Here is a 54,630-nt window from a genome sequence, read left to right as displayed (position 1 = left end):
TGGACATGTACGTCCCCGGCGCGATGCCGCTCGCGCCGGAGGAGTTCGTCCGCCGTACCGAGCGCACGCTGACCGACATGGCCCGCGACCAGGGTGGCGTGTTCCTGGGCCGGGCCGGCGCGGTGGTCCTGGCCGACCATCCGGGGGCGCTGCACGTGCGGCTCGACGCCCCGGTCGGGCGCCGCGTCCGGCAGACCGCCACGCTGGGTGAGATCGGCGAGCGCGAGGCCCGCCGGATCATCGCCGACAACGACCGGGCGCGCGCGGCCTACGTACGCCACTTCTACCGCACCGATCCGTCCGATCCGTGCCTCTATCACCTGGTTCTCGACAGCACCACGATTCCCGTGCCCGCCTGCGTCGACCTGATCGTCCTTGCCGCCGAGGCACTGGATTGACCAAACGCCCCCTAACATGGGAGGCATTCTTGGTCAGTCCCGAAGGAGCGATTGACGTGGCGACCGTCCCGAGTGTGTCGTACTCCATCACCGTGCGGCTCGAGGTGCCCGCAGGCGGCAAGGCCGTCAGCCAGCTCACCCACGCCGTAGAGTCGGCCGGGGGCGTCGTGACCGCCCTCGACGTCACGAATGCGGGGCACGAGAAGCTCCGCATCGACGTCACGTGCGCGGCCAGGGACACCGACCACGCCCAGGCCATCGTCGACCAGCTCGAGGCGGTCGAGGGCGTGGTCATCCACAAGGTGTCCGACCGCACGTTCCTCATGCATCTCGGCGGCAAGATCGAGATGAAGTCCAAGGTGCCGCTGCGCAACCGCGACGAGCTGTCCATGGCCTACACGCCGGGCGTGGCCCGTGTGTCCATGGCGATCGCGCGCAACAAGGAAGACGCGCGCCGGCTGACCATCAAGCGCAACACCGTGGCCGTCGTCACCGACGGCTCGGCCGTGCTGGGGCTGGGCAACATCGGGCCCGAGGCCGCGCTGCCGGTCATGGAGGGCAAGGCGGCGCTGTTCAAACGGTTCGCGGGCATCGACGCCTGGCCGATCTGCCTCGACACGCAGGACGTCGACGAGATCGTCCGTACCGTGCAGGTGATCGCGCCCGGGTTCGGCGGCATCAACCTCGAGGACATCGGCGCGCCGCGCTGCTTCGAGGTGGAGCGGCGGCTGCGCGAGCTGCTCGACATCCCGGTCTTCCACGACGACCAGCACGGCACCGCGATCTGCGTGCTGGCGGCGCTGACCAACGCGCTGCGCGTGGTGAACAAGAACATCGAGACCGTCAAGATCACCATGGCGGGCGCGGGCGCGGCCGGCAACGCGGTGCTGCGGCTGCTGCTGGAGGCCGGGGCGCGCAACGTGATCGTCTGCGACTACCTGGGGGCCGTGCACAAGGGGCGCGACGACCTCGACGAGTCGCTGCGCTGGATCGCCGAGCACACCAACGCCGAGGGCTACTCCGGCGACCTACGGGGGGCGATCAAGGACGCCGACGTCTTCGTGGGGGTGTCCGCGCCGGGCATCCTGACCGGTGACGACATCGCCACGATGGCCACGGACGCGGTCGTCTTCGCGCTGGCCAACCCCGAGCCCGAGGTGTCGCCCGACGACGCCCGCGAGCACGCGGCCGTGGTGGCCACGGGCCGCTCCGACTACCCCAACCAGATCAACAACGTGCTGGCCTTCCCCGGGGTCTTCCGCGGGCTGCTCGACGCCCAGGCCGGTGGGGTGACGCAGGAGATGCTGCTGGCCGCCGCGGGGGCGCTGGCCGCCGTCGTCACTCCAGAAGAGCTGGGGCCCAACTACATCATCCCGAGCGTGTTCCACCCCGACGTGGCGACGGCGGTCGCGGCGGCCGTGCGCGAGTCCGCCGGTGGGCGCGCCCGCGGTTTCACCGAGGCCTAGGCTCGCGCCTTCACCGATTCTCCGGGGCCTAGGCTCGCGGCTTCACCGAGGCAACGCGCGAGCGCCCCGAGGCGCGGGCAGCGGGTGCGGGTGAGCCCGTCAGGGCGCCGGGTGCCGGGCCGGGGCGGTGGCGGCGGGCATCAGGCGGTAGCTCTCCTGGAAGACCAGGTTGTGGGCGTCACCGGCGGCGATCACCCGCAGCGTGTCGAGCTGGCCCGCCGCGTCCGCCTCGTCGAAGACGTTCAGCGGCCAGTCGCCGACCGTGTTCCCGCGCAGGTGCGGGTGGTGGAAGTCGCGTCCGTAGTGGGCGACCACCGCGATCGGCTGCACGCCGCTCTCGCGCTGCTCGGGCCAGGTCAGCGACCACATCGCGTTGAGCCCGCCCTCCCGTGACCGGGTGACCCCGCTGGCCACCACCTCGCCGGTGCCGAGCAGCAGGTCGGCGTTGGCCTCGTCGAGGGCCCGGTGCGCCATGGGGTCGAGGAGTTCGACGGCCCTGACGAACAGGCGTTCCTTGTCCTCCCGCGTGACGGCCCGGCCGTGCGTGCCGTCGCGCAGGTCCGTGAAGTGCCTGAGCAGGGCTTCGTTGATGGGAGTACACATGCCCATCCCCTTCCCCGAGGGCGCGCCTGGCCACCTCGACGCCTGAAACGAGGGCGCCGACGGGCCCGCGGCTCAGCCGAGCAGCGCCGCGATGCGGGCGCGGACCTCCTCGGTGTCGAGACCGCGCACGGTGAGGGTGGTCCGGCGGCGTACGACGTCGTCCACCGTGGCCGCCCACTCGTGGTCGCGGGCGTAGACCGCCTGGGCCCAGATGTCGGGGCCGTCGGGGTGGACGCGCTCCCCGAGCGCGGGATCGTCGCGGATGAGCCGGGCCAGGTCGAACGCGATCGAGCCGTAGTGCGTGGCCAGGTGCCTGGCGACCAGCGGGTCCATGCGCGTGCCCGGCTCGCGCTCGGACCACAGCCGCATGGCCACCGCGTCGGGGCTGGCCAGGCCGGGCAGCGGCACGGCCGGCAGGATGTCGGCCAGGTCGTCGCCCAAGGGCTGCCCCGGCAGGTGGGCCAGGATGTCGAGCACGTACCTGCCGATGTGCCGGTAGGTCGTCCACTTCCCGCCGGCCACCGACAGCATGCCGCCCGAGCCCCTGGTCAGCACGGTCTCCCGCTTGGCGGCCGTCACCTGCCCCGGCCCGCCAGGCAGCACCCGCAGCCCGGCGAAGGCATAGGTGATGTCGTCGCGCCTGAGCTGGGAGTCGCGTACGGCGTGCCCCGCCTCGTCGAGGATCTGCGCGATGTCGGCCTCGGTGGGGCTCACCGCCGCCGGGTCGCCCTCGTACGCCTCGTCCGTGGTGCCCAGCAGCAGGTGGTCCTCCCACGGGATCGCGAACGACACGCGGTACTTGTCGATCGGCGTGGTCAGCGCCGCCTTCCACGGCTCGTGCCGGCGCAGTACCAGGTGGGCGCCCTTGGACAGGCGGATGCTGGGCGCGGCCTCGGGATCCTCCATGCGGCGCAGGTGGTCGACCCACGGCCCGGTGGCGTTCAGCACGAGGCGGGCCGACACGCCGAACTCCGTGCCGTCGAGCCGGTCGCGCAGCTCGGCGCCGGTGACGCTGCCGGAGGTCATGCGCAGCCCGACCACCTCGGCGTGGTTGAGCACGGTCGCGCCCGCGTCCACGGCGGCCCGGACGGTCATGACCGCGACGCGGCTGTCGTTCATCTGGTGGTCGCCGTAGATGGCGGCGGCCCGCAGCCCCTCGGTACGCAGCGCGGGCACCTTGGCCAGCGCCTGCTGGGGCGTGATGACCCGGCCCATGCCGTCGCCGAACACCGACAGCGCCGAGTACAGGAACACTCCGGCGCCCAGCTTGGCCGCCCCGTGCGGGCCGCCCTTGTAGATCGGCACCACGAACGTCAGCGGCTTGACCAGGTGGGGCGCGATGTCGGCGGCCAGGGCGCGCCGCTCGCGGTGGTTCTCGGCCACCAGCCTGACGTTGCCGGTCTGCAGGTAGCGCAGGCCGCCGTGGACGAGCTTGGAGGAGGCGCTGGAGGTGGCGCCGGCGAAGTCGCCCGCGTCGACCATCGCCACCCGCAGGCCCGCCTGGGCGGCCATCCAGGTCACGGACGTGCCGAGGATCCCGCCACCGATGACCAGCAGGTCGTGGGTGGTGGTGGACAGCTCTTCGCGGGCCTGCGCCCGGTCGGTGCCGATCGTGGTCGTCATGCACAACCCCCTATTGCTCGACCCAGTCCAGGGTCCGGGCCACGGCCTTCTTCCAGTTGCGGTATTCGCGCTCGCGTACGGACTCGTCGATCGCCGGACGCCACTCGGCGGCCTTGTGCCAGTTGACGCGCAGGCTGTCGAGGTCGGGCCAGTAGCCGGTGGCCAGCCCGGCGGCGTAGGCGGCGCCCAGCGCGGTGGTCTCGGACACCATCGGCCGAATCACCGGCACGGCCAGCACGTCGGCGAGCGTCTGCATGAGCAGGTTGTCGGCGGTCATGCCGCCGTCGGCGCGCAGCGTGGTCAGGTCGAGCCCGGAGTCGGCGTTCATGGCGTCGACGACCTCGCGGGTCTGCCACGCCGTGGCCTCCAGGACGGCCCGCGCGATGTGCCCCTTGTTCACGAACCCGGTCAGCCCCGCGATCACCCCGCGCGCGTCCGAGCGCCAGTGCGGCGCGAACAACCCCGAGAAGGCCGGTACGAAGTAGCAGCCGCCGTTGTCGTCGACGGTCTTGGCCAGCGTCTCGATCTCGGCCGCGCTGGAGATCAGGCCCAGGTTGTCGCGCAGCCACTGGACGAGGGAGCCGGTGACCGCGATGGCGCCCTCCAGCGCGTACGTGGCCGGGCCGTCGCCGATCCGGTAGCCGACGGTGGTGAGCAGACCGTGCTTGGAGGCGACGGGCGCGTGCCCGGTGTTCATCAGCAGGAAGCTGCCCGAGCCGTAGGTGCTCTTGGTCTCGCCGGGGTCGAAGCAGGTCTGGCCGAACAGCGCCGCCTGCTGGTCGCCGAGCGCCGAGGCCACTGGCACGCCCGCCGGGGTGTGCCCGTAGACCTCGGCGGAGGAGCGGATCTCGGGGAGCATGGCCCGTGGCACGCCCAGGATCGCGAGCAGGTCGTCGTCCCAGGCCAGGGTGTGGATGTTCATCAGCATCGTGCGGCTGGCGTTGGTCACGTCGGTGATGTGCCGCCCGGTGAGGTTCCACAGCAGCCAACTGTCCATCGTGCCGAACAGGACCTCGCCGCGTTCGGCCCGCTCGCGCAGCCCGGGGTGCTCGTCCAGCAGCCAGCGGATCTTGGGCCCCGAGAAGTACGTCGCCAGCGGCAGCCCCGCCCGCTCCTTGAACAGCGGCTCGTGCTCGGCCAGCGCGCGGGTGAGCGCGTCGGTGCGGGTGTCCTGCCAGACGATGGCCGGGCAGACCGGGCGGCCGGTGTCGCGGTCCCAGAGCACGGTGGTCTCGCGCTGGTTGGTGATGCCCAGCGCGGCGATCTGGCCGTCTTCCAGGCCGCCGCCGCTCACCGCCTCGGCCAGCACGCCCTGGACGGCCTGCCAGATCTCGTCCGCGTCGTGCTCGACCCAGCCCGGCCTGGGGAAGATCTGGCGGTGCTCGCGCTGTGCGACGGAGATGAGGTGGCCGGCCTGGTCGAAGACGATGCACCGGCTGGACGTGGTGCCCTGGTCGATGGCTGCGACGTAGTGCGGTCGGGGCACTGGGTTCCTCGCATGGGCTCAGGGTTCGACAATGCCGAACGAATGCTATGTGGTCGCAGGGAGCTGTACAAGTGTCATCTGGCGAGGTCGCGGGTGATGGCGCGGGCCGCGTCGCGTACGTAGGAGACGAACTCCATCGGCAGGTCGCCGCCCGGCGCCAGCCTCTCGACGGCGCCCCGGATGCCGATGGCGCCCACCGCGACGCCGCGCGGGTCTCTGATCGGGGCGGCGATGGCCACCTCGCCCTCGGTCAGCTCCTCCATCTCGGCCGCCCACCCGCGCGCCCTGACCCGGTCGAGCTCGGCCTCCAGCCCGGCCGGGTCGGTGATCGTGTGCTTGGTGTGCGGGCGCAGGGGCGGCGGGGGAGGCTCGCCGTAGGGGTCGAAGGCGAGCAGCACCTTGCCCAGCGCGCTCGCGTGGGTCGGCAGGTACGTGCCCACCTGCAGCGTCTGCAAGCTGTCGTCGGGCCGGAACACGTGGTGGATCACCAGCACGTGGCCCTCGTGCAGGGTGCCGATCCAGGCGCTCTCCCGGCTGCGCCCGGCCAGCGCGTCGGCCCAGTTGATGGAGCGGGTGCGCAGCTCGTTGACGTCGAGGTAGCTGCTGCCCAGGTGGAGCAGGGTGGCGCCGAGGCGGTATTTGCCGGTGGCGTCGTCCTGCTCGACGAACCCGACGTGGACCAGAGTACGCAGGATGCCGTGTAGCGTCCCCTTCGGCAGGCCGAGCGCTCTGGCCAGCTCGGCCACCCCGAGCTGGCGGGGACCGGAGGCGAGCAGCCGCAGAATCGCGGCGGCCCGCTCGACCGACTGAATCGTCTCTCCCACGAGGGAACCCTAGCGCAGTTCTGTTCGGTAATGTCGAACAGCAGTTAATGAAACACTTGTTTCGATAAGATGGATCCGGTTGCTCCGACGATGAGGAGACTTGATGGACCAACCTTCCCGTTCGGCGGGAACCGTTCGGCCCGGGGGCCGTACCGCCAGAGTGCGCGCGGCCGTCCTGGAGGCGACCCAGGACGAGCTGGTCGAGCGCGGCTTCCATGAGCTGACCATGGACCAGGTCGCGGCCAGGGCGGGCGTCGGCAAGACCACCGTCTACCGGCGCTGGGGGAGCCCCTCCGGCCTGGTCACCGACCTGATGAACGAGCTGGCCGACCAGTCGTCGCCGCATGCCGACACGGGCGGCATCGAGGGCGACCTGCGCGCCAACGCGGTGTCGGTGCTCAACGCGCTCAACGACGAGCGCCTGGGCGTCACGTTCCAGGCGGTGATCGCCGCCGGCACCGGCGACGAGCCGGCCGCCCGCGCGTTGCACGCCTTCTACCTGCGCCGCATCCAGGAGTGGGCCAACGTGGTGGACCTGGCCGTCGCCCGCGGCGAGCTGCCTGCGGGCACCGACGGCGCCGAGGTGATCAGGGCGATCTCCGCCCCGCTCTACTACCGCCTGGTCGTCACGCGGGAGCCGGTGACGCGGGAGGTCGCCGAGCGGTCGGTGGCGCGTACGCTGGCCGCCGCCAGGGCGGGCGCGTTCGTGACGACGGGCTCACGGGGATGAGCGCGGCCAGATCGAGCCGTACCACCACAGGATCCCGCCCATCACTACCAACCCGGCGGCCGTGGCGAGCTTGCCCATGAGGTCGGTGGGCGGGCCCGTGAAGGGGAGCCGGCCGTGGTGGTGACCCCAGGGGCAGTCGTTCTCGACGCGGGAGGATTCGATCAGCGTCTCCGGGACGCGATCGCCGAGTGAGAACGCCTCGATCTCGGACGCGCTGCCCTTCTGTACGGGGACCTGCCTGACGATCGTCTTGTGGGCCGGGATCGAGCCGTTGGCCAGGCTGGTGCCGTCGGCCTTCAGGTCGAAGCGCGCGAGCTGACTGGTCCGGTTGTGCAGGGTGACCCGCGCCCGGCCCGAACGGCAGCCCACGTCGTCCACGGTCATCGTGAACGGCTCTCCGGGGTCGGGCCGCGGCCAGGCGTGGGCCTCGCCGGGGAACAGCAGGGCAGGGAGGAGCAGGGCGGCCCCCAATGGCAGGAAGGCCAAAGAGAGGCGGACTCCGATGCGCATGTGCTCCTCCCGAACATGATCTCAGCTACAGAAAGTGCCCAAGTGGTCACGAAAAGTAACATCGACTCACCGGGGGAGCGCGCACCCCTGGTTAGCCTTCATGATGGAGGTATGGCGGAAGCGATCTACGTCGGCGGCTTGTTGGTGGCGACGCCACTGCTCGACGACCCCAACTTCCGGCGTAGCGTCGTGCTGATCCTCGAACACGACCACGACGGCGGCACCCTGGGCGTCGTGCTCAACCGGCCGAGCGACATCTCGGTGACGCAGGTGCTGCCGGTGTGGGATCCGCTGGTCACGGGGCCGTCGGTGTTGTTCGAGGGCGGGCCCGTACAGACTGACAGCGCGCTCGCGCTGGCGGCGGTGCCGAGCGGGGAGGAGCCGCTCGGCTGGCGGCGGCTGCACGCCGGCACCGACGCGGTCGCCCGGCTGGGCACGGTCGACCTCGACGCGCCGCCCGAGATCCTCCAGGGTGAGATCGCGCAGATGCGCATCTTCGCGGGCTACGCGGGCTGGACGTCGGGGCAGCTCGAGAGCGAGATAGCCGAAGGGGCCTGGTACATCGTCGACTCCGAGGTGGGCGACACCTTCCACGCGAACCCAGGCTCCCTGTGGCGGCAGGTGCTCCGCCGCCAGCGTGGCGAACTGGCCTTCGTGGCCACCTGTCCGGACGACCCGACGCAAAACTGACTCTCCCGCGAGCCCCGGCGAGATCGGCGCCGGGGGTCCGAGCCGGGCGCCGAACGGCGGAGGGTCAGTGCTGGAGGTCCCAGCCGGGCCGCAGGCTGCGCTCGGTCAGCTCGATGGTCTCCGTCATGCGATGCATGACCTCGCTCATGGTCCCCTCGCGGCGCGGGCACTCGAAGCCGACCCGCATGGTGGACATCGCGAACGCCACGATCAGGTGGGTGAGCTGGTCGACGTCGGGATCGACGCCCCGGCGGTCGGCGATCACCTCGGCCAGCCGCCGCTCGGTCTCCGCGCCCCTGGCCACCGACAGCCCCACCAGGTGCGGGTGACCGTCCAGCAGCTTGCGCAACTTCAGGAACCTCTCCGCGTCCGCGGGCGTTGAGCTCTCGACGTCGGCGACGACCGCGCGCATCGCATGCATGAGAGAGGTGAAAGGCGGCTCGTCGCCCGGCCGGTCCGCCAGCGCCTCCAGCATGATCTCCTCGCCGTGCTCGTGGAACCACAGCACCAGGTGATCCTTGCTGGTGAAGTAGCGGAAGAAGGTGCGGGGGGAGATCTCGACGGCCCCCGCTATCTGCTCGACGGTGGTCGACTCGTATCCTTGTTCGAGGAACAGGTCGACCGCGGCGTCGAGGATCGCCAGCCGCGTCTTCTCCTTCTTGCGTTCACGTAGACCCACTGCGGTAACTCCCTCGACATCCTTTTGTCACAGTGTGCCATATGTCATAGAGCGACCAATAAAAGTCGTTTGTCATCTGTCATAGGGTGACATAGATTACCGGAGGCTTACGACTTCTATGCCCCGACGTGGGGCGGTACGTGTACTGAGGGGGACTAACTCATGGCTCACGCGAAGGCGGTCGACGCGCCGTCATCGCCCGGCCCGGCCGAGCGGGGTGGCGGGGGAAACCCGTGGCTGGTGCTGCTCGCGGTCAGCCTGGGCGTCATCATGGTGATGCTCGACGGCACCGTGGTGGGCATCGCCAACCCGGTCATCCAGGTCGAACTGAAGGCTTCACTCTCCGACCTGCAGTGGGTGACCAGCGGCTATCTGCTCGCGCTGGCGGTCTTCCTGATCACCGCGGGCAAGCTCGGCGACCTGTTCGGGCACAAGCGGGTCTTTCTCATCGGTGTGGCGGGCTTCGCCATCTCGTCTGTGGGCATCGGCTTCAGCGCCCAGCTCGCCGACATCATTCCCGGCCTCTCGCCGGTCGGCGCGTTGATCGGCCTGCGGGTGCTGCAGGGTCTGTTCGGGGCGTTGCTGCAGCCGGCCGCCCTGGCGTTGCTGCGGACGGCGTTCCCCGGCGAGAAGCTGAACCAGGCGATGGGGGCCTGGGGCGCGATCATCGGCCTGTCGAGCGCCGCAGGTCCGATCGTGGGCGGCCTGCTGGTCGAGAAGGTGAGCTGGCAGTCGGTCTTCTTCATCAACGCGCCCGTCGGCGTCGTGGCCCTGATCATGGGCTTCCTGCTGATCAAGGACAACCGCTCGCAGACGTTCGCGCGCATCGACTGGCTCGGCGTGGTGCTGCTGTCGGGCGCGATGTTCTCGCTGGTGTGGACGATCATCAAGGCCCCCGAGTGGGGCTGGGGCGACAGCACGACGCTGACCTTCGTCGCCACGTTCGTGGTGCTCATCGGCGCGTTCATCTTCTGGCAGAGCCGGGCCAAGCAGCCGCTGGTGCCGCTGTCGCTGTTCGCGAACCCGTCCATCTCCATCGGCACCTTCCTCATGATGATGGTGGCCTTCGCGATGTTCGGGGCGATGTTCTTCCTGGGCTTCTTCTTCCAGGGCGTGCACGGTCTGACGCCGCTGGAGGCCGGTCTGCGCATGCTGCCGATGAGCGCCGGCATGATCGTCGCCTCGCCGCTGGCGGGCATGGCGCTCAGCAGGTTCGGGCCCAGGCTCACGATGGCGGGCGGTCTGCTGATCACCGCGGTCGCGATGTTCCTCATGTCCCGGCTCGGCATCGACGCGTCGTTCATCGAGAGCGCGATCCCGTTCGTGGTGCTGGCCTTCGGCCTCTCGCCGGTCTTCGTGGGCGCCACCGAGATCATCGTGGGCAACGCCCCCATCCAGCTCAGCGGGGTCGCGGGCGGTCTGCAGCAGTCGGCCATGCAGGTCGGCGGCGCGCTCGGCACCGCGATCCTCGGAGCCGTGATGGCCGGTGAGATCTCCGACACGCTGCCCGGCTACCTCGGCCCGGCGGCCCAGGCGTTCGCGCCCGCCGAGCTGGAGGGCCTGGAGAAGGCCGCCGCCTTCGGCACGGCGCCTCCGGGGCTGCCCGAGCAGATCGGCGACGCCATCCACCTGTCGTTCATGGACGGCATGCACCTGGCCTTCCTGGTGAGCACCTGCATCGCGGTGCTGACCGCGGTGCTCGCGCTGTTCGTCAAGGCGGGGCGGAAGACCGAGAGCGGCCCGGTCCACGTGGGCTGATCGACCTCCTTCCGCGTGCGGCCTCCGTCCCTCAGGGCGGGGGCCGTACGGCTGTCCGGAGTCAGGAGACTTGGGGGGACGCGGTCGTCGGCGGGCATAAACTCTGTGGAGTGAGCAGCACGAAGATCCTCCCAGAGCAGGAGACCACTCCGCGGACCTCGCACGGCGACGGCGATCACGAGCGGTTCGCCCACTACGCGGACAAGCACAAGATCACCGAGAGCATGGTGACCGGCACGCCGATCCGCGCTCTGTGCGGCAAGGTCTGGGTGCCCAGCCGCGATCCCAAGAAATACCCGGTCTGCCCGGAGTGCAAGGAGATCTACGAGGGCCTGCCCCCGGGCGGCGACGGCGGCGACGACAACAAGCAGTGAGTGTTGCTGAGCGGTAATCCCGCGACGGGGCGTTACGGTCTGTAGCCAGACCAGCGCAAATCCGTAGGAGGGGGACCGCATGCTCCGGCGCGTGACCGCCGTCTCGTTGGCATGCCTGCTCGCGGCGGGGCTCGTCCCGCCGTTCGAGGCGGGCGCCGCCCCGGCGGCCGGTTGCGCCCGGCACGCACCGCAGACGGCCGGCTCGCGCATGCCCGCGCTGCACCCGGACCCGCGGTCCCCGAGGCCCCGCTCTCCCGGGCCGCGTCGTCCCGGGCCGCGCTCGCCCAAGCCGGAAGACGTGGCGAAGGTCATGGCCGAGCTCGACGAGCGGCTGGCCGGTGTCACGCCGCCGAGCCAGATCACCGTGCCCACCCGCGTGCACCTCATCAGCCGCGGCCCCGACCGCCTGGTGTCCGACCAGACGGTCCTGGCCCAGATCGACGCGCTCAACCACGCGTACGCCGGCACGTACGGCGGCGTCGACACCGGCGTGCGCTTCCGCCTCGACGGCATCTCGGTCAAGCAGAGCGCCGCCTGGTTCGCCGACCCCATCGGCAACGAGAAGGCCATGAAGACCGCGCTGCACGAGGGCGGCGCCGACACGCTCAACCTCTACATCGCCCAGCTCAGCGAGCTGATGCTGGGCTTCGCCAGCTACCCCTACTGGTACGCGGGCACCCCCCGCCTCGACGGCGTCGTGATCGACTGGCGCAGCCTGCCCGGTGGCGCGATGACCAACTACAACAAGGGCTTCACCGGCGTCCACGAGATCGGCCACTGGCTCGGGCTCTTCCATACGTTCGAGAACGGCTGCGCCGAGCCCGGCGACGGCATCGACGACACCCCGGCCGAGGCCCGGCCGACCCAGGCGTGCCCACAGGACAAGGACACCTGCGCCGCCCGCGAGGGCAAGGACCCGGCGCACAACTTCATGGACTACGCCCACGACCGGTGCATGTGGGAGTTCACGCAGGGGCAGGCGGAGCGTATGCACCAGATGTGGGCCGCGTTCCGGGAGGCACCGCCCGCTGCCTAGATGTCCGACAAATTACGATGTGTAGGTGACAGCACCAAAGGCACTCGACGCTCCCCGCCGATCCCCGGGACTCCTCGGCCCCGAGTACCGCACGGCCACCTTAGGAATCGTGCTCGTGGTCACGCTGATCGCGTTCGAGGGAATGTCGGTCGGCGTCGTCATGCCGGCGATCGCCGGTGAGCTGGACGCCCTCGACCTCTACGGGCTCAGCTTCTCCGCCTTCCTCATCGCCAGCCTGTTCATGAACGTGGTGGCCGGGCTCTGGTCGGACCGGCGCGGCTACCCGGTGCCGTTCCTGACCGGCGTGGTGCTGTTCGCGGCCGGGATGGCGCTGGCCGGGGCGGCGTGGTCGGCCGAGATGTTCCTGGTGGCGCGGGCCGTGCAGGGGCTGGGCGGCGGGGCCGCCATCGTGGCGCTGTACGTGATGATCGCCCGCGTCTATCCGGTGGAGGTGCGGCCCAAGGCGTTCGCGGCCCTCTCGGCGGCCTGGGTGGTGCCCGCCATGGTGGGGCCGTCGGTGGCCGGGTTCGTCGGTGACCATCTGGGGTGGCGCTACGTCTTCTACGGCATCGTGCCGCTGGTCGTGCCCGCGCTGGTGATGCTCGTACCGGCGTTGCGGATGGGCTCGTCAGGTGAGACGCGGCCCGGCACCGGGCCGCGGTCCAGGCCGGTCGCGATGACGGTGGCCGCCACCGCCACGGCCGGCGGCGCAGGGCTGCTGCTGCACGGCGTGGACCGGCTGCAGGCGTACGCCGTGGCCGCGTCGCTGGAGGCCGCCGTGGGGCTGGCCCTGCTGGGCTACGGCCTCTACAAGCTGCTGCCGCCGGGGGCGCTGCGGTTCAGGCGCGGGTTGCCCACGACCATCCTGATGCGCGGCTTCTTCTCCTCCGCCTTCTTCGCCGTGAACACCTTCATCCCGCTGGCGTTGCAGTCGGTGAAGCTCTTCGACGCCACGCAGGCGGGCATCGCGCTGACGACCGGGGCGCTGGGCTGGTCGGCGGGCTCGTTCCTGCAGAGCCGACGGCCAGGGGAGGCGCACAAGCGGATCCGGCTGGGCGCCGGATGCGTGACCGTCTCGATCCTGGTCTGCCTGCTCTGCGTGCTTCCCGGGGTCACCGGGTGGATCGCCGTGCCCGCGTGGATCGTGGCCGGTTTCGGGATGGGCTTCGGCATCACCACGATCAGCGTGACCGCCATGAGGCAGTCACCGGTGAACGAGCAGGGCGCGAACTCCGCGGCGCTGTCGGTCTCCGACCAGCTCGGCTCGGCGCTGTCGATCGGCGTCGGCGGCGCACTGATGAACGTGATCGGGCACGCCCCGGCCCAGATCGCCACCGGGTTCGTGGTCACCTCGGCCCTCATGGCGGCCGTCGCGCTGAGCGCCACCGTGCTCGCCGGCCGCACCCGCTGAATTCCGTCCCTCCCGTCACAGCGATCACGGATCGCCTGATCCCGGTGGCGAGGAGTGATAGGACAGCGGGCAAGGAGGTGACATGGAGGATGATCACCGTGTCTGGCCCCCTCAGTCGAGGGCCAGGCATCGCCGACGCACGAGCCAGCCGTACCCGGACGCCTCCTTGCAACGCGACCGATGGGCGCGCGACGTCCCCGACCCCGTGGACCGCGACCCGGTCGAGCGCCACCCGAGGGAACGTGCCATCCCGGAGTCCCCGGATCCCGACTTCTGGGGGGAGGAGCGCGGGCATCCCCTCGACCTGCCCGCCGATGACGGGCCGTCCTGGAACCCCCGGATCCGTGGCACCGTCCCCGGCGGCCCCGTACGGTCCGGGGAGCCATGGGACGAGCTGCCCCCCTCCGCCCGCCTGCACGGCTCCCCGGCGGACCCCCACATGCGCGTACGCGCCGCCGGCACGTCACGGGTGTGGCGGCGCGCGGTGGTCGTGCTGGTGTCCCTGGCGGCCGGGACGGCGGTCGTGGCGGGGGCGACGGCCCTGGCGGCGCGGCTCACCGCCCCGGCCGAGGAGGCGGGACGGCTGAGCGACGCCCTCGCGGGGGTGGCCGCGACGCTGCCGCAGGGGTGGAGCGTGGAACCGGTGCCGCCGGTCACGGGGTTCACCTCGGTCGCCCGGCACAGGGACGGGGCGCTGGTGATGGCCCGCCCGATGCCAGGACCGGTGGAGGACGCCAAAAAGGCCGCCGCCGAGGCAGGGGAGCAGTACTCCCGACTCCTGCTCAAGGGCGACCGGGTGACCGTGGTCGAGGACCGGGCGATGCCGGGTGGCCACACCCGCGCGCTGCGGGCCGAGTACCAGGACGTGGTCAACCGCCCGGCGTTCCTCAGAGTGATGCTGCTCACTCGCGCGACCAGGCCCGTCCTGCTGGTCGGGCTGCTCCAGCCGGAGGAGAACAGCAGGAGACAGGCCCTCGACGCGCTCATGACGAGTCTCCGATAAGCCGCATAGCACGTACGAAAGACCTTGGCCAGAATCCCCGGCTCACGGCACGTCTTGTCGGTGGGCCCGATTACTCTTGGGTCACTGTGAGACAGCGAAGCACACGAACCTCAGAGGTGATGCGGTGAGCACCTTCGCCGCATCCCATCTTTCGCCTTCCTATCCAGACCGCGCCGCATGGGGCACCGCCCCCAAGCTGCGCGCGTGGCAGCAGGAGGCGTTCGACCTCTACTTCAGGCGCGAGCCGCGTGACTTCCTCACCGTGGCGACGCCGGGCGCGGGCAAGACCACCTACGCCCTGCGCATCGCCAGCGAGCTGCTCGCCAACGGGGTGATCAGGGCCATCACCGTCGTGACGCCCACCGAGCACCTCAAGCGCCAGTGGGCTGACGCCGCCGGGCGGGTGGGCATCGCCATCGACCCGGAGTTCAAGAACAGCCAGGGCGCCACCTCGCGCGACTACGTCGGGGTGGCGGTGACGTACGCGCAGGTCGCGATGCACCCCGCGCTGCACAGGGCGCGCACAGAGGCGCGCAAGACGATGATCATCTTCGACGAGATCCACCACGCGGGCGACGCGAAGTCGTGGGGCGACGGCGTCCGCGAGGCGTTCGAGCCCGCCACGCGGCGGCTCCAGCTCACCGGCACCCCGTTCCGGTCCGACGACAACCCGATCCCGTTCGTCGGCTACGAGGAAGACGCCGAGGGTCTCAAGCGCAGCGTCGCCGACTACTCCTACGGCTACGGCCCCGCGCTCGACGACGGGGTCGTGCGGCCGGTCATCTTCCTGGCCTACTCCGGTGAGATGAAGTGGCGCACGCGCGCCGGCGACGAGATCGCCGCGACGCTGGGCACCCCCCTCACCAAAGACCAGCTCTCGCAGGCGTGGCGGGCCGCACTCGACCCCAAGGGCGACTGGATCCGCCAGGTTATGCAGGCCGCCGACCGCCGGCTCACCGAGGTGCGCAGGGGCGTGCCCGACGGTGGCGGCCTGGTCATCGCCACCGACCACGAGACCGCCCGGGCCTACGCCCGCCACCTGCGCAACATCACCGGCGAGGGCGCGACCGTGGTGCTGTCCGACGACCCGGGCGCGTCCAAGAAGATCAAGCAGTTCGCGGCCTCGCAGGACCGCTGGCTGGTGGCCGTGCGCATGGTGTCGGAGGGCGTCGACATTCCCCGGCTGTGCGTCGGCGTCTACGCCACCTCCACCTCGACCCCGCTCTTCTTCGCCCAGGCCGTGGGGCGTTTCGTGCGTGCGCGCAAGCGCGGCGAGACCGCCTCGGTCTTCCTGCCCTCGGTGCCCACCCTCATGGGGCTGGCCAACGAGATGGAGGTCGAGCGCGACCACGTGCTCAACAAGCGGCCTCCGGAAGACGGCCTCGACGACTCGCTGCTCGAACAGGCCAACCGGCAGAAGGACCAGCCCGACGTGCTGGGCGACGAGCTGCCGTTCGAGACGATGGAGACCTCGGCCACGTTCGACCGGGTGCTCTTCGACGGGGGCGAGTTCGGCACCGGCGCCGAGATCGGCTCGGCCGAGGAGGAAGACTTCATCGGGCTGCCCGGCCTGCTGGAGCCCGACCAGGTGGCGACGCTGCTGCGCAAGCGTCAGTCCGACCAGCAGGCCAAGCGCAGGCAGGGGGCCGCCGAGGAGCCCAGGCAGTCGCCGGCGCCGCATGAGCAGATCGCCGAGCTGCGGCGCGAGCTCAACGGCCTGGTGGGCGCCTGGAACCACCGCACGGGGCAGCCGCACGGGGTGATCCACGCGGAGCTGCGGCGGGCCTGCGGAGGGCCGCCGATCGCGCAGGCGACGGCGGAGCAGATCCAGGAGCGGATCGACCTGATCCGCCGATGGGCCAGTCAGCGCCGCTAGCCAGGGCCTGCGCCTCCGCCTCCTCTTCTCGGCTGGTCCGGGAGGGGGAGGTCACTGCGGGGTCGGGTGGGGGGTGTGGGTGAGGTGGCGGACCATGATGCGGCACACCTCCGGCCGTCGCTCGCGTTCGCCGTTCGCGCCGTAGACCACCTGCGTCGTGTCCACCTTCCCGTACGGCCATTCCGCGTACCCGCGGCGCAGGTACAACCGTTGCGCGGCCGGGTTGTCCAGCCCGACGCCGAGGGCGACCCGTTCGTGTCCCATGGCGGTCAGGCGCTCCTCGGCCGCGTCCAGCAGCCGGGTGCCGATGCCCTCGTTGCGCCGCTTCTCCGCGACCTCCAGGTGGGTGAGCAGCGCGACCCCCGGCAGGCGGGCCCGCAGCTCCGGCTCCTCGGCGGGCGCCAGCCAGACGTAGACGTCTCCGAGCGCCACCTGCCGTTCCCAGGCGACCAGGAGCAGCCCGTGCCCGGCGTCCTGCAGCCTGAGCCGGTCGGCGAAATAGGCCGCCTGTCCGAGCGAACGGATCACGGCAGGGAGGTCGGCATGGACGGCTTGGCGTATCTCAGGTGCCTCCACGGACGTCAAGATTCCCAATTGGGACTGAAGTGAATCAAATGGGAAGATTCAGGCGTGGCTGATGGTTGAGTGCCGCCGCGCCATCCTTGACCAGCCATTTCAGCGCGTCCCGTACGTCCGAGGCGAGCAGTGAGTGCTTGCGCAGGTGCTCGATCCAGCGGTAGCGGTCCTCGCGCCAGCCCTTGATGTAGCGCACGCAGAACTCCGGCTCGATGCTGTTGAGCCGGCCGAGCGCGGCCCGCAGCGACTCCTCCATGGCCCGCGGATCGGGCCTGGACCCGGGCGCCAATTGTCTGACGCGCCGCAGCACGTCGAGGATGAACGCCCTGCGCCTGGCCAGGAAGTCGGCCCAGTGCCGGGTGTCGGTGGCGGCGGCCCAGCCGATCCGGTGGTCGAGCAGCCAGTAGACGCCCTCGGCCAGCACGTCGCCGAACTCCTGGTCGCGCGCCCGTACCGCGCGGTCGAACGGGTCGTACGGCCGCTGCTTCACCATCCCCGTCACGGCCAGGCGGCGCAGCGAGGTCTCGCCCAGCAGGTAGAACCAGTCCTCGTTGTAGACGTTCGGGAAGAACGACGGGTTGCGGAACGTCTCGACCGCCAGCGCGCCGCCGCCCACGAACGAGTCCTGGTCGCCCCCGGCCAGCCGGTGCGCGTGACACACCACCGAGTTGTCGGGGAAGCCGCCGATGTGCATGCCCACGGCGTCGTACCGGTCCAGCAGCGCGGCGGCGCGCATGACGTCCTCGTGCCCGCCCACCTCGATGTCGTCGTCGAGGAAGACGACGCGCTCCCAGCCCATCACGTGGGACAGGAGCAGCCCGATGTTCCGCTTGGCGCTGAGGTCGGTCGCCCGCTCGAACTTGGTGCCCTTCACGATCGCGGTCGTCTCGAAGTCCGGCATGTTGAGCCGGCCCACGTCGTCGATGTCGATCGCGATGTACCGCACGTCGTACGGCATCAGGGCGGCCACCCGGTCGGCCTTGCTCCACGGCCGGCTGTGCAGCGTCACGAGGGGGCAGCCCAGCGCGGTCGCCAGGCGGGTCGCGTGGCCAAGCCACCGCGGGTGCCGGATGGTCGGGACGATGATCGCGTCCACGCCGGCCTCCGGCGGGTCCTCGCCGTCGGTGAGGCGCAGGTCGACGAGATGTCTGTGTGAGCCGTGGTGGTTCTCAGTCGCCATGGGCGGGCTCCGACCATTCGTGGAGCCGCATCGATTCCAGAGTCCAGTCGGGTGTGACGACGGCTTGGCCCTCGATCCGGACCCGGGTGAGCATGCTGTAGGAGGAGGCGTTGCCGAAGCGCCGGCGCAGGTAGGCGGCGTTCCTGTCGCGGAACCGCTCGTCGGTCAGCGCACGGACCGCGCCGTACACGCCTCTGCCGTACATCCCATTGCAAATGGTCAGCGTGCGTTCGACGTTGTTGGGGTTGACCCCGCGGTAGAAGAGCGCGACGTCCTCCAGGAGTCGCACATTAGCGCCTGACCCCGTGCGTACCGAGTAGTGCCTGCGTGTGTCGTGCCCCTCGTCCACCTCGAAGTACGGCCCGAGCGCGCCCTCCCAGTCGGCCACCTGCCGCACCGGCAGCTCCATGCGCCTGAGCATGGACGCGGTGACCTGGTTGTAGTCGACGCCGCCGAGCAGCGCCAGGTGCGTGGTGAAGTCGTCGGAGCGTAAGTCCTCGGGGGCGCGCAGGGTGACCAGGCTGCGCGGGTTCGCGGCGCGGAGATGGCCGTGCAGCTCGAAGAGGGAGTCGAGGTCGGAGTACTTGTAGTGCTCGATGTAGTCGGCGGTCTCCGGCGACGCGTACGGGATCTTGGCCCGCTGGTCCTCGGGGAGCTGCGAGCAGATGATCGTGATCGGCTCGCCGTCGGGGAACCGCCAGGGGTTGTGGCGGAAGACGTCGTCGCCGGGCGCGGGCTCGGCGCTCTCTCCCGAGGCCAGGGCCCGCAGCGTCGTCTGGCGCAGCCGGGTCAGCTCGGCCAGCAGCCCGCGCTGCTCCTCGCGCTCGCCGGCGGTCAGCTCGGCTAGCGGCAGCACGCGGGCCCGCCCGTTGGCCACCGAGCGCCTCGTCGCGAAGAACGCGGCGTACTTCTCCAGCCGGTGCAGGGGCGGGACCTTGATCGCGTGGGTCGACTCCCACGAGGAGATCAGCGGGACGCTGACCCCGAGCGCCTCGCGGAGCTGTGCCTGGGTGACCCGCAGGTCAGGCCAGTGGCCCTCGCGGAGCTCGCGCAGGCGGCGTGCCAGCGCGGTCCGCGCGGAATCGTCGCCGCTCATGCCCAGCCTCATTCGTGTGAACTTCAGTGATTTCTAGTGAACATCGATCGCACCGCGAAGTCGATGGGCGAATCCGCAGCTAGATCCCCGCATAGGGCTCGACGTGGGTAAACCCGAGCACAAAGAGCCACCAGTCTAGCGAGTGGCAGGTCTCGAACGTGGCGCGTGGGCGGTATCCGCAGGGGGTATCAATGAATATGAGAGAAGTTCAGTTAATACAACTGAAGTTGACTGAATAGTTGGTGGAGGTGGTTCGCGACAGTCACGAGATGAGCCACGTCCCCGGCCACCGAGCGGCATCCCAGCGGAAAGACCGCGGACACCCCCAGGAACCGACATCCACTCAGAGGTGTCCGCGCAGCAAGGTTTCTGTCAGAGCGCGTCTCCGCACCAGGGAAAACCCATGCCAACTGTAGCCCTCCACCTCGCGGTGGCAATGCCCGAAACCATCGAGACCCGGCACCTGTCCCTCGTCATCCTCACCGTCCTGATCACCCTCTCCTGGGCCGGGATCCGCGCCTTGCGGCGGCGGACGCACGTGGTCATGGTCGTCAGCGGCACGAGCGTCCTGCTCGTGATCCTCACCGTCCTGGCCCTCGCCTACCTCGCCGCCTTCGGGGCGGCCTGAGGGCACGCAGGCCCGGCGACGCGGAAACCCCTGGTGAAGGGGTACGAAGCGGACGCCGGGCCGGTGGTTGCGGCTTGTGGACGCGCGCATTTTGGTCACAGACCGGTGGCATTCCGTTAGAAGCCCGGCAGAAGCGGCAAGAACCACCTTGGCTCGTCTTCGGAAATGCGGAAGGGCTTTTCCCATGTCGTCTGAGGCCACCGGAAGGCCGACCCTCACCATCACTTCCGGCCTCTCTGGAAATGCCGTCATCGTCAGGCTCGAAGGTGAGCTCGACGTCAACGTGCTGCCGATACTCAGAGAGCACGTCCAGCGCATCTGGGAGTTACCCCCAAACCCTTTCTGATCCTGGATCTGGGCGAGGTCTCGTTCTGCGACTCCATGGGCATGAACGAGCTCGTCGACATCATGCAGCGATGCGAGACCCGAGGCACCAGGCTGCTGCTCGGCGGGGTGCAGGGGGTGATGGCCCGGGTGCTGTCGATCACCGGGCTGCGGCACGCGTTCGAGGTGTTCGCCAAGTTCGACGACGCCCTGCGGCTGACCATGGCGCAGGCGTAGCCGGGCCCGCGCCGCTCTCCAGAGGCGTCACGTGGCCGGGCTCGGGATGCGGCGTCCTGTGCGGCCGTCGGTGGGGATGACGCCGGGCTTTTCGTGCCACGGCACCTTCAGGGTGACCATGCCGTCCTTGGGGCTCACGGGGAGTGTGAAGACGTTGCGGTGACGCATGGCCAGGACGGCCAGGTGCTCGCCGGTGCGCGGGGCCTCGTACAGCCAGACCAGCAGCTTCCTGCCGTGGGTGCGGAGCACGACCTCGGCGCTGTCGCACGGACGCGGCCCGGCCCGCCAGGCCAGCACCAGCTCGTCGCCCGCCTTCGCGTACCGCGGGCTGGGGGCGCGCTCCTCGCAGGCGGGCGGCGGGGCCGGGGCCGCGTGCGCGCCGACCGGCCGCACCTGGGCGGCGGTGGAGTGCTGGAGGGCGCTCATCGCGATCGTCCCGCCCTCCAGCAGGGCTAACGTCGCGAGCGCGGCGGCGCGCTCGCCCCTGCTCCCCGTGATGAGCAGCCACAGGCAGAGGGGGGCGAGCAGGAGCCAGGCCATGCCGAGCGAGAGGGGCAGCATGAAGAACCTCCCACCGATTGGAAGAGTTTTCACTCTCCGCATTGCTCCGACTTCGGAGTGGGTCCGCCCTCTTCGATATCACATGACCTGAGCGTTGCAAAGTGTGTACGCTTCGTGATCGTCGGCGTCACGGAGGCGCCGGGTTACCGTGGAGAGGTGCCTGAGGTGAGTCTGTACCTACCGGAGGACATCAAGCACCGGGTCGCCGAGGCGGCGCGGGCTCATGGGATGTCCGAGGATGCCTATATGCGCGAGGCCATCAGGCGCGCGCTGAGCGAGGAGATCGTCGGCGAACGCCCCCGCCCTCGGCTCCCGCTGTTCGACAGCGGCGATCCGACCATGGCGGAGCGCGTGGACGACATCCTCGCCGAGGGGTTCGGCCGGGATGGGCTCGACTGATGCTCATCCTCGACACGAGCGGAGTGTTCGCCGCCGCGGATCGCTCCGCCCCCGAGCACCTCGCCGCGAGGAAGGTCCTCGACAACGAGACGGGCGGGGTGGTCCTCTCGCCGTTCGTCCTTGCCGAGGTCGACTACATGCTCATGACCAGGATCGGCGTGCGGGCGGAGCTGGACTTCCTGCGTGAGGTCGGGCGCGGGGTCTACGACCTCGTTCCGGTGACGCGCTACGAGGTCGAGCGAGCGGCGGAGATCATTGGCCGTTACGGCGACATGCAGGTGGGCCTCGCGGACGCGTCCGTAGCCCTCCTCGCCGCCCGTCACGAGACGACGCGGGTGTTGACGCTCGATCAGCGGCACTTCAGGGCGATGAAGCCGCTCTGGGGTGAGGCGTTCACCGTGCTGCCCGCGGACGCGAACTGAGTCACCCCCCGGCAGGCGCGCCCTTCAGGGTGGCGCCTGCCCGCGCCATCTCGGCGATCGCCGCCTCCGTGGTCGTCGGTGACACCCCCGCCGTCAGGCCGAGGAGGACGCGTACGGCCAGCCCGTGCGTGACCGCGTCGAGGGCCGTCGCCCGTACGCAGTGGTCGGTGGCGATGCCCACCACGTCCACGTCGTGCACGCCGCGCTCGCGCAGCCACTCCGCCAGCGGCACCCCGTCGCCGGAGAGGCCCTCGAAGCCGCTGTACGCCGCCGCGTACGCCCCCTTGCTGAAGACCTCCTCCACCCCCGAGACGTCGAACGAGGGATGGAAGTCCGCCCCCGGGGTCCCGGCCACGCAGTGGGCGGGCCAGGTGGAGACGTAGTCAGGGGCGTCGGAGAAGTGGGTGCCGGGGGAGATGTGGTAGTCGCGAGTGGCCACGACGTGGTCGTAGCCGTGGTCGGTCACGTGGCGGGAGATCGCCGCGGCCACCTCCGAGCCCCCGGCCACGGCCAGGCTGCCGCCCTCGCAGAAGTCGTTCTGCACATCGACGATGATCAACGCGGTGCCCATGACAGCACGATACGTCAGGCGAACTCGGTGGGGATCGCCGCGTACCCCCGCCCGAGGTGGAGGGCCTCAAGGGGGAGGGCGGCGACGGCGGCGGCGTGGCGTTCGCGGGCGGCGGAAAGGGGCTCGCGGCCCACCACCTGGCCGTCGCGCACCAGTTCGTGCAGCAGGGGAACGCCGCCCTCCGGGACGAGCCCGCCGGTGGTGATCAGCTCGGTCTCGGCGTGCCCGCTCTCGTCCAGAATCCGGTACGCCTCCTTGCGGCCCCCGCGCGACGGTTTGCCCACCGAGCGCTTGGCCACGGCCTCCAGCTTGCCCGCGGCCGTCTCGCGGGCCACCAGCTTGTACACCAGGGCCGCCGTCGGCACGCCGGAGCCGGTCACCAGGGACGTGCCCACGCCGTAGCCGTCGACGGGGGCGGCGGCGAGCGCGGCGATGGCGTACTCGTCGAGGTCGGAGGTGACCAGGATGCGGGTGTCGAAGGCGCCGAGGGCGTCGAGCTGCTCGCGTACCTCCTGGGCGGCGGCCGCCAGGTCGCCCGAGTCGATGCGCACCGCGCCGAGCTTCTGCCCGGCCAGCTCCACGGCCGTGCGCACCGCCTCGGCCACGTCGTACGTGTCCACCAGCAGCGTCGTCTCCGACCCCAGGGTGGCGATCTGGGCCTCGAACGCCGCCCGCTCCGAGTCGTGCAGCAGCGTGAACGCGTGCGCCGCCGTGCCGGCCGTGGGGACCCCGTACATGCGCCCGGCCATCAGGTTGGAGGTCGAGGCGAACCCGGCGATGTACGCGGCCCTGGCGGCGGCCACGGCGGCGCCCTCGTGCGTCCGGCGCGAGCCCATCTCGATGAGCGGCCGGCGACCGGCGGCGTTGGTCATGCGGGAGGCGGCGGAGGCGATGGCGCAGTCGTGGTTGAGAATCGACAGGGAGAGCGTCTCCAGCAGCACGGCCTCCGCGAAGGTGCCCTCCACGACCATGATCGGGGAGGCGGGGAAATAGAGGTCGCCCTCGCGGTAGCCGTGGATGTTCCCGGAAAACCGGTAATCGGCGAGAAACGCCAGAGTCGTGTCGTCGACGATCTGGTGGTCTCGCAGATAGGTGAGTTCTTCGTCACCAAAACGGAAGCTTTCAAGCTCGTCGAGGATACGTCCCGTGCCGGCGACGACGCCGTAGCGCCGCCCACCAGGCAGATGACGGGCGAACACCTCGAAAACCGCCCGTCTGTGCGCCGCGCCGCTGCGCAGGGCGGCCTGCAGCATCGTCAGCTCATAGTGATCTGTGAGCAACGCAGTGCTCATGGTCATTGTCACGACTCGAAGACTACGGCCCAGATAGGGCAGACTTCTGGATGTGGGTAGCACCGCTCCAATCGCCGTTGAGCGTCCGTCATCGGACGTCCGGCCCGATCTGCCATGGGTGACCATCGTCTGGAACGACCCCGTCAACCTCATGTCCTACGTGACCTATGTCTTCCAAACGGTCTTCGGCTACACGCGTGAGAAGGCCGAGAAGCTCATGATGGACGTGCATCACAAGGGCAAGGCGGTCGTGTCCAGTGGCACGCGCGAGGAGATGGAACGGGATGTGCAGATTCTCCACTCCTACGGCCTGTGGGCAACGGTCCAGCCGGACTCGGTCAAGTGAGACGCACGCGCGGCGCGGATCACACGGGTCGCACGGGCCGCACGGGTCACGGGGGCCGCACCAGTCGTACGAGGAAGAGGCGCAGGTGAGTTCGGGGTTCTCGCGAGGCAGCGACGGCGTCGTCGTCGCGGAGTTCGAGGCGGCGGAGATCTCCCTGCTGCGTTCACTGGTCTCCATGATGCTCGGCATCGTCTCGCCGGGGCAGACCAGCGACGACCCGCTGGAGCGGGCCCTCGGCATCGGCGACAGCGCGGTGCCGTCCGATCCGGTGCTGGCCAGGCTGTTCCCTTCGGCGTACGAGGATGAGAAAGAGGCGGCCGAGTTCCGCCGCTACACCGAGGCCACCCTGCGCGACGGCAAGCGGGCCGACGCGCAGACCGTCCACGACACCGCCAGGGCGGGGCGGTCGGAGCTGTCGCCCGAGGAGGCCCAGGCGTGGCTGCGCGCGCTCAACGACCTGCGCCTGACCCTCGGCACCAAGCTCGACGTGACCGAGGAGATCCACGACGAGATCGCGATGATGTCGGAAGACGACCCCCGCTATCCGGCCTACGTCACCTACGACTGGCTGACCTACCTCCAGGACAGCCTGGTCCGGGCCCTCTGGTAGCTTCCGGGCATGCTGTCGATCTCGCAGGAGCTGGTGGACAAGATCGTCGCTCATGCCCGGGCCGATCACCCCGACGAGGCGTGCGGCGTCATCGCGGGCAAGGGCGGCGTGCCCGAGCGGTTCATCCCGATGGAGAACGCCGAGCGTTCCCCCACCTTCTACCGCTTCGACTCGATGGAGCAGTTCCGGGTCTGGCGGGAGATGGACGACCGCGACGAGGAACCCGTCGTGATCTACCACTCCCACACCGCCACCGAGGCGTACCCGTCGCGCACCGACGTGTCGTACGCCTCCGAGCCCGAGGCCCACTACGTCCTGGTCTCCACGCGGGACGAGAACGAGGTGGAGTTCCGCTCCTACCGGATCCTCGACGGAGTGATCAGCGAGGAAGAGGTAAGGTTTCTCCCATGATGGCCAGGCCGGTGCAGAGCTTTCTCTTCGCCCACACCGCTGCCGTCGTCGTCTACGACTGTCCTTAGCTCGGAATCCGCATCCCCCCGTCGGTGTTGCTGCCGATGGGACGACGACCTGACCTGAGGAGACTGACCGCGATGGCCATCGAGGTTCGCATTCCGACCATCCTGCGCACGTACACCGACGGCGCCAAGGCCGTGAGCGCCGAGGGCGCCACGCTCGACGAGCTGATCAGCAATCTCGAGTCGCGCCACCCGGGCATCAAGGACCGCCTGGTCGACGAGGGCAGCCTGCGCCGCTTCGTCAACGTCTACCTGAACGACGAGGACGTACGCTTCCTCGGCGGCCTCGGCACGCCCGTGGCCGACGGTGACACGGTGACCGTGCTCCCCGCCGTCGCCGGCGGATGACATGCGTTTCGACTCACTGATCGACTCGGTGGGGCGCACGCCTCTGGTGGGGCTGCCGAGGTTGTCGCCCTCCGCCGAGGTGCGGATCTGGGCCAAGCTCGAAGACCGCAACCCGACCGGGTCGATCAAGGACCGACCGGCCCTCTGGATGATCCAGCAGGCCGAGAAGGACGGCCTGCTCACGCCGGGCTGCACGATCCTCGAGCCCACCAGCGGCAACACCGGCATCTCGCTCGCCATGTCGGCCAAGCTCAAGGGCTACCGGCTGATCTGCGTGATGCCGGAGAACACCTCGGAGGAGCGCCGCCAGCTCCTGCGCATGTGGGGCGCGGAGATCATCTCCTCGCCCGCCGCCGGCGGCTCCAACGAGGCCGTCCGGGTGGCCAAGGGGCTGGCCGCCGACAACCCTTCGTGGGTGATGCTCTACCAGTACGGCAACCCCGCCAACTGGCGCTCCCACTACGAGACCACCGGGCCCGAGATCCTCGACGACCTGCCCACGATCACTCACTTCGTGGCCGGGCTCGGCACGACCGGCACCCTCATGGGGGTCGGCCGGTTCCTGCGCGAGCGGGTGCCGGACGTGCAGATCGTCGCGGCCGAGCCGCGTTACGGCGAGCTGGTGTACGGCCTGCGCAACGTGGACGAGGGGTTCATCCCCGAGCTCTACGACGAGTCGGTGCTGACCACCCGCTTCTCGGTGGGCTCGGCCGACGCGCTGCGGCGCACCCGTGAGCTGCTGGCGGGCGAGGGCATCTTCGCCGGGGTCTCGACCGGAGCGGCGCTGCACGCGGCGCTGGGCGTGGCCAGGAAGGCGGTCCAGGCGGGCGAGCGGGCCGACATCGTGTTCGTGGTGGCCGACGGCGGGTGGAAATACCTGTCCACGGGCGCCTACGAGGGGACGCTGGAGGAGGCGGAAGAGCGCCTCGACGGCCAGCTCTGGGCCTGACCTCGAAGGCCGGCTCCGGGGCGTACCTCGAAGGCCGCCGTTGGTCCTGACCTCGCAGGTCGGAGGTCGTCGACACGGAAGCGGCCGGTCCGATCGGACCGGCCGCCTTTCTCGTTTCCGGGGCCCTCAGGCGGGCTCGCCGGGGTGGTCCAGGTGAGTTCCGTGAGCTGCAGGGGGTGGCTCAGTTGAACAGGAGCCGCAGCGAGAACGCCGCCTCGGTGTCGGTCTGCGTGCTGCTCAGCCCCACGGCCCGCAGCACCTGGGCGCTGGCCTTCTCGTCGCCCTGCATCGAGTTCAGGTAGAGGCTCTCCAGCTTGTCCAGGTCCACGAAGAGCGCGACGTTCGCCTCGTCCGCGTTCGGGACGGCGGTCTGGAACGTCTCCGAGTCGCCGAGCGTGCCCTCCTCTGCGAGCTTCTTGGCGTACTCGTCCGTCGTCGCGACCGCGAAGACGCCGTCGCCGGTGGCCTTGGCGAGCTGCGGGGCGGGCTGGCCCTGCGACAGACCCTGCAGCACCTTGTCGAGGATGGCCTGCGCCTTGGCCGGGTCGGTGGCGATGCGGACACCGCCCTTGACCTGGTCGCCGCCCAGACCCTCGCCGTCGACGGCGACGGTGAGGTTCTGGCCGACGAAGGTGGCCAGGTCGCCGGGCAGGTTGAGGCCGAGCTGCGTCTTGGCCTGCTGCAGCATCTGCGCCACCTCCGTGCCGCCGGTCGCCGCGGCCTGCTTCTCGATCTCGGCCCACTGCTTGGTGAGGACCTGGTCCAGGCCGGAGATCGACAGGGCGCCGGCCGTGGTGGCGGGCAGGGTGCCGAGGTTCGCCTGGGGCAGGTCGCCCTGGGGGGTCAGGCCCTCGACGCCCCGTACGACGCCGGCGAGTTCGGCGTAGGCGCTGTCGAAGCGCAGCGCGCCGGCGAACCGGGTGTTCTTGACCTTGTCGAGCACGGCCGCCTGCCCGGCGGGGATCTCCTGCTTGGCCAGTTCGAGCAGGCCGCCCGTGTCGGCCCAGAACGACAGCACGCCCTGCTCGCCGACCGCGCCCATGTCGTCGCCGAACTCGGCGTTGTCCGACAGGCTGCCCTCGGCCTGGGCGTACTTGGTGGCCAGGTCCTGGGTGGCGGTCAGCAGCGCGTAGTCCTCGCGGAAGGCGATGCCGTACTCGTCACCGTCCATGATCTTGGCGATGCCGGCCTTGGCCGCCTCCTGGTCCTTGATCTGGACGGCCACCGCGACGTCGGGCTCCTCCTTGCCGGAGGGGACGGCGGCGAGGCCGACCCGGCTGCCCAGCCACGGGTCCACGTCCTTGGCGAAGTCGATCTTGTTCTCGGAGTCCTCGTTGACCAGGTCGAACAGCGCCTTGCGCGGGTCCTCGCCGGAGAAGGCGTCCTTGGTGGCCGCGAACTTCCTGGCGATCTGGAACAGGGCCAGCTTCTGGTTCGCGGCCGGGTCGAGGTCGAGGCGGACGTAGGCGATGGAGTCGGCGGGCAGGACGTCGTTCGGCTGCGTGCCGCCGCCGCTGAAGGCGCCCACGGCCCACACGGCGCCGCCGCCGAACAGCACCACGGCCAGCGCCGCGGCCGCGACGATGATCCAGTTCTTGCGGCCCTTCTTCGCCGGCTCGGCCGGGCCGAAGCCCTCGGGGCCCTGGTGCTGCCAGCCGCCCTGGGGGTGCGGGTTCTGCTGCTGCTGCCAGCCGGGCTGCTGGGGCTGCTGCTGCCACCCGCCCTGGGCCTGCTGCCAGTTCTGCTGCTGGGGTTGCTGCTGCGGGGGCTGCTGACCGTGCTGGGGTTGCTGGTTGCCGTACTGGGGGGCGCCGTAGGAGGCGTGCTGCCCGTACTGAGGGCCGTAGGAGGGCTGCTGGCCGTAGGACGCCTGCTGCCCGTACCCTCCCTGCCCCTGCGCGGACTGCTGCTGGCCCTGGGGCTGCTGCTGGTACGGCTGCTGCGGCGGGTAGGGCTGCCCCGGGTACTGCTGCGCCGTGGGCTGGTTCTCCGGCTGCTGCGCCTGATTCCAGTTGTAGGCCGTGGTCCGTTCAGGATCTTGGCCATAGGGGGGATTGTTCGCAGACATCACTCAACTCACAATGTGGACTTTGGACCACAGAGAAGGTAGCTGATGTTGCTAGATGTGCGCTTGCAATGTACTGAAGTCGGGATTTAGACGCGGTTCAACTCTTTTCTCAGGACGTCGATGTGAACCTCGCCGCCTCCGTAGTCCGCGACGTTCGCCCAGGGCACGAAAGTGCACCCCGCGTAGACCACGCGCGCGAGGGTCTGCGAGAGCCAGGCCGATCGGCCCTGGCGATCGCGGGTGAGGCCGAGCAGCAGCGGGGCGCGCCGGCCGGAGACGACCAGCCCGTAGACGGTATGGCTCTGCTGGAGCTCGCCCTTGTGCTTGACCACCCGGATGTCCACCACGAAACCGACCCATACCCCGTTGGAGTCCCAAACGGATTGACCAAGGAGTTCGGTGACACTTGTCATGATCAAACGTTGTCAGCCGAATCACGTTTTCGCAGGTAGGCGCGCTGATGGGCGAATGCTCTAGAGTGTCCAGAACAAAATTCGGACGTGAGGCGGGGCGGATGACCAAGTTCGACGAGGCCACGCAGGCGATCCGGGCCGAGGGGAACGCCTACGACGTGTGTCTCGACCCCGGCTACGCGATCGGCGGCCCGCTCAACGGCGGCTATCTGATGGCCGTGATCCTGCGGGCGGCGGTGGACGCCTCGCCGTTCGAGCACCCGGTAAGCACGACGGCGCAGTTCCTGAAGGCCCCGGCCCCCGGCCCCGCGCAGGTCAGGGTCGAGCCGCTCAAGGCCGGCCGGACCGCCGCCTTCGCCCGCGCGACGCTGGTGCAGAACGGCGAGGCGCAGATCGAGGGACTGATCACCACGGCCACGCTGCGCGACGCCGAGCCCGCGTACGCCGACGAGCCGACCCATGACATGCCGCCGATCGAGGAGTGCGTCAAACTCCCCGCTCCCAAGCCCGAGTCGGGCATGACCCTGAACGCCCAGATGGACCTGTTCTTCGACCCGCCCACGATCGGCTGGCTGAAGGGCCGGCCCACAGGCAGGCCGGAGTCGCGGGCGTACTTCAGGATGGCCGAGCCCCAGGACCCCGACCCGTACGTGCTGGCGCTGGCCGTGGACGCGCTGCCGCCCGTGGTCTTCTCCACCGGCGCCCGCGGCTGGGCCCCCACCGTGGACCTCACCTGGCACCTGCGCGCCCTGCCCGCGCCCGGCTGGCTGACGCTGCTCGGCGGCGGCCGGCTCGTCCGTGACGGCTGGTTCGACGAGGAGGTCGAGGTGCGCGACTCCACGGGCCGCCTGGTCGCGCAGTCACGTCAGCTCGCCCGGGTCGGAAGGGGCTGACCGGCCACGCTGTGACCAAGGCGACACCGCTTCCCGCCCATGAGCCGCGGAGTGTGAGCATTCTTACGCAGTGTTGATCGCGCAGGTCGCCTAACCTCTAGAACGTGCCGGACGCGAGTATTGGGATCTTCGACAGCGGGGTCGGCGGCCTGACGGTCGCCCGAGCGATCATCGATCAGCTCCCCCACGAGTCCATCACCTACGTGGCCGACACGGCCCGCCAGCCGTACGGGCCCAGGCGCATCGCGGAGCTGCGCGCCTACGCCCTGGAGGTCATGGACCACCTGGTCGAGCAGAACGTCAAGATGCTCGTGATCGCGTGCAACAGCGCCAGCGCCGCCGTGCTGCGCGACGCGCGCGAGCGGTACGACGTCCCCGTCGTCGAAGTGATCATGCCGGCCACCAGGCGGGCGGTGCGGGCCACCCGCAACGGCCGAGTCGGCGTGATCGCCACCAGCGCCACCATCGACTCCATGGCCTATCACGACGCCTTCACCGCGGCTCCCGACGTGCAGCTCACCGGCGTGGCCGCCCCGCGCCTGGTGGAGTACGTCGAGCGGGGAGAGACGATGAGCGACGAGCTGATCGAGGTCGTGCGCGACTACCTGGAGCCCGTCAGGGCCGCCGGGTGCGACACGCTCATCCTCGGCTGCACCCACTACCCGCTGCTCACCGGCGCGATCTCCTACGTCACCGGCGACGGGGTCACGCTGATCTCCAGCGCCGACGAGACGGCCAAGGACGTCTACCGCATCCTGCACGACCGCGATCTGGCGGCGGGAGGCGAGGCCACCCCCCGGCACCGCTTCCGCGCCACCGGCGACTCCCTCCTGTTCGCCCGGCTCGGGCGGCGCTTCCTGGGGCCGGAGATCGATGTGGTCGAAGTCGCACCAGCGGGGGGTACTACCTTTAACGGGAGGCCCACATGAAGGTGACCGTCGTCGGATGCTCGGGGAGCTATCCCGGCCCCGACAGTCCCGCGTCCTGCTACCTCGTCGAGGCCGACGGCTTCAGGATGCTGCTCGACCTCGGCAGCGGGTCGCTGGGCGCGTTGCAGCGCCACATCGGCCTGTACGACGTGGACGCGATCTGCCTGTCGCACCTGCACGCCGATCACTGTCTCGACCTCTGCGGCTACCACGTGGCCCGTACGTACGGCCCCGAGGCGCCCTACCCCCTCGTGCCCGTCTACGCGCCCGCGGCCGCCCCCGTGCGGATGGCGGCCGCGTACGGCATGCCGGACGAGCCGGGTCTGGAGACCGCGTTCGAGTTCGTCGCCCTGTCGCAGGGCTCGTTCGAGATCGGGCCGTTCACCCTCACCGCGGGCCTGGTCAACCACCCGGTCGAGGCGTACGGCTTCCGCGTGGCCCACGGCGGGCGGAGCCTGACCTACTCCGGCGACACAGGGGAGTCGCACGAGCTGGTCAGGCTGGCCGCGGGCACCGACCTGCTGCTGTGCGAGGCGTCGTTCGTCGACGGCCCCGACCTGCCTCCCGACCTGCACCTGACCGGCCGCCAGGCGGCCGAGCACGCCGCCAAGGCGGGCGTGGGCAAGCTCGTGCTCACCCACCTCGTCCCCTGGAACGACCAGTCCACCGTGCTGGACGAGGCGTCGGGCGGCGGCTACGACGGGCCGATCGAGCTGGCCCGCAGCGGCGCCGTCTACGACCTGGCCTGAACCTCGGTGAAGTCGCGCATGCGCGGCAGGGGCGAGAACAGCAGCGGCACGAACGCCACCGCCCGTCCCACCATGAGCAGCCACAGCGCCTGCCGGACCCCGATCTGCTGAGCGACGAGCCCGCCGATCATGGCCCCCAGCGGCATCATGCCCCACGTCAAGAACCGCACCGACGCGTTGACCCGGCCGAGCAGGTGGTCAGGGGTGACGGTCTGCCGGTAGGTGATCTGGCCCACGTTCGAGAGCGTCGCGTTCCACGAGATCGTGATCGAGGTGATCGCGAAGCACGCCATCCGCCAGTCGGCCTGCGTCAACGGCAGCAGCAGGCCGAACGGAGCGCCGATGGTGGCGGCCAGCCAGGTCATCCTGGCCGTGCCGTACCTCCTCGACAGCCAGGCGCCGGTCAGGCCGCCCAGCAGCCCGCCGATCCCGCCGGACATGAGCAGCACCCCGATCACGCCGGGGGCCAGCTTCACGGTCTCTGCCAGGAACAGCACCGACAGCGCCAGCACGCCGCTCACGCACAGGTTGCCGATCGCCGACGAGGTCGCGAAGGAGCGCATCAGGCGGTCGTTCCACACGTAGGCCAGCCCCTCGCGGATTCCGTGCAGCAGCGGCCCGCGCTCGGTGTCGGCGGGCGGCTTGTCCGGCGCCCTGATCGAGGCCAGGAAGAGCACCGAGGCCAGCGCGCCGAGCGCGGTGGCGATCATCGTGCGTGGCGCGCCCAGCAACTGCACGAGCGTGCCGCCCAGGCCGGGCCCCGCCAGGAACGCCCCCGACCGCACCACCTCGAGCTTGGCGTTGCCGTCGCTGAGCTGCGCGGCCCCGACCAGATCGGGCAGGTACGTCTGGTCCGCCACGTCGTTGAAGACCTGCGACACACCGACCAGCACCGCCACCACGAACATCATCTCTATGCTCAGCAGCCCCAGCGCGGCCGCCACCGGGATGCTCCCCAGCAGCACGAACCTGGCCAGATCCGAGGCCATCAGCACCTGACGTCTGCGCATCCGGTCGACCCACACCCCCGCGGGCAGGCCGATGAACAGGAACGCCGCCGTCTGTAACGACGACAGCAGCCCCACCTGAACGGGCCCCGCCTGCAGCGCCAGCACGGCCACCAGGGGAAGCGCGACGCGCGAGACATTAGCTCCAAGTTCGCTCGCCACATGCGAACTGAGGAACCGGAGGAAGTCAGGGTTTCGCAACACCCCCGTTGTCATTGCGTAAGGATCCATGTGTCGGACACATTTGGTCAAGAGTGTTGCGGCGCGGAGATAGGGTGATCTGCATGTCCCGACAGGATGGCCGCAACCCTGACCAGCTCCGACCCATTACCATCACCCGGCAATGGCTGGCCCACGCCGAGGGATCGGTTCTGGTCGAATTCGGCGGCACCCGGGTGCTGTGCGCGGCGTCGGTGCAGGACAGCGTGCCGCGCTGGCGCAGGGGCAGCGGTCAGGGCTGGGTTACGGCCGAATACGCGATGTTGCCGCGGGCGACCAATACCCGCAACGACCGCGAATCGGTCCGCGGCAAAATCGGCGGCAGGACACACGAGATCTCGCGGCTGATCGGCCGGTCGCTGCGGGCCTGCGTCGATTACAAGGCGTTGGGGGAAAACTCCGTCCTGCTCGACTGCGACGTGCTGCAGGCCGACGGCGGCACCAGGACGGCCGCCATCACCGGCGCCTACGTCGCGCTGGCCGACGCGGTCGAGTGGATGCGCAAGCGCCGCATGTGCCCGGGAGACCCGCTCATCGGCTCGGTCGCGGCCGTGTCCGTCGGAGTGGTGGGCACCGTGCCGATGCTCGACCTCTGTTACACAGAAGACGTCGCCGCCGAGACCGACATGAACGTCGTGATGACCGGCGACGGCCGCTTCGTCGAGGTGCAGGGCACCGCCGAGGGCGCCCCCTTCGACCGGGCGGCGCTCGGCCGCCTCCTCGACCTGGCCGTGGGGGGCTGCGAGGAGCTGACCCTGATCCAGCAGGAGGCCCTCGGGTCATGAAGATCGTGCTGGCCACGCGCAACGCGGGCAAGATCGCGGAGCTGCGCCGCATTCTCGCCGGGTTCGAGATCGTGGGGCTGGAGGAGTTCCCCTCGATCGGCGAGGTCGCCGAGACCGGGGTCACGTTCGAGGAGAACGCCCTGCTCAAGGCGCACGCGGTCGCCCAGGGCTCCGGGCTGCCCGCCGTGGCCGACGACTCGGGCCTGTGCGTCGACGTGCTCAACGGCATGCCGGGCGTCTTCTCCGCCCGCTGGGCCGGGCGGCACGGCGACGACCGCGCCAACCTCGACCTGCTGCTGGCCCAGATCTCCGACGTGCAGGAAGACCGGCTGACCGCCCACTTCGCCTGCGCCGCCGCGCTGGCGCTCCCCTCGGGGGAGTCGAGGGTGTCGCACGGCACGCTGCCGGGCCGCCTGGTCCGGGTTCCGCGCGGGTCCAACGGGTTCGGCTACGACCCGATCCTCGTGCCCGACGGCGAGCGGCGCACGGCCGCCGAGCTGGCGCCCGAGGAGAAAGACGCGATCAGCCACCGGGGCCGGGCCTTCCGCGCGCTGGCGCCCGTCGTGCGAGAGATCCTCGGCTCGTAACCACCGCGTAAGAAAGCCATGGCCCGGCCGGGCGTACCGTCGGACTGTGCAGAGGAACGAGACGATCCCCACCAGGGCTCCCGCCTGGGCAGGGGCGCTGGTGGGGCTGGTGTCCGGGGGCGTGGCCCTCGGGGTCGCGCAGCTTCTGGCCGGATTCTTCGGGCCCGCGACGTTTCCGGTGGTGGCCGTCGGTGACGCGGTCGTCGACCTGACGCCCGCCCCGGTCAAAGACTTCGCCATCGCGACGTTCGGCGAGAACGACAAGGCCGTGCTCGTCGGGGGCGTGCTGGTGGTGCTGGCCGGGATCGCCGCGCTGATCGGGGTGGTGGCGCGGCGGCGGCTGGCGTACGGGCTCGCGGGGCTGGACGCCTTCGGGGTGATCGGCGCGCTGGCGGTGTTCACCCGGCCGGGCGCGGTGGCGCTCGACCTGCTGCCGACCGTGGCGGGGGTGGCCGCCGGTTCCGTGGCACTCGCCTGGCTCCTGCGCCGCGCCACCGTGTCCCGCGTTTCCACGTCCCGCGTCTCCACGGCGCTCCCTGCCCCCGGCCCTCCGGCGGAGGTCGGGGAAGGGGAGCCCGCGAGCACCGCTCCGGAGCCGGAGCGGCCCGCGGTGATGCGGGCGGGTGGTGAGGTGGCGGAGTTCGACCGGCGGCGGTTGCTGACCGGGGCCGCCGGCGGCGTGGTGGTGGCGGGGGCCACCGCGCTGCTGGGGCGGCAGCTCAGCGGGCAGCGGGCCGTGGACGCCGCCAGACTGGGCGTGCGGCTGCCCAGGCCCGCCGTCCCGGCCGGGCCCATCCCGGCGGGCGCCGACCTGCGCCTTCCCGGCCTGTCACCGTTCGTCACTCCGAACCGGGACTTCTACCGCGTCGACACCGCCATCTCCGTCCCCCAGGTCGACCCGAACGACTGGACGCTGCGCATCCACGGCCTGGTCGGCCGTCCCGTCGAGCTCACCTACGCCGACCTGCTGAAGCTGCCGCTCACCGAGGCCGACGTGACGCTCACCTGCGTCTCCAACGAGGTCGGCGGCCCCTACGTGGGCAACGCCCGCTGGCTGGGCGTGCGCATGGCCGACGTACTGCGCCGGGCGGGCCTGCGGTCGGACGCCGACATGCTGCTGTCCACCTCCGCCGACGGCTTCACCTGCGGCACCCCGGTGGACGTGGTGATGGACGGCCGCGAGGCCCTGTTCGCGATCGCGATGAACGGCGAGACGCTCCCCGTCGAGCACGGCTTCCCCGTACGGCAGGTCGTGCCCGGCCTGTACGGATACGTCTCGGCGACCAAGTGGGTCGTGGACATCAAGGTGACCAGGTTCGACACCGACCAGGCGTACTGGACCCCGCGTGGCTGGTCCGCCAAGGGCCCGATCAAGACCCAGTCGCGCATAGACGTGCCCAAGGCGGGCGACTCGCTCAAGGCGGGCGCCACCACGATCGCCGGGGTGGCCTGGGCGCAGCACACCGGGGTGGAGGCCGTCGAGGTCCGCGTGGACCGCGGCGAGTGGCGCCGGGCGAGGCTGGCCCAGGTGCCCGGCCCCGACACCTGGCGGCAGTGGTCGATCGACTGGAACGCGACCACCGGCGAGCACACCATCGAGGTACGCGCCACCGACGCCGCCGGCCGCACCCAGACCGAGCGGATCGCCCCGCCCGCACCCGACGGCGCCACCGGCTGGCACACCATCACCGTGCAGGTGGGCTGAGGTTCGCCGCATTTGCCCAGGTAAGAGCCGCCACTCCGGGGGCGGATCTTGCCGACTTCACCTCCTGGCCAGGGCGTGGCCTCTACGATCGTTGGTCGAGCATGACAGGAGGCAGGCCGTGTTCCGCGAGCGCAAGCCGAGTGTCCGGAGGGTTCTTCCAGAAGGGCAGTACAACCCCGTGGTGGCCGACGGGGTGTGCTGGCTTGACTACGAGCGGGCCGTGGAGCCGGGCGCCGACGGCTCTCACGCGGACGATCCGGCCTTCCAGGAGCCGCCGGACGACGACGACTGGTTCGACGGGCCACACCGGCCGCCCCGGCTCGCCGACAGCCGTCCGTACGGTGTGCCGGGCGGGCTCGCCCAGCCCGACCCGCAGGTGGAGCAGGACCTCGTCGAGGCGCTGCGGCCCGGCGTCCGCTTCGCCGACCCGCGCGGCACCTGGGTACGCCTCGTCAACGGCGGCGGCCCCGCCGACGACCCGTTCAGGGCCTCCAACGCCGCCGACTGCGCGCTGGCCGTGCTGTCCACCTGGCACGGCGAGCCGGCCACCGCCGCGCCGAGATTCCCCGAGTACGACCGGATCGGCCGGCCCGTGCTGACCGGCGAGCAGGGGAGCGTGGCCAGGATCGAGCGGTGGGTGGGCCAGCGCCTGCAGTACGCGGGCCAGGGGCGGCACGCCTACCCGTTGATCGCGCGGCGGCTGCTCGACGCCGGGCACGGCGCGGCGGCCGTCATCGTGGTGCGCTGGCCCGGCGGCGGCAGCCACGCCTGGAACGCGGTCAACTACGACGGCGAGGTGATCTGGATCGACGCCCAGCGGGGGCACATGGCGGTCGAGCCTCCGTACCGGACCGTGACCGGGGTGTTCTGCGCGATGCTCGACCGGCAGGGGCGGCCGCGATGAACCTGGAGCAGGCCAGGGCGCTGGCCGAGGAGTACTTCAACGGGGTCAGGCCGCCGGAGGAGGCGGTGCCGGTCGGCGTGTACGGGTTCGAGGGCGGCTACGTGGGCTGGGTACGCGACCTGGAGCCCGACGACCCCGCCCGGCTGCCGGAGACGGCCGGAGGCGGCTGCATCGTGATCGACCGGGTCACGGGCGAGGTGGTGGCCAGGCCGCTGCTGGACCCGGAGACCGTGGCCGAACTCTGGCCAGGCCGCACTCCCCGCTGACCGCCCCCCTGGCGCAGGGGAAGGTCGGGCGTCGCCCCCATAAGACGCCCGACCCGCCTACCCCCTCTATCCGGATTTTTCGGTTTTATTCGTATCCGGGGCTTTCGTCCGGCTCATCCGGTGGCGAGCCCGGCTCATCCCGTGGCGAGCGAGCCGACGATGGAGGCCCGCGCGGCCCGCCGGGCCGGCAGCACGGCCGCCAGCACCCCGGCCACCCCCGACAGCACCACGAACGACACCACCTGCGGCACGGGCACCGCGTACAGCGCCCCGTCGAACAGCGCCCGCATCGCGGCCCACCCGAAGGCCAGGCCGAGCACGACGCCCACCAGCGCCCCGATCAGGCCGAGCACCAGGGCCTCGACGGACAACATGCGCCGGAGCTGCGGCCGGGTCAGCCCCAGGGCCCGCAGCAGGGCCGACTCGCGGGTGCGTTCGTGCACCGACAACGACAGCGTGTTCGCGATGCCGAGCAGCGAGATCAGGATCGCCAGGCCGAGCAGCCCGCTGATGATCATGAGCAGCATGTCGAGGGTCTCGTCGAACTGCCCGCGGACCTCCGTCGAGCTGGTCACCCGCACCGCCGGGTACGCCGCCGCGGCGGCGTCCACCACCGCGCGGGCCCGCTCCTCCGACACGCCCTCCTTGACGGTGACCATCACGCGGGAGTCCCGCACCGCCCCGAAGTACGCGTCGAACGCCTTCTCCGCGACCGTGACCGGCGGCAACGCCGATTGGTCGGCGTCGAGCAGCGCGACCACGGTGAGCGACACGTTGCCCGCGCGCTTGGTGGCGAGCGCCACCGCGTCGCCCACCCGTACGCCGAGTCGCTCGGCCACGGTGTCCTGCAGCGCGACCTGGCCCTCGCCGAAGCCCTTCATGGAACCGGCGACGACGTACGGCTCCACGGCCCCGCTGAACGTCCCCACGGTCCGCCGATCGCCCGCGACCGGAGCCGTGACCTCGCGGACCTGCGCCACCGAGGCCAGCTCCGGCCGGCCGCGCAGCTCCTCCGCCACGGAACGGGGGACGACGGCTTCGTGCTCCTGACCGGCGAGCACGTAGTCGATCGGGAACTGGCCGTCCAGCTTGGCGGTCATCGTCAGCCGGGTGGACGCCGTGACCACCGAGATCAGCGTCATCAAGGTCACCCCGATGGTCAGCGCGACCGTGGTCGTGGCGGCGCGCTTCGGGTTGCGTCCCGAGTTGTCCACCGCCAGCCGGCCCGGTACTCCGAACAGCCTGCGCGGGACCCAGCCCACCAGCGCGCTCAGCGGCCTGACCAGCACCGGGCCCAGGACCAGCACCGCGAGGAAGGTCAGCGCGCCTCCGGCCATGACCACGACGAGCGAGATCTGCTGTCCGGGTCCGAGGACGAACGCGCCCGCGCCGGTCGTGCCGAGGCCCGCCACGAGGAAGAGCGCGGCGAACCAGGCGCGTGCCCTCCCGGCCCGGAACGTCCGCTCCTCGGCCTGGCTGCGCAGCGCCGCGATCGGCGGGACGCGGGTGGCCGACACGGCCGGCAGCAGGGCCGAGCACATCGTGACCGTCAGCCCGACGGCCAGGCCGGTCGCGATCGTGGCCGGGCTGAGGGCGACCGCCGCGTCCGTGGGCAGCGGGGCGTCGAGCGCGCCGAGCACGGTCAGCGTCAGCGTGGCCAGGCCGTACCCGATGAGCAGGCCGAACGCGGAGGCCAGCAGGCCGACGGCGGCCGACTCCAGCACGATCGAGCCGAACACCTGCCCGCGCGTGGCCCCGATGCAGCGCAGCAGCGCCATCTCCCGCGTGCGCTGGGCGACGAGGACGTTGAAGGTGTTGTAGATGACCAGCGCGGCCACCATCATCGCCACGACGCCGAACATCAGCAGGCCCAGCGTCAACTGGCGGGCCTCCACCCCGGCCGCCCTGGCCAGGTCGTCGGCCAGCTCCGCGCCGGTCTTGACCGGGTACGCGCCGCCGACGGCCGCCTCGACGTCCCGCGCCAGCCCGGGGGCCGAGCCCGCGACGTCGATCTCGGCGTACCCCTTCGCGCCCGTCATGCGCCTGGCCACGGCCGGGGTGAAGCCGACCGCGCCGGTGTAGGCGAGCATCTGGTCCACGCCGGTGTCGATCAGGCCGACCAGCCTGAAGCGGTGCTCGGCCCCGTCGGGGTCGAGCACGGCGATCGTGTCGCCGAGCCGGAAGCCCTGCCGCTCGGCGGTGTTCTCGTCCAGCACGGCGGCCTGGTCGTCGGTGCCGGGGCCGGTGCCGGAGACCACGTCGCTGCGGTCGAGCGGGCCGGTGACGATCGACAGGGCGGTGGTGGCGGCGTTGCCGGCGACCTTGCCGTCCCTGCCCAGGACGGGGGCGCTGCCGCGGACCAGGCCCTGCGCCTCGCGCACGCCGGGCAGCCCCCGTACGCGCTCCAGCACCTCCTCCGGCAGCACGCCGTCGGGTTTCCCCGGCAGCACGACCACGTCCACCTTGCCCGCGTCGGCCGTCACCCGCTGGGCGAAACCGGCCTGGACGGTGTCGTTCAGCACGAACGTGCCCGCGATGAAGCCCACGCCCAGCATGATCGCCAGCGACGTGAGCAGCAGCCTCAGCCGGTGCGCGCGCAGCCCGGCCAGCGCGGTCTTCAGCACCTCACGCCTCCAGCCGGACGAGGGTGTCCAGCACGGACTGCGGCGTCGGCGCGGTGACCTCGGTGACCAGCTCGCCGTCACGCAGGAACACCACGCGGTCGGCGTACGCCGCCGCCACGGGATCGTGCGTCACCATGACGATGGTCTGGCCCAGCTCCCGTACGGAGGCGCGCAGGAACGACAGCACCTCGGCGCCGCTGCGGGAGTCGAGGTTCCCGGTGGGCTCGTCGGCGAAGATCACCTGTGGCTTGCTGATGAGCGCCCTGGCCACGGCCACCCGCTGCTGCTGACCACCCGACAGCTCCGACGGCCGGTGCGCGAGCCGTTCGCGCAGCCCGACGGTCTCGACGACCCGGTCGAACAGCGCCTGGTCGGCCTGGCGGGCGGAGATGTCCAGCGGCAGGCGGATGTTCTGCTCGGCGGTCAGCGTGGGCAGCAGGTTGAACGCCTGGAAGACGAAGCCGATCCGCTCCCGGCGCAGCAGCGTGAGCTGCCGGTCGCTCAGCCCGGTCAGCTCCACGTCGCCGATGTGCACGGTGCCCGAGGTGGCGGTGTCGAGCCCGGCCAGGCAGTGCATCAGCGTCGACTTCCCGGATCCCGACGGGCCCATGATGGCGGTGAACGCCCCGGTGGCGAAGGACACGTTCACCCGGCGCAGGGCGTGCACCCGGGCGTCGCCCTGGCCGTACTCCTTGCTCAGATCGGCGGCCACCACGGCGGGCGGGGCCTGACGCCGGGTCTCGGTGAGGGTCACGTCCACTCCTTCGATACGTCACGAATTTTCGACGCGACTCACGCTAGGAGCGGAAATTCCCCCTTCCCTGGGCCTTGAGGAGGGACTTCGGGTGCGCCGGGAGATGACCCGGGTCAGACTTCCGGCCGACGGGAGGGCACGATCAGCCCGGCCTCGTACGCGTACACGACCGCCTGGGCCCGGTCGCGCAGCCCCAGTTTGGCCAGCACCCGGCCCAGGTGCGTCTTCACCGTCGCCTCGGCCACCTCCAGCCGGCCCGCGATCTCCGTGTTGGACAGGCCGCGCCCCACCATGAGCAGCACCTCGCGCTCGCGCGGCGTCAGCTCGTCCGCACCCGCCATGGGCTCGCCGGTGGGGAGCTGGGCGGCGAAGCGGTCCAGCATCCGCCGCAACGTGCTCGGCGAGACCACGGACTCGCCCGCGTGCACGACCCTGATGGCGCTGACCAGGTCGGCCGGGGGCACGTCCTTCAGCAGGAACCCGGCCGCGCCCGCCTTGACCGCCGCGAAGGCGTACTCGTCGAGGTCGAACGTGGTCAGGATGAGCACCTTGGGCCCCTGGACGCGCCTGGTGGCCTCCACGCCGTCCATGGTGGGCATGCGCACGTCCATCAGGACGACGTCCACCTGCGTGGTGCGGAGCAGCTCCAGGGCCGCCGCGCCGTCGCCGGCCTCCGCCACCACCTCGATGTCCGGCTGGGCCCCGAGCACCATCCTGAACCCGGCCCGCAGCAGCTCCTGGTCGTCGACCAGCATCACGCGGATCACGCCGCCTCCTTGGTCATGGGCAGTCTGGCCAGCACCTCGAAGCCGCCGCCCCGCCTGGGGCCCGCCGACACCGCCCCGCCGAACATGCCGACCCGTTCGCGCATCCCGATCAGGCCGTGGCCGTCGGGGCTCTCCGGGGCCGCCGCGCCCCGCCCGTCGTCGGTCACGCGCACCACCAGGTCGGGGCCGGTGTAGTCGATCTCCACGGTGGCCGAGACGCCGGGGCCGCCGTGCTTGAGCGCGTTCGTCAGCGCCTCCTGGACGATGCGGTAGACGGCGAGCTGCTGACCCTCGGGCAGCTCGGCGGGGACGCCGCCGACTCGTAATCTGGCGGGCACCGCCGAGCCGCGTACCAGCTCGTCGAGCTGGTCCAGCCCCGGCTGCGGGGTGTAGTCGGTGCCCTCGGCTTCGTTCTCGCGCAAGACGCCGACCAGCCGGCGCATCTCGGCCAGGGCGGCGCGGCCGGTCTTGGAGATGTTCATGACGGCCAGGCGGGCCTGCTCCAGGTCGCTGTCCAGGGCGTAGCCGGCGCCGTCGGCCTGCACCACGATGACGCTGACGTTGTGGGCCACGACGTCGTGCAGCTCTCTGGCGATCCTGGCCCGCTCGGCGGCGGCGGCCATCCTGGCCTGCTGGTCGCGTTCGCGCTCGGCCCGCTCGGCGCGCTCCTCCAGGCCCTCCAGGTAGCGGCGGCGGGTGTTGGCGTACAGGCCGGTCACCCAGATCGTCACCACGAGTATCGAGCCGCTGGTGAACATGCCGAGCGTGGCGTCGAGCCAGTTGACCACCGCCAGGAACACGCCCAGCTCGGTCACCAGGCACGCCGCCAGCGCCCAACGGAACGAGCACCGGTGGGCCACCCCCCAGAGCGCGACCAGCACCGAGAAGTTCGCGGGCAGCGGGTCGATCCCCGCCAGCCACTGCGCGAAGCTGACCAGCGACACGGCCGCGAACGTGGCCAGCGGCCGGTCCCGCCACGCCAGCGGGACGATCAGCGCCGCGGACAGGCCCAGGAAGCCCGGCACGCCGAGGGAGAGGGCCGCGGGGCCGACCGGCTCGGTGGCCGCGTACGGCACCGCGAAGGCGGTGCACAGCACCGCCAGGGGAGCCACCCTGAGTGCGCTCGCCGCCTTCTCGTGGCGCCTGGACCACGCCCGTACCTTGCCGAACACATCATCACGATATGTACGGCCGCCCAGGCATTGGTCCGTCTGGAGGCGGAAGTCCGTGTACGACCCAGGTCTTACATGGCCGGGACCGCCACGACCGGCGGCCGGCCAGTGTGGAGATCTTTCATGACCGAGTGCTTACGCGGGGCTTACGGTCGCCTTGGCATTCTCGTCATTGGGAGCGCCCTTCGCGGGGCGAGTAAAGGGAGATCGTGATGGCGGATCATGATCGCGACGCTGGGTCGCGCGGCGAAGAGGAAGCGCCGCGCGACCCGAGCTCGGCGCAGCCGACGCAGAACCTGAACGAGCCGGGCGGAGATCGCGACCGGCTCAGGTACGGCGAACAGGCAGATCAGGCATACACCCACATCCCGCCCATGCAGCCGGGTCCGGCGAGCTGGGAGCGGGAGACGCCCCGCGCGGACGGCTTCTTCCGCCGCCGGCGCACTCAGGTCGTGGGCGCGGGGCTGGTAGGGCTCGTCGCCGGCGTCCTGCTCGGCGGCGTAACCGTGGCCGCCTTCAGCGATGCCGCAGAAGACCACGGCAGGTTCGGCCACGTGCAGCCCGGCTGGGCCCCGCGGGCTCCGGAGTTCGGTGGTCCCGGGAACATGGCGCCCTACTGCGAGTGGGTCGACGGCGGGGTGCGCTGCGCCGCGCCGCCTCCCGGGATGCCCGACGCCCCGAACCCCGACGCCCCGAACCCCATGGAGCCCGCGCCGGGGCCCACGAGCTACGGCTGAGCAGGGAATGGGCATTTCGTAGGGCCGGTGGGATTCGAACCCACACTGACAGCCACCTAAAGACTGCGCCTCTGCCATTGGGCTACGACCCCTTTTTCGCCTCTCCCGCACCTGCGGAATCGTCGGTCGGGGATGGCGAGGCGGACAGTGGAGGGTCAATCGTTCTCCCTGCCGCGTGCCGCCAATCCTACAGCCTGTGCACGGCCGCGGGGCCCTCGCCGTACGAGCTTTCCGGCTTCCGGCGGCACGGGCGGCGGCGTTCGCCATCGCGCGGTCGGGCGGGGGATGCGGGCCCTCCGGCACGAGAGGACCCGCCGGTCGCTCAGGCCAGGCCGAGTCTCTTCTTGAGCGAGGCCACGTGGCCCGTCGCCTTCACGTTGTAGAGCGCCTGCTCCACCTTCCCGTCGCCGTCGATGACGAACGTCGAGCGGATGACGCCCACGACCTCCTTGCCGTACAGCTTCTTCGGGCCGTACGCGCCGAAGGCATGGTGGACGGTCAGGTCGGGGTCGGAGAGCAGGGGGAAGGTCAGCGCGTCGCGCTCGACGAACTTGGCAAGTTTCTCCGGTTTGTCCTTCGACACGCCGAGGACCACGTAACCCTCGGCCGTCAACTGGCCGAGGTTGTCGCGGAAGTCACACGCCTGCTTGGTGCAGCCGGGCGTCATCGCGGCGGGGTAGAAATAGAGGATCACCCGCTTGCCGCGGTAGGCGTCGAGAGAGACGGTGCCGCCGTCGGCGGTGGGTAGCGTGAACTCGGGCGCGGCGTCGCCGGGCGCGAGCTTGGTTTCGGTCAAAGGGCCCTCCTCGAGTTCGTCTCGCCAACCTACCGGCCTGCCCGCCGTCCCGTACGGCGCGCCGACCTGACAGACTGATCACGACCACAACGTACGCGCGACGACGCGCAACGGACGGGGCCCGCCGCGAGGGCACGCGTACGGCCGGAAGGAGAGCCATGGCCGACACCGATCCCGACGAACTGGAACGCCGGATCGCACGGACCCGCGCCGAGCTGGCGCAGACGGTCGACGCCATCGCCGACCGGGTGAGCCCCAAGCGGGTCGCCGAGCGTACGGTGGCCGACGTCAAGAGCAGGGCCGGGCACTTCGTGGCGTCCGTCGGCGACGCGCTGGGCGTCACGCCGCGGCCGGTCGAATACGCGGACGACCCCGATCGCCTGTGGGAGGAAGAGCGTCCGCCCGACCTTTCGCCGGTGCTGATCGGCATCGGCGCCGTGCTGGTCGTGGGGGCGGCCGTCGTGCTGTGGCGGCGCCGGCGTCGGCGCTGATCGCTCTCGGGGTCCGCCGCACCGCGTCATCGGGGTCCGCTGCACCGCTTCAGAGGAACGTGCGGCCCTCGCCCCGATAGGTCGGCACCGACTCCACCACCGTGTCGCCCTCGACGAGGTGCAGTTCGTCGAAGCGTTCGCACAGCTCACCCGCCTTGGCGTGCCTGAACCACACCCTGTCGCCGATCCGCAGGTCCCCGGCCGCCTGGCCGAGCAGCGGGGTCTGCACCTCGCCCGCGCCTTCGTCGGGCGCGTACCGCAGCCCGGCGGGCAGGTACGGCTGGGGCAGCCGGTTCGGCCCCGGCGTGCCGGAGGCCGGATAGCCGCCGCCGAGCACGGCCACCGCGTCCGGGCCGGGACGCCGCACCACCGGCAGCGCGAACAGGGCGGCAGGACGCCCCGTGAACCGCCGGTAGAAGTCGAACAACCGGGGGTGGAAGAAGCCCGACCCGGCGGCCACCTCGGTGATCGCCTTCTCGCGCACCGTGCGCTCGACCGAGCCGGTGCCGCCGCCGTTGACGAACTCCAGGTCGGCGACCTGGCGCACGGCGTTCACGACGCGTCCGCGCCGCAGGACGAGTTCCCTGGCCGAGCGGGTCTGCATGAGCCTGACGAGGCGGGCGTAGGCGGCGTTGCCGGGCGGGTCGTCGCCGAGCCCGGCGATCTGCGCCTCGTACGCCATCAGCCCCGCCAGCCGGAAGCCCGGGCGCGCGGCGATGTCGGCGGCCAGGTGGACGGCCTGCTCGGGCTCGCGTACGGGGGAGCGCAGCACGCCCGCCCTGAACCTGCCGCCGACGGCGAGGTAGGCGGCGTCGACCTCGATGCAGGTCCTGATCTCGGACCGGGAGCGCACCGCGGCGACGGCTGCCTCGACGAAGTCCAGGTGGGCGGCCGAGTCGACGGTCACGGTGATGTGCCTGGCGGCGTCGGCGTCCCCGGCCAGGGCGGCCAGCGCCCGCCGGTCGGCCGTGGGGTAGGCGACGAGGATGTCGGTGAAGCCGTGCGCGGCCAGCCAGAGCGCCTCCGGCAGGGTGAAGGCCATGATGCCCTGGAAACCGTCCATGGCCAGGATGCGTTCGAGGAGCGGGCGGCTGCGTACGGATTTGCTGGCCACCCTGATCGGCTTGCCCGCCGCCCGTCTCACCAGGTCGGCCGCGTTGGCCCGCATGGCCGCCAGGTCGAGGATCGCGAACGGTGGTTCGAGGCCCGCTGTCGCGCGGTCGTAGCGCAGGCGGTCATCCATAGGGGAAGCGTAACGACATATGGGGCAAATGAAGATGAGGCTTGTTCGTGTTACTCGGCGGCCCCGTAATGTTCGGGCAAACCGGCGGCGAGGGCGCGGTCCAGGCCAGGCCGGAACCATGTACGTCTGTCGTTGTGATGACCACGCTTCAGCAGATGCTGCCCGGTGCCGCCGTCACCCCGCGGCACACCGGACTGCGCAGGGCGAGCAGGGTGCTCAGGCCGGCGCGCACGGTGCCGGGGGCTCTGGTCGCGGTCACGCTGGCCGCCGGGCTGGGGGCGAGCACGGCCGAGGTGGTGTCGGGGCTGCTCGGCGCGCCGCTCGGCTGGGTCCCGGTGAACGAACTGGTCGACCTCGCGGGCAAGAGCACCTGGCCGCAGACCGCCACTCTCGCCCTGGCCATGGCGGGGGCGGGCACGTTGATGCTGTTGCTGGCGGTCGTGCCCGGCCGTACCACGCTGGTGCCGGTGGAGACGTCCGACCCGCTGATCGTCCTCGGCATCACCCGCTCGGGGCTGCGCCGTACCCTGCGCGCGGCGGCACAGCAGGTGGCAGGGGTGGACAAAGCCCGCGTACGGCTGCGCAGGCGCACCATCGAGGTCACGGTCATGACCAGCGCCGAGAGCTCCGGCCAGATGCTCAGGCAGGTCGGCACCGCCGTGGGCGACCGCCTGGCGGGCGTGGGCACCCTCGGCACGGGCGAGGTCGTGGTACGCCTGCGCAGGAGGGCCGTCTGATGCGCCAGTACACCGGCAACCGCGTCGGCCTGGCCGTCGTCGGGGGGACGCTGCTGGCTCTGGGGATCTACGCGTGGCTGCGCGGCCACGACCGCCTCTTCGGCCTGCCGCCGGGCGCCAAGGTGCTGCCCGCGCAGACCCACAGGACGCTGGCGGAGGACCCCTGGCCGCTGTGGATGCTGGCCCTGGGCCTGCTGCTCCTGGCCCTGGTGTCGCTGCGCTGGCTGCTGCTCTGCCTGGGCTGGGGACGCCGCGGCGCCCACAACGGCACGGGCACCGCGATGCTCTTCGTCGGCCTCAAGGGAGTGGACGGACTGGGCCGGGCGGGGGTGCGGGTCGGCGAGGACGGCCTGCGCATCGGCCTGACCTGCCCGGCGGCGGCCGACGTGGGCTCGGTGGTGAGCAAACTGGACCAGGACATCGTCGGCCGCATCCGCCGCGAGGTCCGCGACGACGAGTGCCCGGCCGTCGTCCGCCTGCACGTGCGGCGCCTGGTCAACACTCGATCACGTTGACGGCCAGGCCGCCGCGTGAGGTCTCCTTGTACTTGTCCAACATGTCCTGTCCGGTGATGCGCATCGTCTTGATGGCCTTGTCGAGGGCGACGAAGTGGCGGCCGTCGCCGCGCAGGGCGATGCGGGCGGCGGTGATGGCCTTGTTGGAGGCGACCGCGTTGCGCTCGATGCACGGGATCTGGACCAGGCCGCCGATCGGGTCGCAGGTCAGGCCCAGGTTGTGCTCGATGCCGATCTCGGCCGCGTTCTCCACCTGCTCCGGCGTGCCCCCGAGGACCTCCGTGAGGCCGGCCGAGGCCATCGAGCAGGCCGAGCCCACCTCGCCCTGACAGCCCACCTCCGCGCCCGAGATCGAGGCGTTCTCCTTGAACAGCACGCCGATCGCGCCGGCCGTCAGAAGGAAGCGGATGACGCCCTCGTCGTCGGCGTGGGGGATGAAACGGGTGTAGTAGGTCAGCACGGCCGGGATGATGCCGGCGGCGCCGTTGGTGGGGGCGGTGACGATGCGGCCACCGGCGGCGTTCTCCTCGTTGACCGCCAGCGCGAACAGCGTCACCCAGTCGATGGCCTGCAACGGGTCCTTCTCGGCCGGCTCCGACTGCAGGCGGCGGTGGAGCTGGTTGGCGCGGCGCTTGACCTTCAGGCCGCCGGGGAGCACGCCCTCCTTGGAGATGCCGCGGCGTACGCACTCGGACATGACCTGCCACAGGTGCAGCAGGCCCGCGCGGATCTCGGCCTCGGTGCGGCCGAACGCCCGCTCGTTCTCCAGCATCAGCGCGGAGATCGACAGACCGGTGTTCGAGCAGTGCTTGAGCAGCTCCTCGCCGGTGGTGAAGGGGTAGGGGAGAACGGTGTCGTCAGGCTTGATGCGGTCGGCGCCGGTGGCCTTCTCGTCCACGACGAAACCGCCGCCGACCGAGAAGTAGACCTTCTCCCGCAGGCGCTCGCCGGAGGCGTCGTAGGCGGTGAAGCGCATGCCGTTCGGGTGCTCGGGGAGCGAGATCTTGCGTTCGAAGACGAGGTGCTCGCCGACGACGAAGGGGATCTCGTGCGTGCCGTAGAGCTTGACGGTGCCCGACTCGCGCATGGCGGCGACGCGGGCGTCCACGGTGTCGACGTCCACCAGCTCGGGCTTCTCGCCGGACAGGCCGAGCAGCACGGCCTTGTCGCTGCCGTGGCCCTTGCCGGTCAGGCCGAGTGAGCCGTACAGGATGGCCTCGACGTGCGCCACCCGGTCGAGCAGGCCGTCGTGGTGCAGTCCGCGGGCGAACTTGTGCGCGGCGGCCATCGGGCCGCCCGTGTGGGAGCTGGACGGGCCGATGCCGATCTTGAAGAGGTCGAAGACGCTGATCGCCATTGATGGGCGCCTTTCAGGCAGGGCCGGGGCCCGGATCACGGGCCCCGGCGCAAAAGGGTCAGGAGCCGTCCGAGGTGAAGGCGGCGTACTCCTCGGGCGTGAGCAGGTCGCCGGGGTCGCCCTCCACGCGTACCCTGAACATCCAGCCGTCGCCGTACGGGTCGCTGTTGGCCAGGCTGGGATCGTCAACTACGGCCTGGTTGACCTCGACGACCTCGCCGCCGACGGGCGTGTAGATCTCACTCACCGACTTGGTGGACTCCACCTCGCCGACCGAGTCACCCGACTCGACGTTCGAGCCGACGTCGGGGAGCTGCACAAAGACGACGTCACCAAGGGATTCGGCGGCGAAGGCCGTGATGCCGATGGTCACGGTGACGCTGTCCTCGACACCGCGTACCCACTCGTGCTCCTTGGTGTAGCTCAGGTCGTCAGGGATGTTGCTCACTTGTTCCTCCTGTAAAAGGGCAGCTCGACCAGGTCCATAGGCTCTTGGCTGCCCCGGATGTCCACGGCCAGGCCTGATTCGGCGCCGGTGTCGACGTAGGCCATGGCAATGGGCTTCCCCAGGGTCTGGGAAGGCGCACCGCTGGTGACCTCGCCGACGACGACGCCGTCTTTGGTCACCGGGTAGCCGTGGCGCGGCACCCGGCGGCCCCGCGCGACCAGGCCGACGAGCCGGCGCCGTGGCCGGTCGTCCTTGACCGCCTCCAGCGCCGCCCTGCCGACGAAGTCGCCGGGCTTGTCGAATTTCACCACTCTGCCCAGCCCCGCGTCGAACGGGGTGAGCCGCGCGCTCAGCTCGTTGCCGTACAGCGGCATGCCGGCCTCCAGCCGGAGCGTGTCGCGGCTGGACAGGCCCGCCGGCTTGAGCCCGTACGGCTCGCCGGCCGCCACGAGCGCGTGCCAGAGCGGCACCGCGTCCTGGTTGGCGACGAACAGCTCGAACCCGTCCTCGCCGGTGTAGCCGGTGCGGGCGATGAGCGCCTGCCGTCCGTCCACCAGGCCGGGCAGGCCCGCGTAGTACTTGAGGCCGTCGAGGTCGGCGTCGGTGAGCGTGGCGAGGATCTCCTGGGCGCGGGGCCCCTGGACGGCGATCAGCGCGTACTGCTCGGAGCGGTCCTCGACCACCACGTCGTACGCCTTCGCGCGGTTCGTCAGCTCGGTCCCGACCTTCTCGTAGTTCGAGGCGTTCGCCACGACCATGTACTCGTCGTCCCCGAGCCGGTAGACGATGAGGTCGTCGAGCACCCCGCCCCGCTCGTCGACGATCATGGTGTAGCGGGCCCGCCCGGGAGCGAGTGCCGACAGGTGTCCGACCAGGGCGTAGTCGAGCGCCTCGCCGGCCTGCGGCCCGGTCAGGAAGATCTCGCCCATGTGGGAGAGGTCGAACAGCCCGGCCGCCTCGCGGACGGCCCTGTGCTCCGCGGACTCGCTGCCGTAGCGGAGCGGCATGAGCCATCCCGCGAAGTCGGTGAGCGTGGCGCCGAGGCTCTCGTGAACGTCGCGTAGCGGTGTCGGTCTGGACATTTGTCGCACCTCAGGACAGGAGTGGATGCCAGCATCCTCCCCCTCTGTCATCGGTGCCTGAGAGCTTCGCCCGACTTTTGCCGGACTTTCACCTTCGGCGAGGCCGCCAGGGACCTGCTTTCCAGAGACACCGTGGCCGTGCGGTCCTTTGCCTTGAGAGGTTCGCGGGGAGGGCTTGCTCCTTCAGGGGCCCTGACCGGCTGTCAGGGCTCTCTCCCGCACGGTTTCGCCGGTGATGTCCGCCAGCCTAGTGCCGTTACGGGGCTCTTGTCGCGTCGCGCGGCCGCTCGGTGGCTCCGTGCGCGGGACGGTCAGCAGGCCCTGACGAGAGCCTCGAACAGCGCGTGGTCCTCAGCCGCCTCCGGATGCCACTGCACCGCCATCGTGAACGGGCCGGGGGAGCCCGGCTCCACGGCCTCGATCGTGCCGTCGGCGGTGGTGGCCGTGACGGTCAGGCCGGGGGCGAGGCGGTCGACGGCCTGGTGGTGGTAGTGGGGCACGGTCACCGGGTCCGCGCCCAGCGCCTCGGCCAGGCGGGTGCCGGGGACGGGGACGATCGGCAGATCGCCGAATTGGCCGGGGCCCGGGCAGTGGCCGGTGTGCCCGACCACGTCGGGAAGGTGCTGGTGGAGGGTCCCGCCGAGGGCCACGTTGAGCACCTGGAGGCCGCGGCAGATGCCCAGGTAGGGCAGGCCGCCGTCGAGGGCCGTCGCGAGCAGCGAGAATTCGGCCTCATCGCGAAATTTGCGGATATAGCCGGTTTGCTCTTGTGGCTCCGCGCCGTACCTGGCCGGGTCGATGTCGCCGCCGCCGGCCAGGATGAGCCCGTCGAGACCCCGTACGACCGAGGCGGGCTCGCCCGCCGGAGGCAGCAGGACCGGCTGCCCGCCGGCCCGTACGACCTGCTCCACGTACGCGTACGGCAGCAGCGCGGCGGTCGTGTCCCGCCACACCGTGAACGTGGCGGACTCGACGTAACACGTGATGCCGATGACCGGACGCCGCATCGCGACCCCCTCTACAGCGGCGTGACGTAGGCGCCGGAGATGCCGCCGTCCACCAGGAACTCGCTGGCCGTGATGAACGAGGCGTCGTCGCTGGCCAGGAACGCCACCGCGGCCGCGATCTCCGACGCCTCGGCGAAGCGGCCCACCGGCACGTGCACCAGCCGCCGCTGCGCCCGCTCCGGGTCCTTGGCGAACAGTTCGCGCAGCAGCGGCGTGTTCACCGGTCCCGGGCACAGCGCGTTGACCCGGATGCCCTCCCTGGCGAACTGCACGCCCAGCTCCCGCGACATCGCCAGCACCCCGCCCTTGGAGGCGGTGTAGGAAATCTGCGAGGTCGCCGACCCCAGCACGGCCACGAAGGACGCGGTGTTGATGATCGAGCCCTTGCCCTGGCGGCGCATGTACGGGATCACGTGCTTGCAGCACAGGTAGACGCTGGTGAGGTTCACCTCCTGGACGCGGCGCCAGGCGTCGAGCCCGGTCTCCAGGATCGAGTCGTCGTCGGGCGGCGAGATGCCGGCGTTGTTGAAGGCGACGTCCACGCTGCCGTAGGTGTCGTGGGCCGTGCGGTACATGCGGACGACGTCGTCCTCGCTGGTCACGTCGGCGCGTACGAACAGGCCGCCGACCTCGTTCGCGGCCTTGACGCCCGCCTCCTCGTCGATGTCCGCGCAGACGACCTTGGCTCCCTCTTCCGCGAACCTGCGGGCCGTGGCCAGCCCGATCCCGCTGCCCGCGCCGGTGACGACCGCCACCCGATCCTGCAACCGCTGCATGTGCCTCACTCCGTGTCCGACTGGTCGTTCACTCCGTCGAAATGAAAACGTTCTTGGTCTCCGTGAACGCCGCGAGGGCGTCCGGGCCGAGTTCTCTGCCGAGGCCGGACTGCTTGAAGCCGCCGAACGGGGTCCAGTAGCGCACCGAGGAGTGGGAGTTGACCGACAGGGCGCCCGACTCGACGGCCCTGGCCACGCGCAGCGCCCGCCCGACGTCGCGGGTCCAGATCGAGCCGCTCAGCCCGTACGGGGTGTCGTTGGCGATGCGTACGGCCTCGGCCTCGTCCTCGAACCGGGCCACCGACACCACCGGGCCGAAGATCTCCTCGGTGAACGCCCGGTCGGTGACCCCCGAGGTCAGCACGGTCGGCGGGAACCAGTAGCCCTTGCCCTGCGGGCAGGATCCGCGCAGGTAGGGGGTGCCCTCGACGAAGCCCTGGACGCGTCCGAGGTGCTCGGCGCTGATCAGCGGGCCCATCTCGGTGGACTCGTCGAGGGGGTCGCCGACCTTGACGCCCAGCACGGCGGGGGTGAGCAGGGCCATGAACTCGTCGTACACGGAGGACTGGACGAGGATCCTGGAGCGGGCGCAGCAGTCCTGGCCCGCGTTGTCGAAGACGGCGTACGGCGCGGTCCGCGCCGCCTTCTCGAGGTCGGAGTCGGCGAACACGATGTTCGCGGACTTGCCGCCCAGCTCCAGGGTGATCCGCTTGACCTGCCGCGCCGCCTTGGCGGCGATCTCCTTGCCCACCTCGGTCGAGCCGGTGAACACGATCTTGGCCACGTCCGGATGCTCGACCAGCCGGGCGCCCGCGACCTCCCCCGCCCCGGGCAGGACCTGGAGCACACCCTCGGGGATGCCCGCCGCCAGGGCCAGCTCGGCCAGCCTCAGCGCGGTCAGCGGGGTCCATTCGGCCGGCTTGACGATCACCGTGTTGCCGGCCGCCAGCGCGGGGGCGACGCCCCACGACATGATCAGCATGGGGAAGTTCCACGGCACGATGACCCCGACCACGCCCAGAGGCTCCTGGAACGTGAGGTCCACGCCGCCCGGCACCGGGATCTGCCTGCCGTGGTTGCGCTCGGGGGCTCCGGCGTAGAAGTGCAGCACGTCGCGTACGGTGCCGGCCTCCCAGCGCGCGCTGCCGATCGGGTGGCCGGCGTTGGCCAGCTCAAGACCGGCCAGCTCCGCGCCGTGCTCGCCCACCAGGTCCGCGAACCGGCGCAGCAGCCGCGCCCGGTCTCCGGGTGACACCTCGCGCCAGGTCGCGTACGCCTTCCTGGCACGCTCCACCGCCCGATCGACCTCGGCCGGGTCGGCCAGCTCGACGTCGGCCAGCACCGCTTCCGTCGCCGGATTAACGATCTTCATTCGCACTCGTCACATTCGCTCGAAACCACGGAACAACTCCCAGTCCGTCACCGCCGCGTCGTACGCCGTCAGCTCCACCCGCGCGTTGTTCGCATAGTGCCCGACCACGTCCTCCCCGAACGCCTCGCGGGCCGCCTTCGACCCCTCGAACAGGGCCAGCGCGTCCCGCAACGTCACCGGCACGGTCTCGGCCCCCGAGGCGTAGGCGTTGCCCGCGTACGGGTCCTCCAGCGGCAACCCGGCGTCGATGCCGTGCAGCCCGGCCGCCACCAGCGCCGCCACCGCCAGGTACGGGTTCACGTCGCCGCCCGGCACCCGGTTCTCCACGCGCAGCGAGTGGCCGTGGCCGACGAGGCGCAGCGCGCACGTACGGTTGTCCACCCCCCACTTGACGGCCGTGGGCGCGAAGCTGCCCGGCACGTAACGCTTGTAGGAGTTGATGTTGGGGGCGTAGAGGAGGGTCAGCTCCCGCATGAGGGCGAGCTGCCCGGCGATGAAGTGCGCGCCGAGCGGCGAGAGCCCGTACTGTTCCTCGCCCGCCATCACCGGGTCGCCGTCGACGCCGCGCAGCGAGATGTGGATGTGGCAGGAGTTGCCCTCGCGCTGGTTCGGCTTGGCCATGAACGTGATCGACCTGGCCTCCTGGGCGGCGATCTCCTTGGCGCCGGTCTTGTAGATGACGTGGTTGTCGCAGGTCCTGAGCGCCTCGTCGTAGCGGAAGGCGATCTCGTGCTGGCCGAGGTTGCACTCGCCCTTGGCCGACTCGACGTAGAGCCCGGCGCCCTCCATCTCGCGCCTGATCCGGCGCAGCAGCGGCTCGACGCGGGCCGTGCCCAGCAGCGAGTAGTCCACGTTGTAGAGGTTGGCCGGGGTCAGGTCGCGGTAGGCGCGCCTCCAGGCGTCCTCGTAGCTGTCGTCGTAGACCACGAACTCCAGCTCCGTGCCCACGTACGCGGCCAGCCCCCGCTCGGCCAGGCGGGCGAGCTGCCTGCGCAGGATCTGGCGGGGCGAGGCGGTCACGTCGTCGCCGTGCTCCCAGGCCAGGTCGGCCATCAGCAGCGCCGTGCCCTCGTGCCAGGGCACCCGACGCAGCGTCGTGAGGTCGGGCCGCATCACGAAGTCGCCGTAGCCCCGTTCCCAGGACGACATCGCGTAGCCGGGGACGGTGTTCATGTCCACGTCGACCGCCAGCAGGTAGTTGCAGCCCTCGGAGCCGTGGTGCAGCACCTCGTCCAGGAAATAGCGCGCCGACAGCCGCTTGCCCTGCAGCCTGCCCTGCATGTCGGCGATCGCGAGGAGCACGGTGTCGATCCGCCCGGCCGCGATCTCGTCGCGCAGCTCGCCCACGGACAGGAACCCGGTGCTCGCTCGATCGTCCACGCTGTGTCGCTCCGATCTGGCCTGACGCGCTTTCCCGTTGATTGGGCTAGTCTCAGACCATTGATGTGTATGCCGGGATCGCTTGTCAAGACCTGAGGACACGTTGGACGAGTCGGCGCGTTGGATGACGGTGCTGCGCCCGGTCAGGGCCGGCAACGCCTTCGAGGAGACCGTGGAACGGCTGCTCCAGGCGATCAAGCTGGGCGTGGTCCCGCCCGGCGGCAAGCTTCCACCGGAGCGCGAGCTCGCCGCCCAGCTCGGCATCAGCAGGGTGACCCTGCGCGAGGCCATCAGGGCGCTGTCGGACGAGGGCTATCTCGACGTGCGCAGGGGCCGCTACGGAGGGGCGTTCGTCACGTACGCGC

General features: G+C 70.9%; 60 protein-coding genes, 1 tRNA gene and 2 riboswitches (2 of these 63 only partly in view). Of the genes, 32 read left to right on the top strand and 29 right to left on the bottom strand.

The genetic code is table 11. The features are described 5' to 3' along the window. Positions 1-398, top strand: partial view of a cytidylate kinase-like family protein gene (locus ABD844_RS30155; RefSeq protein WP_344885588.1) — the 3' portion only. 232 nt of this gene lie to the left of the window's left edge; the window shows 398 of its 630 coding nt (coding positions 233-630); its start codon lies off the left edge, out of view; it ends in the stop codon at positions 396-398. 56 nt (positions 399-454) lie between these two features. Continuing rightward, positions 455-1,864 (top strand): NAD-dependent malic enzyme, encoded by a 1,410-nt coding sequence (locus ABD844_RS30150; protein WP_344885585.1) that lies wholly within the window; start codon positions 455-457, stop codon positions 1,862-1,864. A 99-nt stretch (positions 1,865-1,963) separates the two neighbouring features. Here ABD844_RS30150 and ABD844_RS30145 read toward each other — a convergent pair whose 3' ends face one another. From ABD844_RS30145 to ABD844_RS30130, 4 genes are all read right to left on the bottom strand, one after another. Next, positions 1,964-2,467 carry a hypothetical protein gene (locus tag ABD844_RS30145; RefSeq protein ID WP_344885582.1) on the bottom strand — a complete coding sequence of 168 codons (504 nt, stop codon included), beginning with the start codon at positions 2,465-2,467 and terminating at the stop codon, positions 1,964-1,966. A gap of 72 nt (positions 2,468-2,539) precedes the next feature. Next, entirely contained in the window at positions 2,540-4,090 is a 1,551-nt protein-coding gene (locus ABD844_RS30140) for a glycerol-3-phosphate dehydrogenase/oxidase (RefSeq protein WP_344885579.1), read from the bottom strand. Between the two features lie 10 nt (positions 4,091-4,100). Beyond that, positions 4,101-5,576, bottom strand: a complete 1,476-nt coding sequence (gene glpK, locus ABD844_RS30135) for a glycerol kinase GlpK (RefSeq protein ID WP_344885576.1) — start codon at positions 5,574-5,576, stop codon at positions 4,101-4,103. A gap of 74 nt (positions 5,577-5,650) precedes the next feature. Next, on the bottom strand, positions 5,651-6,400 hold the full coding sequence (locus tag ABD844_RS30130) for an IclR family transcriptional regulator (RefSeq protein ID WP_344885573.1): 750 nt from the start codon (positions 6,398-6,400) through the stop codon (positions 5,651-5,653). A gap of 103 nt (positions 6,401-6,503) precedes the next feature. Here ABD844_RS30130 and ABD844_RS30125 point away from each other — a divergent pair, with 103 nt between their 5' ends. Beyond that, a complete protein-coding gene (locus ABD844_RS30125) occupies positions 6,504-7,130 on the top strand; it encodes a TetR/AcrR family transcriptional regulator (protein ID WP_344885570.1) in 627 nt (208 codons plus the stop codon). Here the strand turns inward: ABD844_RS30125 and ABD844_RS30120 are convergent. Next, positions 7,119-7,640 (bottom strand): hypothetical protein, encoded by a 522-nt coding sequence (locus tag ABD844_RS30120; RefSeq protein WP_344885567.1) that lies wholly within the window; start codon positions 7,638-7,640, stop codon positions 7,119-7,121. The genes ABD844_RS30125 and ABD844_RS30120 overlap by 12 nt on opposite strands. A gap of 111 nt (positions 7,641-7,751) precedes the next feature. On the opposite strand from ABD844_RS30120, the gene ABD844_RS30115 reads away from it, so the two are divergent. Beyond that, on the top strand, positions 7,752-8,330 hold the full coding sequence (locus ABD844_RS30115; protein ID WP_344885564.1) for a YqgE/AlgH family protein: 579 nt from the start codon (positions 7,752-7,754) through the stop codon (positions 8,328-8,330). Between the two features lie 64 nt (positions 8,331-8,394). On the opposite strand, the gene ABD844_RS30110 is transcribed toward ABD844_RS30115, so the two are convergent. Next, the gene (locus ABD844_RS30110) at positions 8,395-9,009 is read right to left on the bottom strand and encodes a TetR family transcriptional regulator (protein WP_344885560.1); all 615 of its coding nucleotides are present in this window, start codon (positions 9,007-9,009) and stop codon (positions 8,395-8,397) included. A gap of 162 nt (positions 9,010-9,171) precedes the next feature. On the opposite strand from ABD844_RS30110, the gene ABD844_RS30105 reads away from it, so the two are divergent. The 6 genes from ABD844_RS30105 to ABD844_RS30080 all read left to right on the top strand — a co-directional run bounded on the left by ABD844_RS30105 (position 9,172) and on the right by ABD844_RS30080 (position 16,467). Further along, complete coding sequence (locus ABD844_RS30105; RefSeq protein ID WP_344885557.1) at positions 9,172-10,767, top strand: MFS transporter; 1,596 nt, start codon at positions 9,172-9,174, stop codon at positions 10,765-10,767. Positions 10,768-10,877: 110 nt separating this feature from the next. Next, positions 10,878-11,141, top strand: coding sequence for a DUF3039 domain-containing protein (locus ABD844_RS30100; RefSeq protein WP_344885554.1), 264 nt, complete (start codon positions 10,878-10,880; stop codon positions 11,139-11,141). 79 nt (positions 11,142-11,220) lie between these two features. Next, positions 11,221-12,177, top strand: coding sequence for a zinc metalloprotease (locus ABD844_RS30095; RefSeq protein ID WP_344885552.1), 957 nt, complete (start codon positions 11,221-11,223; stop codon positions 12,175-12,177). Between the two features lie 25 nt (positions 12,178-12,202). After that, positions 12,203-13,588 (top strand): MFS transporter, encoded by a 1,386-nt coding sequence (locus ABD844_RS30090; protein ID WP_344885549.1) that lies wholly within the window; start codon positions 12,203-12,205, stop codon positions 13,586-13,588. An 82-nt stretch (positions 13,589-13,670) separates the two neighbouring features. After that, complete coding sequence (locus ABD844_RS30085) at positions 13,671-14,591, top strand: hypothetical protein (RefSeq protein ID WP_344885546.1); 921 nt, start codon at positions 13,671-13,673, stop codon at positions 14,589-14,591. Between the two features lie 124 nt (positions 14,592-14,715). Beyond that, positions 14,716-16,467 (top strand): DEAD/DEAH box helicase, encoded by a 1,752-nt coding sequence (locus tag ABD844_RS30080; protein WP_344885543.1) that lies wholly within the window; start codon positions 14,716-14,718, stop codon positions 16,465-16,467. A 51-nt stretch (positions 16,468-16,518) separates the two neighbouring features. Here ABD844_RS30080 and ABD844_RS30075 read toward each other — a convergent pair whose 3' ends face one another. From ABD844_RS30075 to ABD844_RS30065, 3 genes are all read right to left on the bottom strand, one after another. Continuing rightward, positions 16,519-16,995: a GNAT family N-acetyltransferase gene (locus ABD844_RS30075; RefSeq protein WP_344885540.1), complete on the bottom strand. Its 477-nt coding sequence runs from the start codon at positions 16,993-16,995 to the stop codon at positions 16,519-16,521. An 82-nt stretch (positions 16,996-17,077) separates the two neighbouring features. Then, entirely contained in the window at positions 17,078-18,223 is a 1,146-nt protein-coding gene (locus tag ABD844_RS30070; protein ID WP_344885538.1) for a hypothetical protein, read from the bottom strand. Continuing rightward, the gene (locus tag ABD844_RS30065) at positions 18,213-19,319 is read right to left on the bottom strand and encodes a helix-turn-helix domain-containing protein (RefSeq protein ID WP_344885535.1); all 1,107 of its coding nucleotides are present in this window, start codon (positions 19,317-19,319) and stop codon (positions 18,213-18,215) included. Before ABD844_RS30065 ends, ABD844_RS30070 begins: the two co-directional genes overlap by 11 nt. A 403-nt stretch (positions 19,320-19,722) precedes the next feature. On the opposite strand from ABD844_RS30065, the gene ABD844_RS30060 reads away from it, so the two are divergent. Together ABD844_RS30060 and ABD844_RS30055 are read left to right on the top strand one after the other, a co-directional pair. Beyond that, complete coding sequence (locus tag ABD844_RS30060; protein ID WP_344885533.1) at positions 19,723-19,947, top strand: hypothetical protein; 225 nt, start codon at positions 19,723-19,725, stop codon at positions 19,945-19,947. Between the two features lie 387 nt (positions 19,948-20,334). Then, positions 20,335-20,508: an STAS domain-containing protein gene (locus ABD844_RS30055; RefSeq protein ID WP_344885531.1), complete on the top strand. Its 174-nt coding sequence runs from the start codon at positions 20,335-20,337 to the stop codon at positions 20,506-20,508. Positions 20,509-20,535: 27 nt separating this feature from the next. On the opposite strand, the gene ABD844_RS30050 is transcribed toward ABD844_RS30055, so the two are convergent. Continuing rightward, the gene (locus ABD844_RS30050) at positions 20,536-21,069 is read right to left on the bottom strand and encodes a hypothetical protein (RefSeq protein WP_344885528.1); all 534 of its coding nucleotides are present in this window, start codon (positions 21,067-21,069) and stop codon (positions 20,536-20,538) included. A gap of 156 nt (positions 21,070-21,225) precedes the next feature. Between ABD844_RS30050 and ABD844_RS30045 the strand changes: the two genes are divergently transcribed. After that, positions 21,226-21,468, top strand: a complete 243-nt coding sequence (locus ABD844_RS30045; RefSeq protein WP_344885525.1) for a ribbon-helix-helix domain-containing protein — start codon at positions 21,226-21,228, stop codon at positions 21,466-21,468. Beyond that, a complete protein-coding gene (locus tag ABD844_RS30040; protein ID WP_344885522.1) occupies positions 21,468-21,890 on the top strand; it encodes a PIN domain-containing protein in 423 nt (140 codons plus the stop codon). Before ABD844_RS30045 ends, ABD844_RS30040 begins: the two co-directional genes overlap by 1 nt. Position 21,891: 1 nt before the next feature. Here the strand turns inward: ABD844_RS30040 and ABD844_RS30035 are convergent, their stop codons facing one another. Then, entirely contained in the window at positions 21,892-22,461 is a 570-nt protein-coding gene (locus ABD844_RS30035) for a nicotinamidase (RefSeq protein WP_344885519.1), read from the bottom strand. A 14-nt stretch (positions 22,462-22,475) separates the two neighbouring features. Then, entirely contained in the window at positions 22,476-23,759 is a 1,284-nt protein-coding gene (locus ABD844_RS30030; protein WP_344885607.1) for a nicotinate phosphoribosyltransferase, read from the bottom strand. Between the two features lie 46 nt (positions 23,760-23,805). Between ABD844_RS30030 and clpS the strand changes: the two genes are divergently transcribed. The 5 genes from clpS to ABD844_RS30005 all read left to right on the top strand — a co-directional run bounded on the left by clpS (position 23,806) and on the right by ABD844_RS30005 (position 26,482). After that, on the top strand, positions 23,806-24,099 hold the full coding sequence (clpS, locus tag ABD844_RS30025) for an ATP-dependent Clp protease adapter ClpS (RefSeq protein ID WP_344885516.1): 294 nt from the start codon (positions 23,806-23,808) through the stop codon (positions 24,097-24,099). An 85-nt stretch (positions 24,100-24,184) separates the two neighbouring features. Beyond that, positions 24,185-24,709 carry a DUF2017 domain-containing protein gene (locus ABD844_RS30020; RefSeq protein ID WP_344885513.1) on the top strand — a complete coding sequence of 175 codons (525 nt, stop codon included), beginning with the start codon at positions 24,185-24,187 and terminating at the stop codon, positions 24,707-24,709. Positions 24,710-24,718: 9 nt separating this feature from the next. After that, on the top strand, positions 24,719-25,120 hold the full coding sequence (locus tag ABD844_RS30015) for a M67 family metallopeptidase (RefSeq protein WP_344885510.1): 402 nt from the start codon (positions 24,719-24,721) through the stop codon (positions 25,118-25,120). 140 nt (positions 25,121-25,260) lie between these two features. Further along, positions 25,261-25,533, top strand: coding sequence for a MoaD/ThiS family protein (locus ABD844_RS30010; protein WP_344885507.1), 273 nt, complete (start codon positions 25,261-25,263; stop codon positions 25,531-25,533). Position 25,534: 1 nt separating this feature from the next. Beyond that, entirely contained in the window at positions 25,535-26,482 is a 948-nt protein-coding gene (locus tag ABD844_RS30005) for a PLP-dependent cysteine synthase family protein (protein WP_344885504.1), read from the top strand. Positions 26,483-26,663: 181 nt separating this feature from the next. Here ABD844_RS30005 and ABD844_RS30000 read toward each other — a convergent pair whose 3' ends face one another. Next, on the bottom strand, positions 26,664-28,550 hold the full coding sequence (locus tag ABD844_RS30000) for a DUF3352 domain-containing protein (protein ID WP_344885501.1): 1,887 nt from the start codon (positions 28,548-28,550) through the stop codon (positions 26,664-26,666). An 86-nt stretch (positions 28,551-28,636) separates the two neighbouring features. Further along, a complete protein-coding gene (locus ABD844_RS29995) occupies positions 28,637-28,963 on the bottom strand; it encodes a hypothetical protein (RefSeq protein ID WP_344885499.1) in 327 nt (108 codons plus the stop codon). Positions 28,964-29,064: 101 nt separating this feature from the next. Between ABD844_RS29995 and ABD844_RS29990 the strand changes: the two genes are divergently transcribed. The 3 genes from ABD844_RS29990 (at position 29,065) to ABD844_RS29980 (ending at position 31,534) form a co-directional block, all read left to right on the top strand. Next, on the top strand, positions 29,065-29,856 hold the full coding sequence (locus ABD844_RS29990) for a thioesterase family protein (protein WP_344885496.1): 792 nt from the start codon (positions 29,065-29,067) through the stop codon (positions 29,854-29,856). Between the two features lie 104 nt (positions 29,857-29,960). Next, positions 29,961-30,785 (top strand): glutamate racemase, encoded by an 825-nt coding sequence (gene murI / locus ABD844_RS29985; RefSeq protein ID WP_344885492.1) that lies wholly within the window; start codon positions 29,961-29,963, stop codon positions 30,783-30,785. Next, positions 30,782-31,534, top strand: a complete 753-nt coding sequence (locus ABD844_RS29980) for an MBL fold metallo-hydrolase (protein ID WP_344885489.1) — start codon at positions 30,782-30,784, stop codon at positions 31,532-31,534. Before murI ends, ABD844_RS29980 begins: the two co-directional genes overlap by 4 nt. Here ABD844_RS29980 and ABD844_RS29975 read toward each other — a convergent pair. Then, positions 31,519-32,757, bottom strand: coding sequence for an MFS transporter (locus ABD844_RS29975; RefSeq protein WP_344885486.1), 1,239 nt, complete (start codon positions 32,755-32,757; stop codon positions 31,519-31,521). The genes ABD844_RS29980 and ABD844_RS29975 overlap by 16 nt on opposite strands. A gap of 68 nt (positions 32,758-32,825) precedes the next feature. Here ABD844_RS29975 and rph point away from each other — a divergent pair, with 68 nt between their 5' ends. The 5 genes from rph to ABD844_RS29950 all read left to right on the top strand — a co-directional run bounded on the left by rph (position 32,826) and on the right by ABD844_RS29950 (position 37,007). Beyond that, entirely contained in the window at positions 32,826-33,545 is a 720-nt protein-coding gene (gene rph, locus ABD844_RS29970; protein WP_344885483.1) for a ribonuclease PH, read from the top strand. After that, entirely contained in the window at positions 33,542-34,132 is a 591-nt protein-coding gene (gene rdgB / locus ABD844_RS29965; RefSeq protein ID WP_344885480.1) for an RdgB/HAM1 family non-canonical purine NTP pyrophosphatase, read from the top strand. Before rph ends, rdgB begins: the two co-directional genes overlap by 4 nt. 46 nt (positions 34,133-34,178) lie before the next feature. Next, the gene (locus tag ABD844_RS29960) at positions 34,179-35,837 is read left to right on the top strand and encodes a molybdopterin-dependent oxidoreductase (RefSeq protein WP_344885477.1); all 1,659 of its coding nucleotides are present in this window, start codon (positions 34,179-34,181) and stop codon (positions 35,835-35,837) included. A gap of 118 nt (positions 35,838-35,955) precedes the next feature. After that, positions 35,956-36,741 carry a toxin glutamine deamidase domain-containing protein gene (locus ABD844_RS29955; RefSeq protein WP_344885473.1) on the top strand — a complete coding sequence of 262 codons (786 nt, stop codon included), beginning with the start codon at positions 35,956-35,958 and terminating at the stop codon, positions 36,739-36,741. Then, complete coding sequence (locus tag ABD844_RS29950) at positions 36,738-37,007, top strand: hypothetical protein (protein WP_344885469.1); 270 nt, start codon at positions 36,738-36,740, stop codon at positions 37,005-37,007. Before ABD844_RS29955 ends, ABD844_RS29950 begins: the two co-directional genes overlap by 4 nt. A gap of 134 nt (positions 37,008-37,141) precedes the next feature. Here the strand turns inward: ABD844_RS29950 and ABD844_RS29945 are convergent, their stop codons facing one another. The 4 genes from ABD844_RS29945 to ABD844_RS29930 all read right to left on the bottom strand — a co-directional run bounded on the left by ABD844_RS29945 (position 37,142) and on the right by ABD844_RS29930 (position 42,324). After that, positions 37,142-39,631: an ABC transporter permease gene (locus ABD844_RS29945; protein ID WP_344885466.1), complete on the bottom strand. Its 2,490-nt coding sequence runs from the start codon at positions 39,629-39,631 to the stop codon at positions 37,142-37,144. 1 nt (position 39,632) lies between these two features. Next, positions 39,633-40,385 (bottom strand): ABC transporter ATP-binding protein, encoded by a 753-nt coding sequence (locus ABD844_RS29940; RefSeq protein WP_344885463.1) that lies wholly within the window; start codon positions 40,383-40,385, stop codon positions 39,633-39,635. Between the two features lie 113 nt (positions 40,386-40,498). Then, positions 40,499-41,152 (bottom strand): response regulator, encoded by a 654-nt coding sequence (locus ABD844_RS29935; RefSeq protein ID WP_344885460.1) that lies wholly within the window; start codon positions 41,150-41,152, stop codon positions 40,499-40,501. Next, on the bottom strand, positions 41,149-42,324 hold the full coding sequence (locus ABD844_RS29930; protein WP_344885457.1) for a sensor histidine kinase: 1,176 nt from the start codon (positions 42,322-42,324) through the stop codon (positions 41,149-41,151). Before ABD844_RS29930 ends, ABD844_RS29935 begins: the two co-directional genes overlap by 4 nt. A gap of 212 nt (positions 42,325-42,536) precedes the next feature. On the opposite strand from ABD844_RS29930, the gene ABD844_RS29925 reads away from it, so the two are divergent. Then, positions 42,537-43,061, top strand: a complete 525-nt coding sequence (locus ABD844_RS29925; RefSeq protein WP_344885454.1) for a hypothetical protein — start codon at positions 42,537-42,539, stop codon at positions 43,059-43,061. Between the two features lie 19 nt (positions 43,062-43,080). Here the strand turns inward: ABD844_RS29925 and ABD844_RS29920 are convergent. Then, positions 43,081-43,153 (bottom strand) — tRNA-Leu (locus ABD844_RS29920). Between the two features lie 230 nt (positions 43,154-43,383). Next, positions 43,384-43,857: a thioredoxin-dependent thiol peroxidase gene (gene bcp / locus ABD844_RS29915; protein WP_344885451.1), complete on the bottom strand. Its 474-nt coding sequence runs from the start codon at positions 43,855-43,857 to the stop codon at positions 43,384-43,386. Positions 43,858-44,015: 158 nt separating this feature from the next. On the opposite strand from bcp, the gene ABD844_RS29910 reads away from it, so the two are divergent. Beyond that, the gene (locus tag ABD844_RS29910) at positions 44,016-44,348 is read left to right on the top strand and encodes a DUF3618 domain-containing protein (RefSeq protein ID WP_344885448.1); all 333 of its coding nucleotides are present in this window, start codon (positions 44,016-44,018) and stop codon (positions 44,346-44,348) included. A 49-nt stretch (positions 44,349-44,397) separates the two neighbouring features. Here ABD844_RS29910 and ABD844_RS29905 read toward each other — a convergent pair whose 3' ends face one another. Beyond that, entirely contained in the window at positions 44,398-45,591 is a 1,194-nt protein-coding gene (locus ABD844_RS29905) for an amino acid deaminase/aldolase (protein WP_344885445.1), read from the bottom strand. A 137-nt stretch (positions 45,592-45,728) separates the two neighbouring features. Between ABD844_RS29905 and ABD844_RS29900 the strand changes: the two genes are divergently transcribed. Next, a complete protein-coding gene (locus ABD844_RS29900) occupies positions 45,729-46,328 on the top strand; it encodes a DUF6286 domain-containing protein (RefSeq protein ID WP_344885442.1) in 600 nt (199 codons plus the stop codon). Beyond that, positions 46,328-46,843 carry a hypothetical protein gene (locus tag ABD844_RS29895; protein WP_344885439.1) on the top strand — a complete coding sequence of 172 codons (516 nt, stop codon included), beginning with the start codon at positions 46,328-46,330 and terminating at the stop codon, positions 46,841-46,843. Before ABD844_RS29900 ends, ABD844_RS29895 begins: the two co-directional genes overlap by 1 nt. Here ABD844_RS29895 and ABD844_RS29890 read toward each other — a convergent pair. The 7 genes from ABD844_RS29890 to ABD844_RS29860 all read right to left on the bottom strand — a co-directional run bounded on the left by ABD844_RS29890 (position 46,824) and on the right by ABD844_RS29860 (position 54,265). Beyond that, entirely contained in the window at positions 46,824-48,200 is a 1,377-nt protein-coding gene (locus tag ABD844_RS29890; RefSeq protein ID WP_344885436.1) for an L-serine ammonia-lyase, read from the bottom strand. The genes ABD844_RS29895 and ABD844_RS29890 overlap by 20 nt on opposite strands. A 58-nt stretch (positions 48,201-48,258) precedes the next feature. Beyond that, positions 48,259-48,648 carry a glycine cleavage system protein GcvH gene (gene gcvH, locus ABD844_RS29885; protein WP_344885433.1) on the bottom strand — a complete coding sequence of 130 codons (390 nt, stop codon included), beginning with the start codon at positions 48,646-48,648 and terminating at the stop codon, positions 48,259-48,261. Continuing rightward, positions 48,645-49,730: a glycine cleavage system aminomethyltransferase GcvT gene (gcvT, locus tag ABD844_RS29880; RefSeq protein WP_344885430.1), complete on the bottom strand. Its 1,086-nt coding sequence runs from the start codon at positions 49,728-49,730 to the stop codon at positions 48,645-48,647. The genes gcvH and gcvT overlap by 4 nt, the downstream gene beginning before the upstream one ends. Before the next feature lie 42 nt (positions 49,731-49,772). Then, positions 49,773-49,857: riboswitch (glycine riboswitch) on the bottom strand. A gap of 4 nt (positions 49,858-49,861) precedes the next feature. Next, positions 49,862-49,959, bottom strand: a riboswitch (glycine riboswitch). Between the two features lie 82 nt (positions 49,960-50,041). Next, positions 50,042-50,737 (bottom strand): gamma-glutamyl-gamma-aminobutyrate hydrolase family protein, encoded by a 696-nt coding sequence (locus ABD844_RS29875; RefSeq protein WP_344885427.1) that lies wholly within the window; start codon positions 50,735-50,737, stop codon positions 50,042-50,044. A gap of 11 nt (positions 50,738-50,748) precedes the next feature. After that, entirely contained in the window at positions 50,749-51,513 is a 765-nt protein-coding gene (locus tag ABD844_RS29870; protein WP_344885424.1) for a 3-oxoacyl-ACP reductase, read from the bottom strand. Positions 51,514-51,541: 28 nt separating this feature from the next. Further along, entirely contained in the window at positions 51,542-52,885 is a 1,344-nt protein-coding gene (locus ABD844_RS29865) for an aldehyde dehydrogenase family protein (protein WP_344885421.1), read from the bottom strand. 9 nt (positions 52,886-52,894) lie between these two features. Beyond that, the gene (locus ABD844_RS29860; RefSeq protein ID WP_344885417.1) at positions 52,895-54,265 is read right to left on the bottom strand and encodes a glutamine synthetase family protein; all 1,371 of its coding nucleotides are present in this window, start codon (positions 54,263-54,265) and stop codon (positions 52,895-52,897) included. A gap of 124 nt (positions 54,266-54,389) precedes the next feature. On the opposite strand from ABD844_RS29860, the gene ABD844_RS29855 reads away from it, so the two are divergent. After that, on the top strand, positions 54,390-54,630 hold the 5' end (the start) of the coding sequence (locus tag ABD844_RS29855) for a FadR/GntR family transcriptional regulator (RefSeq protein WP_344885604.1). It continues 464 nt past the right edge of the window; only the first 241 of its 705 coding nucleotides appear in the window; its start codon is at positions 54,390-54,392; its stop codon lies beyond the right edge, outside the window.

Origin of the sequence: Nonomuraea antimicrobica, assembly GCF_039536965.1 — a bacterium.
Taxonomy (GTDB): Bacteria; Actinomycetota; Actinomycetes; order Streptosporangiales; family Streptosporangiaceae; genus Nonomuraea; species Nonomuraea antimicrobica.
Note: the sequence above shows the minus strand (reverse complement) of the source record. Positions and strands in the feature narration are given on the sequence as shown.

What these genes read in the sequence shown, in the direction of transcription:
- ABD844_RS30145 (WP_344885582.1), bottom strand. Translation starts at nt 2,467, where the DNA reads ATGTGTACTCCCATCAACGAAGCCCTGCTCAGGCACTTCACGGACCTG.
- ABD844_RS30140 (WP_344885579.1), bottom strand. Translation starts at nt 4,090, where the DNA reads ATGACGACCACGATCGGCACCGACCGGGCGCAGGCCCGCGAAGAGCTG.
- ABD844_RS30125 (WP_344885570.1), top strand. Translation starts at nt 6,504, where the DNA reads ATGGACCAACCTTCCCGTTCGGCGGGAACCGTTCGGCCCGGGGGCCGT.
- ABD844_RS30120 (WP_344885567.1), bottom strand. Translation starts at nt 7,640, where the DNA reads ATGCGCATCGGAGTCCGCCTCTCTTTGGCCTTCCTGCCATTGGGGGCC.
- ABD844_RS30115 (WP_344885564.1), top strand. Translation starts at nt 7,752, where the DNA reads ATGGCGGAAGCGATCTACGTCGGCGGCTTGTTGGTGGCGACGCCACTG.
- ABD844_RS30105 (WP_344885557.1), top strand. Translation starts at nt 9,172, where the DNA reads ATGGCTCACGCGAAGGCGGTCGACGCGCCGTCATCGCCCGGCCCGGCC.
- ABD844_RS30095 (WP_344885552.1), top strand. Translation starts at nt 11,221, where the DNA reads ATGCTCCGGCGCGTGACCGCCGTCTCGTTGGCATGCCTGCTCGCGGCG.
- ABD844_RS30085 (WP_344885546.1), top strand. Translation starts at nt 13,671, where the DNA reads ATGGAGGATGATCACCGTGTCTGGCCCCCTCAGTCGAGGGCCAGGCAT.
- ABD844_RS30070 (WP_344885538.1), bottom strand. Translation starts at nt 18,223, where the DNA reads ATGGCGACTGAGAACCACCACGGCTCACACAGACATCTCGTCGACCTG.
- ABD844_RS30065 (WP_344885535.1), bottom strand. Translation starts at nt 19,319, where the DNA reads ATGAGCGGCGACGATTCCGCGCGGACCGCGCTGGCACGCCGCCTGCGC.
- ABD844_RS30060 (WP_344885533.1), top strand. Translation starts at nt 19,723, where the DNA reads ATGCCAACTGTAGCCCTCCACCTCGCGGTGGCAATGCCCGAAACCATC.
- ABD844_RS30055 (WP_344885531.1), top strand. Translation starts at nt 20,335, where the DNA reads ATGAACGAGCTCGTCGACATCATGCAGCGATGCGAGACCCGAGGCACC.
- ABD844_RS30050 (WP_344885528.1), bottom strand. Translation starts at nt 21,069, where the DNA reads ATGCTGCCCCTCTCGCTCGGCATGGCCTGGCTCCTGCTCGCCCCCCTC.
- ABD844_RS30040 (WP_344885522.1), top strand. Translation starts at nt 21,468, where the DNA reads ATGCTCATCCTCGACACGAGCGGAGTGTTCGCCGCCGCGGATCGCTCC.
- ABD844_RS30035 (WP_344885519.1), bottom strand. Translation starts at nt 22,461, where the DNA reads ATGGGCACCGCGTTGATCATCGTCGATGTGCAGAACGACTTCTGCGAG.
- ABD844_RS30030 (WP_344885607.1), bottom strand. Translation starts at nt 23,759, where the DNA reads ATGACCATGAGCACTGCGTTGCTCACAGATCACTATGAGCTGACGATG.
- ABD844_RS30015 (WP_344885510.1), top strand. Translation starts at nt 24,719, where the DNA reads ATGCTGTCGATCTCGCAGGAGCTGGTGGACAAGATCGTCGCTCATGCC.
- ABD844_RS30010 (WP_344885507.1), top strand. Translation starts at nt 25,261, where the DNA reads ATGGCCATCGAGGTTCGCATTCCGACCATCCTGCGCACGTACACCGAC.
- ABD844_RS30005 (WP_344885504.1), top strand. Translation starts at nt 25,535, where the DNA reads ATGCGTTTCGACTCACTGATCGACTCGGTGGGGCGCACGCCTCTGGTG.
- ABD844_RS30000 (WP_344885501.1), bottom strand. Translation starts at nt 28,550, where the DNA reads ATGTCTGCGAACAATCCCCCCTATGGCCAAGATCCTGAACGGACCACG.
- ABD844_RS29995 (WP_344885499.1), bottom strand. Translation starts at nt 28,963, where the DNA reads ATGACAAGTGTCACCGAACTCCTTGGTCAATCCGTTTGGGACTCCAAC.
- ABD844_RS29990 (WP_344885496.1), top strand. Translation starts at nt 29,065, where the DNA reads ATGACCAAGTTCGACGAGGCCACGCAGGCGATCCGGGCCGAGGGGAAC.
- ABD844_RS29980 (WP_344885489.1), top strand. Translation starts at nt 30,782, where the DNA reads ATGAAGGTGACCGTCGTCGGATGCTCGGGGAGCTATCCCGGCCCCGAC.
- ABD844_RS29975 (WP_344885486.1), bottom strand. Translation starts at nt 32,757, where the DNA reads ATGACAACGGGGGTGTTGCGAAACCCTGACTTCCTCCGGTTCCTCAGT.
- rph (WP_344885483.1), top strand. Translation starts at nt 32,826, where the DNA reads ATGTCCCGACAGGATGGCCGCAACCCTGACCAGCTCCGACCCATTACC.
- rdgB (WP_344885480.1), top strand. Translation starts at nt 33,542, where the DNA reads ATGAAGATCGTGCTGGCCACGCGCAACGCGGGCAAGATCGCGGAGCTG.
- ABD844_RS29950 (WP_344885469.1), top strand. Translation starts at nt 36,738, where the DNA reads ATGAACCTGGAGCAGGCCAGGGCGCTGGCCGAGGAGTACTTCAACGGG.
- ABD844_RS29925 (WP_344885454.1), top strand. Translation starts at nt 42,537, where the DNA reads ATGGCGGATCATGATCGCGACGCTGGGTCGCGCGGCGAAGAGGAAGCG.
- ABD844_RS29910 (WP_344885448.1), top strand. Translation starts at nt 44,016, where the DNA reads ATGGCCGACACCGATCCCGACGAACTGGAACGCCGGATCGCACGGACC.
- ABD844_RS29905 (WP_344885445.1), bottom strand. Translation starts at nt 45,591, where the DNA reads ATGGATGACCGCCTGCGCTACGACCGCGCGACAGCGGGCCTCGAACCA.
- ABD844_RS29900 (WP_344885442.1), top strand. Translation starts at nt 45,729, where the DNA reads ATGACCACGCTTCAGCAGATGCTGCCCGGTGCCGCCGTCACCCCGCGG.
- ABD844_RS29895 (WP_344885439.1), top strand. Translation starts at nt 46,328, where the DNA reads ATGCGCCAGTACACCGGCAACCGCGTCGGCCTGGCCGTCGTCGGGGGG.
- ABD844_RS29890 (WP_344885436.1), bottom strand. Translation starts at nt 48,200, where the DNA reads ATGGCGATCAGCGTCTTCGACCTCTTCAAGATCGGCATCGGCCCGTCC.
- gcvT (WP_344885430.1), bottom strand. Translation starts at nt 49,730, where the DNA reads ATGTCCAGACCGACACCGCTACGCGACGTTCACGAGAGCCTCGGCGCC.
- ABD844_RS29875 (WP_344885427.1), bottom strand. Translation starts at nt 50,737, where the DNA reads ATGCGGCGTCCGGTCATCGGCATCACGTGTTACGTCGAGTCCGCCACG.
- ABD844_RS29870 (WP_344885424.1), bottom strand. Translation starts at nt 51,513, where the DNA reads ATGCAGCGGTTGCAGGATCGGGTGGCGGTCGTCACCGGCGCGGGCAGC.
- ABD844_RS29865 (WP_344885421.1), bottom strand. Translation starts at nt 52,885, where the DNA reads ATGAAGATCGTTAATCCGGCGACGGAAGCGGTGCTGGCCGACGTCGAG.